General features: G+C 40.8%; 46 protein-coding genes and 1 riboswitch. Of the genes, 27 read left to right on the top strand and 19 right to left on the bottom strand.

All coding sequences use genetic code 11. From position 1 onward, the window contains the following. The first annotated feature begins 449 nt into the window (after positions 1-449). A riboswitch (FMN riboswitch) is annotated at positions 450-593 on the top strand. A 124-nt stretch (positions 594-717) separates the two neighbouring features. Further along, positions 718-1,920, top strand: a complete 1,203-nt coding sequence (ribB, locus tag VHE99_09610) for a 3,4-dihydroxy-2-butanone-4-phosphate synthase (GenBank protein HVV69268.1) — start codon at positions 718-720, stop codon at positions 1,918-1,920. Between the two features lie 65 nt (positions 1,921-1,985). Here ribB and VHE99_09605 read toward each other — a convergent pair whose 3' ends face one another. Both VHE99_09605 and VHE99_09600 read right to left on the bottom strand, forming a co-directional pair. Further along, positions 1,986-4,679 carry a hypothetical protein gene (locus tag VHE99_09605; GenBank protein HVV69267.1) on the bottom strand — a complete coding sequence of 898 codons (2,694 nt, stop codon included), beginning with the start codon at positions 4,677-4,679 and terminating at the stop codon, positions 1,986-1,988. A gap of 352 nt (positions 4,680-5,031) precedes the next feature. Continuing rightward, the gene (locus tag VHE99_09600) at positions 5,032-5,658 is read right to left on the bottom strand and encodes a hypothetical protein (protein ID HVV69266.1); all 627 of its coding nucleotides are present in this window, start codon (positions 5,656-5,658) and stop codon (positions 5,032-5,034) included. 290 nt (positions 5,659-5,948) lie between these two features. On the opposite strand from VHE99_09600, the gene VHE99_09595 reads away from it, so the two are divergent. Both VHE99_09595 and VHE99_09590 read left to right on the top strand, forming a co-directional pair. Then, positions 5,949-7,493 carry a hypothetical protein gene (locus VHE99_09595; protein ID HVV69265.1) on the top strand — a complete coding sequence of 515 codons (1,545 nt, stop codon included), beginning with the start codon at positions 5,949-5,951 and terminating at the stop codon, positions 7,491-7,493. 140 nt (positions 7,494-7,633) lie between these two features. Further along, positions 7,634-8,500, top strand: a complete 867-nt coding sequence (locus VHE99_09590) for a hypothetical protein (GenBank protein HVV69264.1) — start codon at positions 7,634-7,636, stop codon at positions 8,498-8,500. Between the two features lie 51 nt (positions 8,501-8,551). On the opposite strand, the gene VHE99_09585 is transcribed toward VHE99_09590, so the two are convergent. Next, complete coding sequence (locus VHE99_09585) at positions 8,552-10,999, bottom strand: cation-transporting P-type ATPase (GenBank protein HVV69263.1); 2,448 nt, start codon at positions 10,997-10,999, stop codon at positions 8,552-8,554. A gap of 105 nt (positions 11,000-11,104) precedes the next feature. On the opposite strand from VHE99_09585, the gene mgtA reads away from it, so the two are divergent. After that, entirely contained in the window at positions 11,105-13,678 is a 2,574-nt protein-coding gene (mgtA, locus tag VHE99_09580) for a magnesium-translocating P-type ATPase (protein HVV69262.1), read from the top strand. Between the two features lie 3 nt (positions 13,679-13,681). Here the strand turns inward: mgtA and VHE99_09575 are convergent, their stop codons facing one another. Then, positions 13,682-14,953 (bottom strand): MFS transporter, encoded by a 1,272-nt coding sequence (locus tag VHE99_09575; protein HVV69261.1) that lies wholly within the window; start codon positions 14,951-14,953, stop codon positions 13,682-13,684. Next, positions 14,950-16,152: an N-methyl-L-tryptophan oxidase gene (gene solA / locus VHE99_09570; GenBank protein HVV69260.1), complete on the bottom strand. Its 1,203-nt coding sequence runs from the start codon at positions 16,150-16,152 to the stop codon at positions 14,950-14,952. The genes VHE99_09575 and solA overlap by 4 nt, the downstream gene beginning before the upstream one ends. A gap of 129 nt (positions 16,153-16,281) precedes the next feature. Here solA and VHE99_09565 point away from each other — a divergent pair, with 129 nt between their 5' ends. Further along, a complete protein-coding gene (locus VHE99_09565) occupies positions 16,282-16,671 on the top strand; it encodes a hypothetical protein (GenBank protein ID HVV69259.1) in 390 nt (129 codons plus the stop codon). 89 nt (positions 16,672-16,760) lie between these two features. Here VHE99_09565 and VHE99_09560 read toward each other — a convergent pair whose 3' ends face one another. Further along, complete coding sequence (locus VHE99_09560) at positions 16,761-17,624, bottom strand: hypothetical protein (protein HVV69258.1); 864 nt, start codon at positions 17,622-17,624, stop codon at positions 16,761-16,763. 204 nt (positions 17,625-17,828) lie between these two features. Here VHE99_09560 and VHE99_09555 point away from each other — a divergent pair, with 204 nt between their 5' ends. Beyond that, a complete protein-coding gene (locus VHE99_09555) occupies positions 17,829-18,491 on the top strand; it encodes a class I SAM-dependent methyltransferase (protein ID HVV69257.1) in 663 nt (220 codons plus the stop codon). Positions 18,492-18,519: 28 nt separating this feature from the next. Here VHE99_09555 and VHE99_09550 read toward each other — a convergent pair whose 3' ends face one another. The 4 genes from VHE99_09550 to VHE99_09535 all read right to left on the bottom strand — a co-directional run bounded on the left by VHE99_09550 (position 18,520) and on the right by VHE99_09535 (position 22,722). Next, the gene (locus tag VHE99_09550) at positions 18,520-19,731 is read right to left on the bottom strand and encodes a multidrug effflux MFS transporter (protein ID HVV69256.1); all 1,212 of its coding nucleotides are present in this window, start codon (positions 19,729-19,731) and stop codon (positions 18,520-18,522) included. Between the two features lie 145 nt (positions 19,732-19,876). Then, positions 19,877-20,173 carry a metalloregulator ArsR/SmtB family transcription factor gene (locus VHE99_09545; GenBank protein ID HVV69255.1) on the bottom strand — a complete coding sequence of 99 codons (297 nt, stop codon included), beginning with the start codon at positions 20,171-20,173 and terminating at the stop codon, positions 19,877-19,879. A gap of 45 nt (positions 20,174-20,218) precedes the next feature. Continuing rightward, positions 20,219-21,556: an Nramp family divalent metal transporter gene (locus tag VHE99_09540; GenBank protein ID HVV69254.1), complete on the bottom strand. Its 1,338-nt coding sequence runs from the start codon at positions 21,554-21,556 to the stop codon at positions 20,219-20,221. Between the two features lie 2 nt (positions 21,557-21,558). Continuing rightward, positions 21,559-22,722, bottom strand: a complete 1,164-nt coding sequence (locus tag VHE99_09535; GenBank protein HVV69253.1) for an oxalate decarboxylase family bicupin — start codon at positions 22,720-22,722, stop codon at positions 21,559-21,561. A gap of 210 nt (positions 22,723-22,932) precedes the next feature. On the opposite strand from VHE99_09535, the gene VHE99_09530 reads away from it, so the two are divergent. After that, positions 22,933-23,586, top strand: a complete 654-nt coding sequence (locus tag VHE99_09530) for a glutathione S-transferase family protein (GenBank protein ID HVV69252.1) — start codon at positions 22,933-22,935, stop codon at positions 23,584-23,586. Here VHE99_09530 and VHE99_09525 read toward each other — a convergent pair. Further along, positions 23,583-24,455 (bottom strand): LysR substrate-binding domain-containing protein, encoded by an 873-nt coding sequence (locus VHE99_09525; protein ID HVV69251.1) that lies wholly within the window; start codon positions 24,453-24,455, stop codon positions 23,583-23,585. The genes VHE99_09530 and VHE99_09525 overlap by 4 nt on opposite strands. Positions 24,456-24,587: 132 nt before the next feature. Here VHE99_09525 and VHE99_09520 point away from each other — a divergent pair, with 132 nt between their 5' ends. After that, a complete protein-coding gene (locus tag VHE99_09520; protein ID HVV69250.1) occupies positions 24,588-25,922 on the top strand; it encodes an MFS transporter in 1,335 nt (444 codons plus the stop codon). Positions 25,923-26,154: 232 nt separating this feature from the next. Here the strand turns inward: VHE99_09520 and VHE99_09515 are convergent, their stop codons facing one another. Continuing rightward, positions 26,155-29,142 (bottom strand): tetratricopeptide repeat protein, encoded by a 2,988-nt coding sequence (locus tag VHE99_09515; protein HVV69249.1) that lies wholly within the window; start codon positions 29,140-29,142, stop codon positions 26,155-26,157. A 542-nt stretch (positions 29,143-29,684) separates the two neighbouring features. Between VHE99_09515 and VHE99_09510 the strand changes: the two genes are divergently transcribed. The 13 genes from VHE99_09510 (at position 29,685) to VHE99_09450 (ending at position 42,067) form a co-directional block, all read left to right on the top strand. Further along, complete coding sequence (locus VHE99_09510; GenBank protein HVV69248.1) at positions 29,685-30,359, top strand: DNA repair protein; 675 nt, start codon at positions 29,685-29,687, stop codon at positions 30,357-30,359. A gap of 24 nt (positions 30,360-30,383) precedes the next feature. Beyond that, positions 30,384-30,725: a hydrogenase maturation nickel metallochaperone HypA gene (hypA, locus tag VHE99_09505; protein ID HVV69247.1), complete on the top strand. Its 342-nt coding sequence runs from the start codon at positions 30,384-30,386 to the stop codon at positions 30,723-30,725. Continuing rightward, positions 30,725-31,483, top strand: coding sequence for a hydrogenase nickel incorporation protein HypB (gene hypB, locus VHE99_09500; GenBank protein HVV69246.1), 759 nt, complete (start codon positions 30,725-30,727; stop codon positions 31,481-31,483). The genes hypA and hypB overlap by 1 nt, the downstream gene beginning before the upstream one ends. After that, a complete protein-coding gene (gene hypF / locus VHE99_09495; protein ID HVV69245.1) occupies positions 31,455-33,695 on the top strand; it encodes a carbamoyltransferase HypF in 2,241 nt (746 codons plus the stop codon). Before hypB ends, hypF begins: the two co-directional genes overlap by 29 nt. Continuing rightward, positions 33,686-33,907 (top strand): HypC/HybG/HupF family hydrogenase formation chaperone, encoded by a 222-nt coding sequence (locus VHE99_09490; protein ID HVV69244.1) that lies wholly within the window; start codon positions 33,686-33,688, stop codon positions 33,905-33,907. The genes hypF and VHE99_09490 overlap by 10 nt, the downstream gene beginning before the upstream one ends. Beyond that, positions 33,907-35,031 (top strand): hydrogenase formation protein HypD, encoded by a 1,125-nt coding sequence (gene hypD, locus VHE99_09485; GenBank protein ID HVV69243.1) that lies wholly within the window; start codon positions 33,907-33,909, stop codon positions 35,029-35,031. The genes VHE99_09490 and hypD overlap by 1 nt, the downstream gene beginning before the upstream one ends. Further along, positions 35,028-36,350 carry an acetyl-CoA hydrolase/transferase C-terminal domain-containing protein gene (locus VHE99_09480; protein ID HVV69242.1) on the top strand — a complete coding sequence of 441 codons (1,323 nt, stop codon included), beginning with the start codon at positions 35,028-35,030 and terminating at the stop codon, positions 36,348-36,350. Before hypD ends, VHE99_09480 begins: the two co-directional genes overlap by 4 nt. An 18-nt stretch (positions 36,351-36,368) precedes the next feature. Next, on the top strand, positions 36,369-37,433 hold the full coding sequence (gene hypE, locus VHE99_09475) for a hydrogenase expression/formation protein HypE (protein ID HVV69241.1): 1,065 nt from the start codon (positions 36,369-36,371) through the stop codon (positions 37,431-37,433). A gap of 63 nt (positions 37,434-37,496) precedes the next feature. After that, entirely contained in the window at positions 37,497-38,618 is a 1,122-nt protein-coding gene (locus VHE99_09470) for a 4Fe-4S dicluster domain-containing protein (GenBank protein HVV69240.1), read from the top strand. A gap of 10 nt (positions 38,619-38,628) precedes the next feature. Further along, positions 38,629-39,462 carry an FAD/NAD(P)-binding protein gene (locus tag VHE99_09465; protein ID HVV69239.1) on the top strand — a complete coding sequence of 278 codons (834 nt, stop codon included), beginning with the start codon at positions 38,629-38,631 and terminating at the stop codon, positions 39,460-39,462. Between the two features lies 1 nt (position 39,463). Further along, positions 39,464-40,243 (top strand): sulfhydrogenase subunit delta, encoded by a 780-nt coding sequence (locus tag VHE99_09460; protein HVV69238.1) that lies wholly within the window; start codon positions 39,464-39,466, stop codon positions 40,241-40,243. A gap of 4 nt (positions 40,244-40,247) precedes the next feature. Then, a complete protein-coding gene (locus VHE99_09455; GenBank protein ID HVV69237.1) occupies positions 40,248-41,543 on the top strand; it encodes a Ni/Fe hydrogenase subunit alpha in 1,296 nt (431 codons plus the stop codon). Beyond that, positions 41,540-42,067 (top strand): hydrogenase maturation protease, encoded by a 528-nt coding sequence (locus VHE99_09450; protein HVV69236.1) that lies wholly within the window; start codon positions 41,540-41,542, stop codon positions 42,065-42,067. Before VHE99_09455 ends, VHE99_09450 begins: the two co-directional genes overlap by 4 nt. 17 nt (positions 42,068-42,084) lie before the next feature. Here the strand turns inward: VHE99_09450 and VHE99_09445 are convergent, their stop codons facing one another. Next, the gene (locus VHE99_09445) at positions 42,085-42,519 is read right to left on the bottom strand and encodes a GFA family protein (protein ID HVV69235.1); all 435 of its coding nucleotides are present in this window, start codon (positions 42,517-42,519) and stop codon (positions 42,085-42,087) included. 777 nt (positions 42,520-43,296) lie between these two features. On the opposite strand from VHE99_09445, the gene VHE99_09440 reads away from it, so the two are divergent. Both VHE99_09440 and VHE99_09435 read left to right on the top strand, forming a co-directional pair. Continuing rightward, positions 43,297-46,683, top strand: a complete 3,387-nt coding sequence (locus VHE99_09440) for a hypothetical protein (protein ID HVV69234.1) — start codon at positions 43,297-43,299, stop codon at positions 46,681-46,683. A 60-nt stretch (positions 46,684-46,743) separates the two neighbouring features. Next, the gene (locus VHE99_09435; protein ID HVV69233.1) at positions 46,744-46,956 is read left to right on the top strand and encodes a hypothetical protein; all 213 of its coding nucleotides are present in this window, start codon (positions 46,744-46,746) and stop codon (positions 46,954-46,956) included. Positions 46,957-47,075: 119 nt separating this feature from the next. Here VHE99_09435 and VHE99_09430 read toward each other — a convergent pair whose 3' ends face one another. Continuing rightward, the gene (locus VHE99_09430) at positions 47,076-48,077 is read right to left on the bottom strand and encodes an Rpn family recombination-promoting nuclease/putative transposase (GenBank protein ID HVV69232.1); all 1,002 of its coding nucleotides are present in this window, start codon (positions 48,075-48,077) and stop codon (positions 47,076-47,078) included. A gap of 353 nt (positions 48,078-48,430) precedes the next feature. Here VHE99_09430 and VHE99_09425 point away from each other — a divergent pair, with 353 nt between their 5' ends. Beyond that, positions 48,431-50,302, top strand: a complete 1,872-nt coding sequence (locus VHE99_09425; protein HVV69231.1) for an APC family permease — start codon at positions 48,431-48,433, stop codon at positions 50,300-50,302. 96 nt (positions 50,303-50,398) lie between these two features. On the opposite strand, the gene VHE99_09420 is transcribed toward VHE99_09425, so the two are convergent. Beyond that, positions 50,399-51,187 (bottom strand): ATP-binding protein, encoded by a 789-nt coding sequence (locus VHE99_09420; GenBank protein HVV69230.1) that lies wholly within the window; start codon positions 51,185-51,187, stop codon positions 50,399-50,401. A gap of 237 nt (positions 51,188-51,424) precedes the next feature. Continuing rightward, positions 51,425-51,991, bottom strand: a complete 567-nt coding sequence (locus tag VHE99_09415) for a hypothetical protein (GenBank protein HVV69229.1) — start codon at positions 51,989-51,991, stop codon at positions 51,425-51,427. Positions 51,992-52,254: 263 nt separating this feature from the next. On the opposite strand from VHE99_09415, the gene VHE99_09410 reads away from it, so the two are divergent. Further along, the gene (locus tag VHE99_09410) at positions 52,255-53,409 is read left to right on the top strand and encodes a hypothetical protein (GenBank protein ID HVV69228.1); all 1,155 of its coding nucleotides are present in this window, start codon (positions 52,255-52,257) and stop codon (positions 53,407-53,409) included. Between the two features lie 12 nt (positions 53,410-53,421). Here VHE99_09410 and purT read toward each other — a convergent pair whose 3' ends face one another. After that, positions 53,422-54,621, bottom strand: a complete 1,200-nt coding sequence (gene purT / locus VHE99_09405) for a formate-dependent phosphoribosylglycinamide formyltransferase (protein HVV69227.1) — start codon at positions 54,619-54,621, stop codon at positions 53,422-53,424. 270 nt (positions 54,622-54,891) lie between these two features. On the opposite strand from purT, the gene VHE99_09400 reads away from it, so the two are divergent. Continuing rightward, positions 54,892-55,365: a hypothetical protein gene (locus VHE99_09400; GenBank protein HVV69226.1), complete on the top strand. Its 474-nt coding sequence runs from the start codon at positions 54,892-54,894 to the stop codon at positions 55,363-55,365. Between the two features lie 7 nt (positions 55,366-55,372). On the opposite strand, the gene VHE99_09395 is transcribed toward VHE99_09400, so the two are convergent. Then, positions 55,373-56,281, bottom strand: a complete 909-nt coding sequence (locus VHE99_09395; GenBank protein ID HVV69225.1) for a LysR family transcriptional regulator — start codon at positions 56,279-56,281, stop codon at positions 55,373-55,375. 114 nt (positions 56,282-56,395) lie between these two features. Here VHE99_09395 and VHE99_09390 point away from each other — a divergent pair, with 114 nt between their 5' ends. Beyond that, positions 56,396-56,581, top strand: a complete 186-nt coding sequence (locus tag VHE99_09390; GenBank protein ID HVV69224.1) for a 4-oxalocrotonate tautomerase — start codon at positions 56,396-56,398, stop codon at positions 56,579-56,581. Positions 56,582-56,794: 213 nt separating this feature from the next. On the opposite strand, the gene VHE99_09385 is transcribed toward VHE99_09390, so the two are convergent. Next, a complete protein-coding gene (locus VHE99_09385) occupies positions 56,795-57,235 on the bottom strand; it encodes a hypothetical protein (GenBank protein HVV69223.1) in 441 nt (146 codons plus the stop codon). Positions 57,236-57,671: the final 436 nt, after the last annotated feature.

Genomic DNA, 57,671 nt, shown 5'->3' with positions numbered 1-57,671 from the left:
CATTAATTGCGACTCGTATTGTAACAGCCTGCGGTTCAGCGCTTCTCGCATTGATGCTGAGGTGAAGGCGGCGGCGGACTCTATCAGCACACTGCTTCGCTGGATCAAATAGCACATAAGGTTATTCAACACATTCAACCCTATGGCGATTCATTATATGCCTACGAATTTGAGTCTTCTGGTTATGAAGTTAATCTTGCTTCTCAAATTAATACACTTCGATGGCCAAAAGCACCTATAACGCAAGCACCCGCATCCTTTAGTAAAGGCTGCGTGATTGCTATCAACAAAAATGCAAAATGGAGCGGAGATTCAGAGATATATTATATAAATAAAGGCAAAGGACGACCTAATATTCTTTACTGCAAGAGGAGCGAGGGTGGATAGTTACTCCAGATTTTCAAGCATGGGTAGTTTGACTTTTTCCCATACATTCTATAATCTAACTGTCATATCTTTCAGGGCGGGGTGAAATTCCCCACCGGCGGTAATCATTCTACATGAAAGCCCGCGAGCGCTTTTCTTTGAAAAGGTCAGCAGATTTGGTGAAAATCCAAAGCCGACGGTTAAAGTCCGGATGAAAGAAGATATTTATCTTAAGGCATAATGCTTACATTTTTAGCTCTAATCGATCGGCGCATATCCTGTGCGTATGATACCGCTAATTACTGTCGCGCTGACTGCTTACGCCCTGATTCATCTCATCGGGGTACATGTATGCAAACCAAAATTCAAACCGCTATCGCCGCATTAAAACAAGGCAAAATGATTCTGTTAACCGATCACCAACACCGTGAAAACGAAGGTGATCTAATTTACCCTGCAGAAACCATCACCCCAGAAGCCATCAATTTCATGATAAAAAATGGCACCGGAATTATTTGCATTTCCATGCTACCGGAACAATTGCAGCGCCTAGATTTGCCGCTGATGGTGCCGCCAGAAAATAACCATACCCAACATGGCACGCCGTTTACTATTCCCGTTGACGCACGCCATGGCATCACGACCGGTGTCTCTGCTGCTGACCGCGCTAAAACCATCACTACCCTTATGAACGCACAATCCCAACCCCACGACCTTGTCAGACCCGGCCATGTTTACCCTTTAAAAGCTAGAGCCGGCGGTGTGATAGAACGTGCCGGACATACCGAGGGCGCCATTGATATCGTGCGACTAGCTGGCTTCAAACCTGCTGGAGTTTTATGCGAAGTTATGAATCCTGATGGCACCATGGCCAGAGGTCAAAAACTTGCAGCCTTCGCAGAACAGCACCAAATACCGATACTGTCCATTGATGATTTAATTCAATACCGCTTGACCCATGAAAATCAAATTAAAGAAACCGCCAGCACAGAAATTCTACTCAACCCTTACGGTGAATTTACCTTAACGGTTTTGCAGGAAAAATATTTCCCTCACCAGCATATAACCCTATTTAAACCCGCCATCGATCCAACCCAATCTTTATTAGTACGCATTCATTCGTCCTGCGCCACAGGCGACATTTTCCATTCGGCACAGTGCGATTGCTACGATCAATTGCATTATTCATTGAGAAAAATCAGCGAATCAGGTGGATTATTAATTTATCTGGATCAAGAAGGACGGGGTATTGGTTTACTGAATAAGATCAAGGCTTATGCCTTGCAAAAAACCGGCTTGGATACGGTCGAAGCCAATCAACAATTGGGCTTGCCGGTAGATCAACGTCAATATTATATCCCGGCACACATATTACGAAAATTGTCTATACCGGCCATTCGTTTATTAACCAACAACCCGCAAAAAATTTCTGGACTAGCGGAATTTGGATATACCGCTGTTACTCAAGAGGCAATGCCTAGTTTTTTACAAGCCTCTAATCGAAACTATTTACTAACCAAAAGACAGAAACTGGCACATACAATTTGTCTATAAAAATTGGTAATTATTCATCACAATTGCATTGCCCTATTTCATGCAGTACCAGTCTTTTATCACAACTATCTTTTTTTAGGCGTACGAGCAGGAGGGAGATCATCATGCTCTGCTAAATGCCCTGTTGTTTTTGCCAGCCAAGTCAAGTGAGTGCCTTTCTCCTTCTGCTTATCCATACTGGCCAGTGATTGATCGCGATGTCGACGCGCTTTTTCCACTTCTGCTACCGATACCCGCGAATCCTTTTCAAGGGTATCTATTGAATTGATCAACGCTTCTCTTAGCTGATCGAATTCCTTTTGCAGCCCTTCTTTCCGTTTTTTACCCTCTTTAGGTCTATTTTGTGCTCCCTGCATTGCTCCCAGAAAATTGCCATAAGTTGATGATCGCCTACCAGAAGAAGTTGAGTTCGCTGCAGGATTATCCTTAGGAGTTGGTGCAGTTGAATTGGTTGGGCTAGAGCCTCTTGGCGCTGGAGCAGGAGTTGGAGCAATATTTAAAGCCTCTTTTCTAAATTTATCTTCTCGTGCCGCAACCTGTTCCAACGTCTTGTTCCAATCGCTTTGACCCTTACCAAAACTGCCGACTAATAGCCCATGAATTATGTTTGAATATCCTCTGATCGCTCTGTCTCGTTTTTCTTGCTTTTCTGGAGAACTAGCGGCAATTTGCTGCATTTGATGCCGGTAATGTTGTTCGATGCTATCAATACGTTCACGATCAACCAATCCACCTCGTAAATCGCGTAAAGCTACGGGAACTTTAGCAACGGCAAAGCTCGGTGCTTGGGGTGAAGCTCCAGCAGTGCCTCCTGATAGCTCTAAAGGTGGCATGGGTGAGGTTGGTGTAGAACCAAACCCAGGCGGTGCCGGCGGCAATGGGCTGGCATTAGAACCTCCAAGCGCAGGTGGCGTCCCCTGAGGCAAAGGCGAAAATGAAGATGATCCCGAGGGAATCGGGGTGGGATTTTCTGGTAGCAACGGTTCCGCTCCAAATACAGGCGGATTTGGAGCATACGCTACGTCATCATATTTATCATTCAGCTTTTCTAAATCAGCTCTAAATTCAGCATCACATTTTCTGGGGTCAAATCTATGATCGATCAATATGTCGTATTTTTGTTGCAAACCAAATTTAGCAATTTGGTATTGTTCTTGCCGACCTAATAGTTCTTCGGCTTGATGATTAATTATGTCCAACTTGGTATTTAAATCCTCGAGCCTAAAGGTTGGTTCTTGATTAACCTCTTCTGGCAATCGATGCAACCTACCCATTAAAGTGCCCAAAGTCCTTTCTTTATCTTTATGCGCCTGTTGCTCCACTATGACAGCCATGTCACTCATCAGTGAATCTATTCTATTTCGTAGAAATTCAAATCCTTCTTTCGTTGAAACCGAAAACGTCTTAAGCTTTTGGAGCTCTGCATTTAATTCACTATATTTGGGTATAGAGTTCAGATCACGCTGGTTGACTCGAGCTTCATCTATAAACCCCATTAACCTTGCTTCTTGTTCAATGACATATCCCTTGTATAATTCTTTCCACTGCGACTGCGAGCTTGGTGTCAGGGTTGGTGACGGCACCGGAGTTAGCGGCGGCGTCGACACTGGCGCAGGAGGTTTAAGGTCATGCTCGCTACCAGTATATACATTGCTACCACCTGCAGAAGAAATACGCTGACTTTCTAAAAAGGGCATCGTCACTGATTCTGTATCTGGAATTTCTTTAGTCGGTTCTATTTCTATATCAATGTCAGGGTCAGGGCCACTAACTTTTGAAGGCATCAACTCAGGATAATGATGAAAGATAGGACGCGATGATATTGGCGGCAGTGTCAGCGATGGATCATCATCGGATTTTTCCGATGATGGCTCACTTTCCAGTTTTACCTCTAGTTCTTCTTCTGATTGACTATCGCCTAATGTATTTGACTCTTCTTTTTTATCAAAAATTGTAGACGCTGGAGATGAAATAATCTTGTTTTCATTATCTGCTTCGTGAGAAGTTGATAACCCTTCAAGCATCGTGTTAGCTCTAAATGCAAAATTATTAACTCTTGCTTTCTCGGATAGCAAAGTAGAAGTGTTAAGAGAAGATGACGGCGCAAATGTCACAGTTGCTGAGGTTGGCGATTCTATATTCAATTCTGTCAGAGTTACTGCAGATTGTTCTTCATATTTTTTATGAAGTTTTTCTATTTCTGTTGGGAGGACTGTATTAATTTGCTGTAGGGCGTCCTGTATTTGGTTTATATCTTCTCTACTTTTAGCAGCATAATTATCAAGTCTGGTACCTAAAAAAATATAATCTCTATCTTGGGTTACTGCAGAACCACCAACAGAGCCAATGTTATTAAGTTGAGCTCGAAATCCTCTTACTGCTTTCAACAATTCTGCTGCTAACTCTTCTTTGTTTGGCGTTGCCACAACCACAGCAAAACTTTCTGATTTTTGAGATGAAGTGGATTTTTCCAAATTAACAGGTTTAGGAGCATACCCTGCAGATGATGTTGTTATTGTCAACGTTGGATTAATTGATTCAGGGTTGGAAACTAAATTTTTAGTTTTTAATTCTTGAAGTTCTTCTTGCTGCGGAGAAGATGATACAGTTGGAGAAGTTATGGTATCTGACTGTGGGGGTGTTTCATCAATATCACTTGCTCCATCTAGAGAAGCTGAAGGTTGTTTTTTAAGTTCGGCTTGTGCATTTTTTTTAGCAACTGGAATACCCGCTTTTATTTGGCTGTTTTCACTACCCATGATATACCCTAAAACTAGCTTATAAGAAAAGGATTATTAATTTTTATTACTCTATCGATATTATGCAAGACTAATCTTAACATAGAATTAATTTTTGGATAGTGCTTCTCTGTACTGGACAAATTACTGTCATTCCTGCGTAGGCAGGAATCCATTTGCGATATAGCACAGCGCCATAGTTTGGATAGATTCCCGCCTGCGCGGGAAAGACAGTGCTTGTTGAAGAGTGTTTTTTGGTCTGTACAGAGATCCCTCTTCTCTGTACAGACAAAAATTTGAACTAGCAACCAAGTAAGCGCTCAATCTAATACCCATACTCGCAAGGGATTTAATTCTTAAACAGAGCGCCACACTAACCCAGCTTGTTACGCAAACCAAGCGTATCTTCAGGCTCTTTAACACTCTCTTTAACCCATCCTGGCGCATTCGCAGCTTTAGGCTGCGGCTTCAAATCTTCAAAGAAATTTTTCACTGCCTGCACCATTTGACCCATATGCGAAAGCGGCACAGGAATAGGTTTTTCACCGAGCGCCACTAATCTATCATTAGTTTCTATGTGCTGCCGATCCATACCAGGCGGCAATTTACTTTCTATCCCCTTAAACAAAAATCCATTTTCTGCTAATAGATTTTTACAATGAATAAGAGAACCTAGAATATCCGCATTTTCCTTTAATAACTTGATTTCTCGTTGAAGGTAAGCTGGATTTTGAGGATCCTTTTTTTGTAGCTCACGTAATTCTGCAAGTTCTTTAGTATTTTTCTGCAATTTATCGATATCAGGCGCCAACAAATTATTCATGGCTTGAATAAACCGCTCAGTTATCAGCTTTATACGCTGTCTTTTTTTTTGCTTTTCCGCTTCATCGTCTCCATCAAATTTGGCATCATACCGAGACAATATTTCATCAATCTCACTTTGGGAGACTTCAGGTTTCTCATTATCTTTTTTAACTTTTGTATTAGGTTTCTGTGCCATAGGGTGTATCCTCGATCGTCAATTAAGATTTTAAGTTTATACCACATGTAGCTTATGGGAAACTTAATGGCGCGCCTCTAGAAATTGATCTTTTAGCTCAATACGGCGTTGGATTAGATTTTAAAATCCTTATTTATTCCCGTATAAACTCCGGTTTTAAAATCTAACCCGCCTTGTCTTGAGCGAAAATCTCTAATTTCTAGAGGTGCCCTTAAGATAAGGATAATATTTCCCAATTACAATAAAAAAACAATACATCCTTATCTCTAAATTTTTTGGTGCTATATTTTATGCAAGAACCCTCATCCAATTCGAACTCTACTTCACAATATGCTTCAAGCTCATACGCTAGCACCACGACACAGTCAATGGATAGTAAAACCTCAACTCCAAGCGCTGCCCCAGTGACTTCTCTGGAACAGCAGCTATACCATGCTATTCAAAGCAATGATGAAAAAGCCATAACAACGCATCTGGCAAGCGGCGCCTCTTTCTCCACTGTATTTGTCTTGGATGATTCGCCGATGGATGCTTTAAATGCCATCTCGATAAATACCTCACCAGAAGTCTTAGACTTAGTTTTAACCAAATTATATGAACAAAATATAAATAGTTATAGAACTGTTGTAAGCCAAATGGCGCTTGATATCAGAGACCTAGATGAAAACTTTATGCAACAAGCACAGAAAGAGGTTCTCGCTAGACATTTTAGCATTATTGAATCCTTATCAATATCGGCGTCTAAAAACCTGGCCAGTGCTTTAAACAACCAAGATATCGATGGAATAACTCAGGCCTTCCAAGCCGGAGCCTCAGTTCGTCAGCCATTTGATAACACGTCAGTATGGCAAACTTTGAGATTGAACTTTAACGGAATGCAACCCGCAACGTTAAATCATTTCTTAAATGGACTAAAAACTACAGATCCTGAAAGTCATAGAATTCTTAGCTTAGAGCTACAAGTAACCGCTTGTTACTATCTTGGCAAATTAACTAACCAAGATTTAAGAAATAGCGTGCTAGCAAAAATTGCTATTCTAGCCAGTGACGCGCATGGCGCCACGCTACACATGGCACGCGAACAAGCAAATCAAATATTTACAGATCCAACTGCTCTAGAAGACTTTAACCGAGGCATAGAATCTGCCCGTGCATTTTTAATAAAAAATTTACAATCAGAAATCGGAGATGTCAAAAGATTACATATGCCACAATTTCTAAAAAATATAAAAACTACATCTTCTTTTAATCCTGATTTTCAAATCTATGAGCATCTTGTTTCAAGAAATAACCCGAAACTCAGCAAGGCCCAAGCACAAGATACTTTGGAAGCTGCAATAACACAAAACGAAGGATTTCAAATTAAAACAGCGCTAACACAAGGGGCTTCTATTAAACTAGCAGAATCCTCAATTGATGTTAGAAAGATTCTACCGTCAAATTTACATTTGATCTTGAGAAACACAAAAAAAGATCCCCACTTTCCAACACTGGTGACTCAATTACATATGCGCGCTTTAATTGCCTTAGGCAGAGAACAGCAAGGATCTGCAGGCAAACAACTGCTAGCGGTCATTCATATACTCCAAGAACATGGTGCTTTAATTGCTAACACCAGAAGAAGCATTATGTCTCCTGAGAGTAAGGCTTCGCCAGACAGCGTTAATGCATTTAATAAAGGCGTTTCTAAGTTAAACATGCAACCCTCCAATCCTGCTGCCTTTCATTCTGGCTCTGCTTCACAGGCAAGCAGTACTTCGTCTAGCAGCAGTCATATTAGTACTACGACATACAGTTCTCCTTCTTTCAATTCATCATCTTCATCGGGCTCATAACCACAGGCTCTGTTTTTTATCCTGTCGTAAGTAACAAATATATGCTAAACTACTAACCTAATTAGTCGTTGGCGCGAAATTTAAAAAATGCGCGCCAACGACTAATTAATAAATTTAAATCCACCGGTTAGAACAGATTTATGGAGCAAAAATTCGGTAAATCCTTATTTAATTCTGATGAAATTTCTATTTTAAATAAAAATCCAGAATTAGATGCTACCATCAAAAATATTATTGAAGATCATTTACTAGACATTGCAGATATTAAAAAATTAATTCACTTGATTGGAAAAGACACTACATTCCAGCAATATTTTAATGATCAAATTCTAGCCTATCTAAAGCATTACAATATTTTAAATAATTCCAATGTCGACTCTTTCTTTTCAGTTTTCTATCATACCTCATTTCTCTCTTCAAGTTATTATACGCTTCATTACAAGCAAGTGTTAACTTCTAATGCTATTGCACAAGAGAACTATTCCCGCCTATGCACATTAGCTCAAAGATTTGAAAAAATGCGGCAGGATGCTTTAGTTATTGAAAATACAGAAGATAGACAAAAAGCCCTAGAGAAGCTTGAAGTTTATAAAGAACAAACGATGGATTTATTGACTTTCATTAGTGAAATCGCAGACATCAGTGCACACAAATTCCAACAAATGTTTTTAGCTATTTTACATTTTGCCTGTGATCCTTGGGTAGTGAAGCAAATTCATGAACGCCTAACAGAAAAAGCCAGTAGCATGAGCGAGCAGGGTTTTTGGGGAGTGATAGAATCTATCAATAAAATAATAGAAAAAATAGACCTATCTTTTCGCGATGAATACCAACAACTTATGGATTCAAAAAAATTCAAAAATACAGCGGAATTAAAATTATCTTCCCTTATCATAGATTTTGTTGCACCAACGTTTTTTAAATCAGCGGGTGACCGGAAAAACGCTTCTCCAAAAGAACCAGAAGATAAAGAGTCTTGTAGAAATGTAACTCCTTTCCCCCTTTGAGCAAGGAGGTGAGCACTTACAAAGACAAAAATTGACACATACAATTTGCCTCTAAAAAATTTTTGTCAACAAAAGCGTGATGATACCTGCAACGATAATCACCACCCAGTGCTTCAGCGACAAAGAAGACAATGCCAAAAATTGCGCCAACTGCGGTATTTGAATAAACAAAATAGAAAAAATACATGTCGCAGCAACCACGATGCGTGAAATACGCGTCTGTAAATTGGTCAAACCCACCGTGATGGCCGCACTCATAAAACTCAAGGACACTAAAACAAACCCCCGCGCCAGTTCAACCTGATGAGTCGTTTTTAAAATATAAATATACGAAAAAATAACGAGCGCAGTCGTAAATAAACCGGTGACTCCCAATCGTAAGCGGTCTCTACTAGAAAAAAACCGTACCCTGCTCTGTCGGCTAACTGGCGCTAGCCGACCTTGCGCCGGTAAATCCTGAAAAACCAACATCGATGTCGGATGGATAATTAACTCAATCCAAACAATATGTATCGGATAATAAAGTATGGGAAAACCTAACAGCGGGATCACTGCCGCTGATATCACAAAAGGCATATGGATCATCAGCAAATACAGATAACTAGATAATAAATTTTTAAATAACTGACGCCCCTCAGCAATCGCATTCACAATGCTACTAAAATTATCATCTAATAAAACGATATCCGCTACCTCACGCGCGCTTTGTGTCCCATGCTCCCCCATCGCAATACCAATATCAGCTTTTTTAAGCGCCGGCACATCATTAACCCCATCACCGGTCACTGCCACAATTTCACCACCTTTTTGCAAGGCACTGACAATAGATAGTTTCTGTGAAGGTATCGCCCTCGCTATGACATCCACGGTTTGCAAGAAGCGATCATCTTTTTTCCATGCACTCTCAGCCTCCTTTGCCAACACCACCTTAGGTTGACCTTTACCTAAACCAATCAAATTAGCGATATAACGTCCCGTTTCAGGATGATCTCCTGTGACCATCAAAATATGAATGCCACTTTCAAGGCAGCGTTGTACTGCTGCCGGAACGGCGGGACGCGGCGGATCGGAGAATAGCAACAAACCGACAAACTGATAATTTGTGGCAGCTTCAATAATTGGTTCCGCGACATCCGTCAAATACTCCGCACAAGCGATTATCTTATAACCGCTGGCGGCAAATCGAGCGGCGCGCTTTAACCAGGATTGCTTTTCTGCTGTCGATAAGTTGCTTAAAGCTAAAATGATTTCTGGCGATCCTTTCGTCGCAAACAGCATTCTGTCTTCACACAGAACAACTGAGGTTTCGCGTTTTCTATCCTCGGTAAAAGGAAAAGTCATGAGGCGTTTAGGGATGGGTAATTGTAATTTATCCATCTCGCTGCAAATAGCGGCATCTAATGGATCTTGGGTTTCTGTACGTGAGGCGATAATCGCTAAATATAATAATTGCTGATAGTCCACACCTAAAGCTGGCTCATACTGGGTCAAACGAAATCGACCTTCAGTAATAGTGCCGGTTTTATCTGAACAAATACAGGTGATTCTACCGATATTTTCAACAGAAACCGCCCGCCTAACCAGCGCTTTTTTTTGCGCCAAACGATAGACACCCAAACCCAGAAAAAAAGTAAAAACCACCGGAAACTCATCCGGCAAAGCCGCAACTGCCAAAGTAGCTGCGCTTAAAATAGCATCTAAAAAACCAAACCCCTGATATAACCGTACCAAAGCTAAAATAATACAAACTAACGTCGCAATGCCGATGAGATAAAAAACTAATTTAGCAATGACCTTTTGCAAAGGTGTTCTTTCATGCAACCCAAATAAAGCGGAAGCGACAATTTCGCCATATAAAGTTTCCTGCCCAGTGTAGATCACACGCAATAGTGCTTGTTGTCCCGTCAGCAAGCGGGTACCGGCAAATCCCCAATGTTGACCCGCAATCAAAGGATTAGCAATTCCCATTGGGAATGCATTCAGCGGATTTTTTTTAACAGGAAAGGATTCTCCGGTTAATGCCGATTCATCCACTTGCAAATCTTGACCCTGAACGATAATCCCGTCAGCTGGAAAAGGTGTGCCTGGTTTTATGACCACTAAATCGCCTGGCACAATCTCTTCAGATGCGAGCTTAATTATTTGATTATTTCGAATGACGAAAGCGGAAGTGGTTAATTGATTGCTCAAACTGCGCGTAGATACTTCTGTACGCCAATGTAGGAAGGCATCCATAACGATCAACGGAATGGTCGCTAATAACAAGATAAGTGCTTGGTTATAATTTTTTAGTACTGCAAAGAGTATTCCCGTTGTCACCAAAAACCAGATCATCGGGTCTTTAATCGTTTCTAATACGAGTTCACGCCATTTATTACTACGTACACCAATTATATTATTACTGCCATATTGGATTGTCCGCGCCGCTACTTCTTTGTCAGATAAATTCCAGTCACTGGAAAGTGTTTGCATTCTATCTACAGGAATTTGACGTTGCATTAAAAATCATCCTTATATCTATTCATACCCTTTGAATCCTGATCTGCATCTCTACTAAATCGATGCTATAATCGCAGCATGTGAGAATTGCCAACTGGATGCAACATGGATGTGACCCAATCAGAACTCTTTTCATTACCGCACCAACAGGTTCTGGAAAAACTATCTTCTTCTGCACAGGGCTTAACTGCGCAGCAAGCAGAAGAACGCCTCGCCACTTATGGCAAGAATATCATTATACAGAAAAAAGCCACGCCCTTAATCGCTAATGTGATGATGCGCTATGCAAACCCTTTAGTGGCAATTTTGCTGATCGCCGCCACGATTTCCGCGCTCACCGGCAACCCCATCAGCGCCGCCATTATTGGATTAATGGTATTACTGAGTATCGGCCTTGATTACCTGCAAAGCCACCGCTCCTTAGTCGCTATGCAGCGCTTACAGGCACAAGTCGCAACCACGGCGACCGTTATGCGCAACCAAGCATGGCTAGACTTGCCTTACGAACAACTGGTACCCGGCGATATCCTACGTTTGACTGCTGGCAATTTAATTCCAGCAGATGCGCTACTACTCTCCGCACGGGATCTACACGTCCAACAAGCAGCCTTGACCGGCGAATCCTTACCGGTTGAAAAAGACGACAAACCCGCCACCGCTCCCCTAGAAAATATCACAGAAGCTCCCAATGCCGTGTTTGCCGGTTCATCCGTCATCAGCGGTACCGCCACTGCCGTCATTATTGCAACCGGTAATAAAACTGTATTCGCAGAAATTGCTAAAAGCTTGAGCATAGCACCTCCGCATACCGAATTTGAAAAAGGCATTACCCGCTTCGGTTTTTTTATTTCAAAAACGATTCTTTTTTTAGTAATTTTTGTATTTGCCGCCAGTGTCTATTTCAAACATCCACTTCTTGAATCACTGCTATTTGCCATCGCCTTAGCCGTGGGTTTAACACCGGAATTCTTACCCATGATTACCACCGTCACCCTGGCCACCGGCGCCATGAAAATGTCACATCATGGTGTAATTGTAAAAAATCTCGCAGCTATTCAAAATTTAGGCAGCATGGATATTCTCTGTAGCGACAAAACAGGAACACTGACCAGTGGTGAAATGGTGTTAGAACAATACATAGATCTTGAGGGTAAACAAAATGAATATGTGATGTTATTGGCTTATCTGAATGCTTTTTTTGAAAGCGGCATACAAAATCCTATCACCACAGCGATTCTAAATAAAGTTGCACTCAATCCATTGGATGCTGCCATTTTACAACATGCACACCCAGACATTCAGCCTTACACTAAAATCGATGAAGTTCCTTTCGATTTCGAAAGGCGGCGTTCCAGTGTAGTGGTCGATCATAACGGAGAAAAATTATTAATTACTAAAGGTGCTCCTGAACAATTGCTAACGCTCTGCACCTCTTACCAAACCAATGACTTGCCATTGCCTTTGGATCAAAGTGCAATAACAAAGTTCAATACTTTATTGCAAAAGCTTAGTCAACAGGGCTACCGCACCTTGGCTGTAACCATGCGCAAAATGCCCAACCAATCGGTCTACTCAGCCCTGGATGAAACAGATTTATTATTAGTAGGTCTGCTTGCATTTCTAGACCCACCCTTAAAAGATGTTAAAGCCACCATCAACCATTTAAAAGCTGAAGGTGTCAGAATGAAGATACTGACTGGTGATAATGAACTCGTCACGCAACACATCTGTGAACAAGTCGGCATGGTCGTTGATAGAATTATTTTAGGTCACGAGCTTGAACACATCACCGAACCTGCGCTGGCAAAAGTAGCAGAAGAAGTGGAAGTGTTTGCACGGGTATCGCCTATGCAAAAGCAGCGCATTATTGCTGCATTGCGCGCCAATGGTCATGTTGTGGGATTTCTAGGCGATGGCATCAATGATGCCCCCTCCCTGCACATCGCCGACGTCGGCATTTCTGTAGCCAATGCCGTGGATGTAGCCAAAACTTCCGCCAGCATTATCCTACTCAAGCACCGTCTGAAAGTCATATTAAATGGCATCGTGGAAGGCCGAAAATCCTTTGGCAACGTGATGAAATATTTAATGATGGGCACTAGTTCTAACTTTGGCAACATGTTCAGCATGGCGGGTGCTATTTTATTTCTACCGTTTTTACCTATGCTGCCGTTTCAGATTTTGCTGAATAATTTTCTTTATGATTTAGCGCAGGTAACTATACCCACTGACCATGTTGAACCCAGCTTCACCCGTAAGCCGCAACACTGGAATATCGATATCATCCGCCGCTTCATGCTCTATATCGGCCCTATCAGTTCTATTTTTGACTTTTTAACATTTTTTGTGATGCTCAGTGTTTTTCACGCCAGCGCAGTACTTTTTCATACCGGCTGGTTTGTGGAATCACTGGCTACACAAACTTTAGTTATTTTTGTGATTCGCACCGCGAAAAATCCTTTCAAAAGCAAACCCAGCTTGCCACTTGCCATCACGGTTATCGCGGTGGTCACTATTGCTGTGCTGCTACCCTTTTCGCCCTTAGCCAAGGTATTAGGCTTTGTAGCACTGCCATGGGGGTATTTTCTGTTTTTAATTAGTGCCACAGCCAGTTATTTACTCTTAGTGGAATTTATAAAAAAACGGCTGATGTGGAAATGGTTGCAGATATCAAAATGAATATTAGAAAAATTTTTGCTGCCTCCCTTTAGCAAGCATCAATAACATTAACGCAATCACCAGATAAATCGGTATCACTGCCAGACCCACATGAAAGTTATTAATAGAGAAAACCCGTGCTCCATCAACTAATTTACCATCCCAACCTAAATCCAGAATCTTTCCTATCAATGGTTCAGTAATGGCTTCAAATACCGAAGGCAATGTATTAATAAAAGCAATCAAGGTTGCCATAAAAATCGTGGTTTGGATTTCAACCGCCACAGCAAAACACAAAAGAAATACGCCCATACTCAAGCCAAATATAAATAACAGCCAAGCTACCATTAAAGGCGTTAAAGTAGCTGATAGATATATAACGCTGGAGATGCAAATAAGTCCCACTAGCGTTCCAATAGCCATAACACTTATGCGTTTATTTAAATAATCAGAGACCCATCCCAGTAAAGGACAGCCTATGGCCAAACCAAGATAAATAAAGGAGATATTTTTTGCTGCTGTGACTCTGGATAAGTGATACGCTTGCTCCAGAAAAGGCACTCCCCACAATCCACCAAATGCAGAAATCGGTGCAAAAGTAAAAGCACAATACAACCCCAAAATCCAATTTTGTCTCTGACCAATCACATCCAGCAATTGCGCAATGATCTGTTTATGCGCCGGTGGCTTTTTCGTTTCATTATTCTCATTAACAGCCAGAAATTTATCTTTTATTAACCACCCACAAAGTAACGCCAATACCAGACCAAAACCCGCGACGAATACTAAAGCATCACGCCACCCCAAATTGACCACCAACATCCCCAATGGCGCTTCTCCACCCATAGCTCCTAGCATAGCAATGGTGAGACCCAACCCAGACATAACAGCAAAATGCTTAGGCGGAACCCACACAGTCACCATCTTCAAATACGCGTTAAATGCAAATGCCGTCGTAAAACCAATACCCGCCCTAGCAATACCGGCTGTCAATACCGAACTGGTCCTGGCAAATACCAAAGTAAAAACAGTACTGGTCACCAGAGTCGTCACAATGACTTTTCGCGGATTATATTGATCTAATATCATCCCCGATGGAATCTGCATTAAAAAATAAGTATATAAAAAACTAGCGGTTAAATTGCCTAATCCCGCACCGGTTAGATGAAAATCACGCATCAAATCACTACTCATGACACTCGGTGATATCTGCAATAAATACTTATAAAAAATAAACAACCCGCTGATTATACAAACCAGATAAGGGTAGCATTGCCAGTGTCGCAATTTATTCATATGCCACCCATATCCCAGCCACCAAATAACTGAGTTAGATTAATCGGATGATCCATTCCCAACATTTGCGCCGCCAATGCTTCACCAATTGCTGCAGAATGTTTAAAACCGCGTCCCGAACAAGGCGAAGCCACTATCACTTTTTCATCATATCCCGGCAGATAATCAATCAAGAAACGATAATTAGGCGTACAGGTATACAAACACACCTTAGCGCTATTACACTGGTTGTTAACGCCGTGTAAATGCTGAATCACTTGTTCATGATAAAACTTCTGTTGTTCCGCAAAACTGACCTCTCGCACCACGGCTTCTGGGGTTAAACTCGCCTCCCAAGTTGCAGAGTTTTCATAAGCCACTTTAAGCACATCACGCTTAACTGGACTCGGCATAGCATAAAACATTTCCTCATTGCCAAGTAACCATACCGTCGGCGGAAATTGTCCTAGTTGAAATTGCGGGACAGCGGCTTTTGCTACCTGGAACCAATAAAAAACTTGCCGGTATATTTTAAATAATCGTGCTTTTTCTTGATCCAGCAACTGCGCAATCCAGGCGCCGACACTCAGGATTAATTTATCGGTAAAATATTGACCTTTATCCGTATCGATACGAATTTGCCCCAAAGGCATCCGTTCAAAGCGTAATAATTTTTCTTCGACATGAATATCGGCGTGATTATTTTTCGCCAAGGCCAGTTGCGAGAATATACAAGCTTCCGGCACTAAGATCCCCATATCTTTTTCATAATAAGCGATGAGGTCTTGCGTCACCTGGTTAAACTGGGGATAGGATTTTTTTAGCGCTTGTGCATCTAAAATGCGATGCTCTAAAGCTAATTCTTTAGCCGAAGCAATGGTATTTTGTAAAAAGCTACTTTTTTCCAATGAGCCAATCATCAAACCACCGGTGTGATGATGTAATGCGCCAAAAGCACCTTGCGTTTTAGCGGCAATCATCGCCCATAACTCGTGGGAACGCTGTGCCGTTAAGGCGTATTCTTGAAACTCACCGCCGCTTAAGCGCGTAAACCGACTTTCACCGTGACTGGAACCATAAATATGTGGCGGAGAATATTGATCTATTCCGAGTACTTTGAGTTTAGAGGAAGATTTTTCCGTGAGCTGGTAAAGCGTGGCGCTACCTACCGCGCCTAACCCGATGACGATGATGTCGTAATGATTGGATTTTGATTGCATTAGCTTCTCATAAAAAAATCTTCATACCAATAATTTGCTTGCAAATATAGCATGTAAACGCTAGGCTGAACATTTTATAGCACCCTTGGGGTTTGCAAGGGACAATACAACAAAAAAGGAAGAGAAGCCATGTCAGATGAAAAAGCCACCCCCATACACCCAATAAAAATCGTTACGATTGTTACAGGAGTGGTTTCCTTACTGCTGGCTTTCGGCGCCATTGGGGCAGCTGATACCCACCAACCCTACCGCATTCAAATGGGATTAGGCTTGGGTGCATTGGGTGGTAGCTTACTTACATTCATAGGCGCCATTATATCAGGGTGTATTTCTGATGAGGGCCCCAATGATTTTCATCCAGACCAAAATCGAGTTATACAGAATACGCCAACAGACGATAAAATGACCGTCGATAAGCCAGAAGAACTGACTACTCAAGAACCTGATGACGACTCCGTTGAATATATAACTTCAAGCCAATACACGCCATTAAACCCTGGAAGCTGGGGAGTAAACTAAACTGAAAAATTACGGACAAAATGATGGAACTACTCCTTCTCCCAACGCGGAAGAAGGAGCTCAAGATAATTTTAGCTACCCTTTATGGCTCACCTTCCTCTTCCTAAGCCAATCCCTATAAAATTCGGCGGCAGTTGTCCCGGCGCAAGCTCATGACCATACTTTTGCATTATTTCACCCACTTTTCCTAATGCACCAAAGCCAGCTGCTGCTATACAAGCGCCAAAACTAAGCTTATTTAACGAATCTTGAGGCGTAGGCACTAGAATAGTTGGACCCGAATAATCAGATTCACCCGCCTGTAACGTGATGTTGGTGCAATACTTCTCATAAATATTATGACCACCTGCATCTTTTGCCACCCACCCCCCACTGTAATTTGAGTTGAAATAAGCTAAACCCCAAGCTACACCTAGCGAAGTAAGACAACCTAGCACTTGAGAACAATTTTTGTTTTCTATAGCTTCAATCAAGTTAATCGCTGTTTGGAATGACACCAAGGCTGTCAGAGAATATATTCCTGCTCCTTGAATAACAATTCTGAAACCAGTTGCAGTTTCAAAATCTTCTTGATCCATGTCTTTATATGGATTATCACAGGTTCCTTGTTGACTATCAGAGATAGCTTTCTGTTTACCTTCATCATAACCTTGCTTATAGATTTTTTTCTGATCCTGAACTACCTCCATGATTTCTGCTGCTGCACCAGCAACACCAAAAAAATTAAATCCATTTTTACTCCATTTTGTGAGTCCATGACCTAAATTATTAATAAATGTTTGCCGAGCTGGGGGTATTGGAGGTTGAGGTTGAGGTTGGGGTTGAGGTTGGGGTTGAGATTGGTCAGGTGTAGGTTCAGGTTGAGAGGAATCTGAAATCACTACTTCAAGTGGTGGGTCAGTATTTATACTCGAATTTTGTTCCTCTAATAAAGGCTTTCTTGCATCTTCCACTATACAATTCTCCGCTAATTTTATTATAAAGGCTTACTCTAAGCATACTCATCAACTGCCATTGTCATGGATTTCCAAAATCTAACGTTCGTAACTTAGCATATTTCAGCTGCAAGCACTAGGACCCCACTCTCCAGAAAGCATGAAGCTTCTTTACACCATATACTCTATAATCCACTAACAAACCATCCCATGGGATTTTTTATGTCAAACCTAACCATCAATTTAACCCCACAACTTTATAGTTACCTACAATCTACTTCCCTACGTGAACCTGAGATATTAAAACAATTGCGTGAAGAAACAGCTGCGCTGCCACAAGGCCGCATGCAGATATCACCCGAACAAGGACAATTCATGCGTTTATTGGTGGAAATATTAAATGCCCGCAAAACTGTGGAGATAGGTGTGTTTACTGGCTATAGTGCTTTATGCACTGCTCTATCCCTACCTCCAGAAGGCAAATTAATCGCTTGTGATGTAAACAAAGAATGGACAGATATCGCACAACGTTATTGGCAAAAAGCAGGTATTGCTCAAAAAATCAAGCTCAAATTAAAACCCGCTTTAGATACATTAGCGGAACTCATACACCAAGGCGAAGCCAATAGTTTTGATTTTATCTTCATCGATGCCGACAAGCAGAACTACAAAAATTATTACGAATTCGCATTACAATTATTACGCCCCGGCGGTCTGGTCGCTGTTGATAATGTTTTATGGAGCGGCAAAGTTGCCGATCCTACGATTCAAGATGCCTCAACCATCAGTATCAGAGAATTCAATGGCCATTTATTGCAAGACCCTAGAATCACCCTCAGTTTACTACCGCTGGGTGATGGCTTAAGCCTGGCACGCAAGCGCTAAAACTCGACCCAAAACCTCAAGCCATCTGCTACTTCCTACTCTGAATCAACGAAAACCACACCACGCCCATTACTAACATTGCCAACACAAGGCCCACCGGCAATTTAACCGTTGGCACCCCTGGTGTAACCGCCAGTAAAAAAGTACCTACCATCACCATCCCCACATTGATGAAATTCATCATCGCTGATGCATTGGCTTTATCTTCAGAAGTGGAGGTAGCAATACTCGCGCCATTTCCTACAATTAAACAATTACCAAACATCAAAATAAAACCACAGCCAATTAACACGGGGATATTAACCAGCCCCAAATAAAACAACACACAGAACAGCACCGCAGCCGAAATATCAATCATAAAACCCGCCAACATCAAGATTCTGACAGAGAATCGAGATGCCAATTGCGCTGAAACAATCGAGCCCAATGCGGTACCGACAAAAGGAATTAACCCAATCAAGCCATAAAATTGCGGGGTTAAATGCAAATCATTAATCGCAATAAAAGGTGAACTCGCCACATAGAGGTAAACACACATCCCCGATAAGGCAAAAAATAAAGTCGTAGAAATCAACAACTTATTTTTTAATGCAATGCCATAATTTTTCAGAATTTGCTTGGCATGCGTGGCATCCTTTTTCAATTCTTGCGCGGTTTCTTTAAGCCATGCTGCTGGAAGAATTAAAGCTAACCCATAAATTAACAGAAAATAAAAACAACTGATCCAATGAAAATAACTGGTAAGAAAACCGCCGATAAAAGTTGCAATACCTGGCACAATAGCAAAAGCCAACATCAGATAAGCGACAATGCGACGCGCCTGCTCAGGATAATAGTGATCGCTGATAATCGTAAAAGACACAATTAATCCGGCGCTTGATCCCAGCGCCTCTAACAAACGCCCCAATATTAAAGCGCCAAATGAATGCAGCGGTTCTGAAGCAATGCTGATAAGTGACCCTATTGTCGCTATCACAATACCGATAAAAAACGCAGGCTTCCTCCCAAAACGATTCGCCAACGGCCCATAAATTAATTGACCAATGGCATAACCTAATAAAAATAAAGTGATAGTCAGCTGACTATGCCCACCGGAAATATGAAAATACGCAGCGATTTCTGGCAAAGCTGGCGCAAAAATTATCGCACCCATGGAGGCAAAAGAACTCATGATAATTAGGATAAGGATATGCGGTTCTTTTTGGTTTAAACGATGTTGTGAAGAAATAGATGTGTTCATAAGATTAGTTTCCAAATTTCCTCCCCCTTTAAAAAGGGGAGTTCGAAGAGATTTTAACATGCATGTTTTTGATTTTCGCGCCAACAACTAAATTCACAATAAGTTCGTATATCGCAAAATTCCGATATTTGCGATTAAAAAATTTTTACAACTCTTTAAGCGCTTTAGTCAAAGCTTGAATCGCTTTCTCATTACGCTTACAAAACGTCCACTGCCCTTTGCGCTCCATAGTAATAAGTCCCGCCTGCTGCAACAGCGCTAAATATTGTGAAACCGTAGATTGCGACAGGCCAATTTTTTGTTCAATCAACCCCACACAAACTCCCTCTGCCTCTACATCACACACAGGCGATGAAAAATGCTTGCCCGGGTCTTTAAGCCACCGCAAGATTTTCAAACGCTTTTCATTGGAAAGTGCTTTCAGGATAGGAGTGATATTCATCATAAAATCATTATATCGTATTTTTTCGATATGTCAATTTCCTCTTTAACCCATCATCTCAATAATCAAAACTACATTAGCCAAAATGATAATAATAGCCCCCAGCCAACCTAACCACCGCATCCACCGACTATTAACCAACAACCCCATCCGCCTTTTATCTGAAGTCAACCGCAGTAGCGACACCATCGCCAAAGGCAACTGTAAACTTAAAAATACTTGAGAACCCACCAGCAGCTGCATCGTCGAGCGCTCACCAAAATAAATCAGAACAAATAAAGCAGGAACCAATGCCAACATACGTGTCACCAACCGCCGTAACCAAGGCTTCATGCGCATACGAATGAAACCGCACATCACCACCTGCCCCGCCAAAGTCCCAGTGATCGTCGCACTCTGTCCAGCCGCCAACAGCATAATCGCAAATACCAGTGCCGCCATACCCGTACCCAACAACGGCACCAATAAACGATGCGCATCACTTAACTCAGTGACATGCAAATGTCCCGCCTGATGAAAAACACTGGCCGCCAACACCACCAACGCTGCATTCAACAACATCGCCACACTAAGCGAAATCAACGTATTAAACTTCGCTATAGAACCGGCCTTTACTTTGCTAATACCCGCATAACGCTGTAACACCAAATTCGAATGCAAATAAAGATTATGCGGCATCACCGTCGCACCAATTACACCCAAGGATAAATACAGCAGTTGTGAATCAAACACCAAGCGGCCGCTCGGCAAAAATCCGCGCAAAACCTCAGCAATAGCCGGTTGCGCCAGCGCCAATTCATAAACAAAACCACAGGCAATAATAAAGAGAAAAGAAATGATAATCCGTTCCAGCAACCTCGAGCCACGTCTATCTAGCATCAAAAGCAAAAACACATCCAAACTCGTCAGCACGACCCCCAAAATAATGGGAATGGCAAATAACAATTTCAGCGCAATGGCAGAACCAATCACTTCAGCAAGATCCGTAGCAACAATCGTGAGTTCTGCTGCAATCCAAGCCGGCCACACTAAACGCGGCCATTGCTCCCGCGAAGACTCAGCTAAATCCTTGCCCGTTGCAATACCAAGCCTTGCACTCATTATTTGCAAAAGCATAGCCAAGAGGCTAGATATGAATACCACTGACAATAAGGCATAACCTGCATAGGAGCCTCCGGCAATATCCGTTGCCCAATTCCCTGGATCAATATAACCTACCGCCACCAGAACCCCCGGCCCAGCCAAAACCAGTCCCCGCCACCCAACTGCTTTTATAGGAGAGCCCGCGTATGGCGGCGTTGCTACGGATAATGTTGGCGAAATAGCCTCTGATTTACCGGCATCAGCCACACGCGCCGTTAATTTTGCAGTCACCTCATCCATAATTAATCAGGCACTATCGGTGTATCACGTTTGGGTATTTTCGCCAACACTGATTCTGAAATATGCAAATGTGCCCGCACCAATTCATGCGGCGTCAGCGCCAGCCATTGTGCCAACGAAATATCTTCAAAATGATCGCTGCGAAATAACTCTAAAAATCTCAAAGTGGTGCTGCCGGTATTTTCCACATAATGCGGCATAAAACACGGCACATAACCAATGTCACCGGCTTGATAATCATAAGTAGACGCATTGGACTCGGCATTAAATACCGTCATCCGCGCTTGGCCTGAAAGGTAGTACTGCAACTCATCCCCATTCGGATGCCAATGTAACTCACGCATACCACCGGGTTCGATTTCAACTAAGGCTGCAGCAATGGTTTTTGACGCGGCAAATACTTTAGAGTCGACAATACGAAGATTGCCGCTTTTAGTACGCACCGGTTCCTGGCTTAACATGCGGTGGCTAAACCATTGCGGCACGGGACCTGCGCCGGCTAAACGGTCTGCAGTTAATGGACCGGGTATCCGTGATGGAAAAATATATAATTCTTTCTGTGGGAGATTCGCAAACGCACGCGTAGAAACGCCAAAATTCTTCGCTAATACTTCTTTTGGCATATGAGAAATGACTTCAGATAGCAAAAATGTTTTGTTTTCATCAAAACTACCATCATCAAACACCAGCAAAAATTCACAACCATCTTCCTCAAGTCCTTGAATGGAATGCGGAATCCCTGCGGGGAAAAACCATAAATCCCCCTCCATCACATCATCAGCAAACGTACGATAAGCAGAATCCACCGCCGTAATCCGTGCCCGCCCTTTCACCATATACGCCCATTCCGACTCCTTATGCCAATGTAATTCACGAATGGCGCCAGCTTCCAGCCGCATATTGACAGCAGCGAGTTCTTTGGCAATCGATAATTCACGCACCGTCACCTGACGCGCCCAACCGCCCTCCTCCAGACGCATGTGGCTGTCAGTGAATGACCATTTTAAATTAGGCATGGTGCCGGCATCGGTCATTGGCGGGCTGAGTCGATCGGGACTGCCCGCTTCCAGCGCCGGATTGCGCGGACCGAGAATGGAAGCCTTGAGTTTGTTGCGAGCCGGACGGTGCACACGCACAGTCCTTTTAGGTTCCTGTCTGCGTTTCATAAAAACCTCCCTTTAAACAATATCCTTGCTGGTATTGTTAGTATAGAAGGCTTTTAGGGGTTTGCAGGAACTTTGAAACGGGAACAGCCTCTTTGATTCTGCTGAACTACCCAGCCTCTTTTGAAAAAGGGGGTGACTTTGCTAAACTAGAATCTGTCTTCACACCAGAACATTCACTTCCCCCTTAAACTTTACCTCGAGCAACTCATCATGCACAACCTCCAACTCGCGATCGCTAACAAAAGTTATTCCTCCTGGTCACTACGCGCCTGGTTGACCCTAACTCACTTTAATATTCCTTTCGAAGAAAAACTGATCCTTTTAGATCAAAATGAAACTACACAACAGATTAAGAAAATCTCCCCTTCCGGTTTCGTCCCGGCATTAAAAATTAATAATCAATTTACCGTTTGGGATTCCATGGCCATCTGTGAATTTTTAGCAGAAACTTTCCCTGAAAAAGCGCTATGGCCTAAAGACGCCCAAAAACGTGCCTGGGCACGTTCTATTTGCCAAGAAATGCACTCAGGTTTTCACACTTTACGAGAAAATCTGCCCATGAAGTGCCATCTGGTTTTAAAAGAATTCGATTATTCTAGCGCTGACCAAGATATCAAACGCATTGTCTCGCTTTGGCAAGAATGTTTAGAAACACACCAACAACAAGGACCCTATTTATTCGGCGCATTTTCTATTGCCGATTGCATGTATGCACCTGTCATTCTGCGATTCCGCAGTTATGCAATACCACTTGCAGGGATGACCCGCCAATATTATGCAACTATGCTGGAAAACCCCGCCTTACAACAATGGCTACAAGATGCCGCAAAAGAACCCTGGCGCCTTGAGAGCCACGGAGATTAATTGATGGCATCTTCTAAGAAAAAGTCTATAAATTTTCTTACCTTGGCCTGGACATAACGGTACTTAGGATAGTAATAATAAACACTGGCGCCAGTTGCCTGATATTCCGCAAGTACCTCAATCAATTCCCCCTGCGCTAATATTTTTTCCAGCAAATAAAGTGGTAATTGCACCAAGCCTAAGCCTTCTTTAGCACATTCAATCATGGCGCTAACGCTGTTCAATAATAAATAAGGTTGCAAAATAATTTTGTAGCCGGCGTTTAATTTTAAGGGTTGTGCTGATCGCACCTTATGCTCAATATAATGATGCCGACTTAAATCTTCTAGTGTGTGGGGCATACCATTTTCAGCAAAGTACTGCTTAGATGCGCATAAAACATAGCGCGTCGATGCCATTCTTCTTTGTATAATTTCAGCTGGCGCAGTTAAGGAAAACCCTACCGCCAAGTCGACTTGCTCGCGATTAAAATCTGGCATTCTCTCATGGGTATCAATCACCAGTTTTATTTTAGGATAAGTCTCAAGGAAAGATTTTATTTTGGGGTAAATCAACTGCCTAGCAAAAAAGTCAAATACAACGACATGTAGATCACCTTCTGGCTCCTCATTAAATTGTCGACAAATAGCACGTGTATCTTCTAATTCTTTTTTAAGCCGTAAACACTGAGATAATAGTAACCTTCCCTGCTCAGTTAAATGCAGACGTTGCCCTTGGCGAGCAAATAAATCGACTTGGTAGTCTGATTCTAAACGCTTAATTTGTTTGCTTAGAGAGGCTTTGGTGATACCTAAAGCGTCAGCTGCAGCAGTTAGGCTGGTTGCTTGGGCTACATAAATAAATAGTTCAAAGCGATGTAAATCGGACATAGGTGTTAACCTAAACGAAACAATTGTTGATAATTATACTATATATGTCCAAAAAAGAAGCACATATAATGCACCAAGAAAAATATCACCACTCCTATCAAGAAAGAAGCAAATTAGACAAATGAGGAAAAAATGCCCTTACTAGCCCTATGCTTAGGTTTTTTCATGGTGATTATTGATGTCACTATCGTCAATGTCTCCTTACCCATCATGCAAAGCAGCCTGGGTGGCAATGTTTCCTGGCTGCAATGGGTAGTCGACGGTTACACCTTAACCTTCGCCTGCTTACTATTATCAGCAGGTAGCCTGGCAGATCGACTCGGCGCAAAAAAAGCTTTTCAATGCGGTTTACTATTATTTGTATTAACCTCAATAGGCTGCGCACTTGCCAATGCTTTCTGGTCATTAACTGCTTTCCGTTTGCTGCAAGGCATCGCTGGCGCATTTCTCGTGCCTACATCGTTGGCATTAATCAACGGGTTATATCCTGATAAAAAAGCCAGAGCCAAAGCCATTGGCATTTGGGGAAGCATGGGCGGCATTGCCGCTGCTTCAGGACCGATTTTAGGTGGGATTCTCACAGCGAGTTTTGGTTGGCGGGCAGTTTTTTGGGTGAATGTACCGATTGGATTGCTGGCGATTCTTTTGACGGCAAAATATATTGTCCATCCCCCACATAATCCAAGCCCAATTCAGACAAAATTTGATTTCAAAGGTCAAATCACCGGCATCATTAGCATCGCTGCTTTATCTTTCAGTTTAATCGAAACTGGAAACTTGGGTTGGTCATCCAGTATCGTACTAATTGGATTTTTAATCTTTTTTATCACGTTTAACGCTTTTTTATGGATTGAATACCACACAAAATTTCCTATGCTGCCTTTGGGTTTGTTTAAATCAACTGAGTTTTCCATTGCTATCGTGATAGGCATGATTATCAATTTTGGTTTATACGGAGAACTTTTTACTTTGCCATTGTATTTTCATCAAATGAAAACCTATTCGGTATTACAAATAGGGCTGGCAATACTGCCTCTAACTGGAATTGTAACCGTAGCATCATATGTATCTGGAAAAGTTATCAGCACCGAAGGCAGCAAGCTTCCTATGCTCATTGGGTTAATCATCGGTGCGCTTGGTTTTGCTGCTTTGCTGATAACAGATAAAAATACCGCTTATTATTGGCTAATATTACCTTTAGCCGCCATCGGCTTTGGCACAGCTTTCACCATGCCGGCAGCTACCATCACCGCCATTCAAGTTGCACCAGAAAATCGTGCTGGCATTGCCTCAGGTACGTTTAATGCCAGTCGACAATTAGGTAGCCTATTGGGTGTTGCTTTATTTGGAACTATCATCGCCAGTTCAACACATTTTATGACTGGGATGCATATTACACTGATTATCGGCAGTGCTTTATATTTTATGGGAAGCCTATTGGCGGCTTGTCTTAAGATAGCTGTTTAAACATTACCCTTTCATGAAATTTAAGGTTTTAAGTCAATAGAAATATTACTGTATTGTTCGTTATTAGCATTATTTGTTAATTTGAGCATGAATCCTCAAATTTATATTTCACCTAATTTTTATCATAAGCAGATACTACATCATATGCAACATCTGCTACACCGAGTTAAAAATCCTATGCCAAACATTAAAACACGCAAAAAATTCCATACACCCAATATAACCAGTTATGTTAACCTTCTAACATGGTTTTATAAAGCAAATTAGTAATATCCTTAAGCGGTTTGCTTTCAGATTGATCTTTTATAACGATTTTTTCTTTAATTTGGGATTCTTCTTGCATAGGAGTCTTAGCCCATCGCCCTACTTGTCCCACTTTTATAAGATTAGATGCCTGAAGTTGTTGACCAGCCTTTAACTCTTTAAGAAAAATAGTTACCAAGCTAGTATGCACTTGTATATTTAAATCCTTACCTTTAGTAACCAAAATTTTCTTAAGACGCTCTAATCTAGAAATCAAGTCATTCGATGAGTCTTTTATATGAAACGAATACACCCCCTTCTTTTCAGTATCCTTTATTATTTCATTTTCTATATCCTCTAAAAAATCTTTTACCTTATCTTCAAATTGGCTTCGCACCTCTGGGTTTTTGCATTTTAAAGCCGCAATCAATAATTTTTCACCGCCACAAATATCTCTTTCAACAACCAATCCTCCTAAATGATAGAAGGCAAGATTCAGCATAGATTCAGGATCTCCTTGCTTAGCAGCTAAGGAGTAAAAATAAAAAGCTTCCTCAAAATTTTCATTCACATAAAGACCTTGTTCATAATAAGCTGCGAGTTTTTTCTGAGCCTCAAGAACACCTTGATACGCTGCCAACCTAAGCAAATTAATGGCCGCTTTAGGATTGGCTTTTACACCAATTCCATCTTCATAACAACGCGCCATATGAAATAAAGCTAAAAACGATTCCGAAGATACTGATTCCGTAAGAGAAGAATAGATGGAAAAAGCCATTTTGGGGTTTTTCGAAACTCCTTTACCTTGCTCAAAAGCTTGTGCCATCGCAATAGAAAAAACAACAGATTCGGTAGTCTCTTCACCACTAGAAGAAGTCGACACATGCTTCATTTCACGAGGTAAATCGTCGCTGCTAACAGATTCGATAACCTCTTCATCGCCAGAAGAAGTCGCCACTTGATTCATTTCACGAGGTGAATCATTGCTGCTAACAGATTCGATAGCCTCTTCATCGCTAGAAGTAGTCGTCACCTGCTTCATTTCACGAGGTGAACCATCGCTGCTAGCAGATTCAACAACCTCTTCATCACTAGAAGAACTCACCACCTGCTTCATTTCACGAGGTGAATCATCGCTGCTATCGGAAGCACAAGTCATTTTAGATTGTTTATAGGCTTTTAACCTAGCTTCATATTGAATCCTCCAATCTTCGGCCGCTTCTGCAATAGTCGTGAATTTATTAATACGAATACGAATTATCCCCATTGTTTCGACCCCATGTTCCTTATAGCAACTTAACAAATGTTGATCGCGTCTTTTATCCTTTACTTTATCGTGGAAAATATCACCATCTATATCAGCAATATAACCAACATTTTCGTCCAGCACATCAACCTGACCATCCACATAAAACATATCACATAGAAATTGGTCTTTAATTTTTTGATTTTTTTTGAACCAATACTGCGTTTTCACATACTCAATAAGATTATATTCAAAAGAATTTTCATCGACGACAGGACGTCGTTTTTTTATCAAAATAGCCATTTCTTCAGAAATGGGCTGTTTACAGTGACGGATATATTGTGCAACTTGGTTAACATAACTGTGATATTGTTCTAGTCGAGATTTTGGTTTCTGAGCCTGTTCTTTAAGGGCTGATTTAAAAAACTCGGTTAACTCATTGGTCAAAGTCGGTTCTAATACTTGTGAAATAAGCGCTCCATACAAGGCATTGGCTATGCCATCAAAATGTAGCCACCTTGCTGAACGTGGATTATTTATTTTACTCAGTAAGTCTTTGACCAAAGATTTAAGCCTTTCGCTACTGTTCTGGCCTTGTGCTTGTACAATATGTCCACTTGAAATTAATATCTTGGAAATCACCACCGCAGTAGTTTTTTTATGAGTAGCAAAAATTCCTAAAATAGCCTCTAATGATAACATATTCAGGTCAGACCTATATGAACCAACCCTTTTTATATCTCGACAAATGTGCGATAAAGAATTAACAGTCCTCAATAAAACATGCACATTTACAGCAGAAGCGCTTGAACTTTTAGGTTTAATTTCTGAACTTTTTAAGGAATCTCGGCAATAGCGATCGACGCAAGCTAAATTTAACTTATCAACATTGTTAATACGTTTAATTTCTATTAATTTCCGCAAGCCATCTAAAGCTACATCAATCATAGAAAGATTAGCAGATGAAACAATTCTTTCTAACAAAAAATTGATACTTTCTATCGATACGCGACGATTTAATAATCCACATTGCGCTAACTCGGTTATTCCATTAAAGTAATTCGCTGCCTGTTCTGCTGTGACCTCTTGCTTCTTAAATAAACTATCAACTCGATCTACTGGCACTGCATCAAAATACCCAAATTCAGCAAATTTTCCCATCCAAGAAATTGAGCTCGATAAACCGCTTTGCGATATTAATTGATGTTTTCTTAAGCTCTCTAGTAAAGAGAATACGCTATTTGCATTTGCTAAATCTGAACTTTGAAATTGATCTGTTTTCAATATGTCATGCAGATAATTGAGAATAGTTGCAACAGAATCTCCTAGTGTCCTATCAAACGGCTTTAAGCTCTTGCTAGGGATTCTTTTTAACAGATCATCCGCTTGTTGTATAAAAGAAAAAACCAGTGGATAAACTTTTGTTGCGCGACCCGTGGGCATTGCAAATAAAATATCCTTATATTTATTCATCAAATAACCAATAAATCTTCCTACACACGCCGGATCATAGTGTTTATTCCAAGCCCAATAGTTGGTTAGCATTTCGCGCAAGGTGGTATTGAGAATTTCTAACCTTGTAATGAGAGAGGTTGACTGAGTATCAACTTTAGTACAATATTTTGTCGGATTTTGTAAGCCTGTTTCTATATCTGTTTCAGCAACAAGTATTTTCCCTTTCCATGCATATTTTTTATCTTTCCGTTCTGGTCTATTGCTTTCAGTGCTCATATACTTTCTCCCAGTATTATTATAATTGCGTGGGAGTATATGGCTGCTATCTTAAGCGAATATTAGAAGCTCAATGCTTCACAAAAAACAAATCCTACACGAGTTAGATTTTTATAAAAAAATTTATAAGCTTAGCTTAAGATTAAGAATTAACACGGCATGAATCCTTAAGAGGTAAGAAGTTAAAATGATGTTTGAGGATGTTCACGGGATTATTCAATATTCTTGATTATGCTCATTCACAGGGACGCCTTGGCGCAGTATTTTGTATTGTACCCAGCTCCTCCTGTTCTGCCATACTCATTAAAACAGTTTTTTGGGGTTGCTGCCAACATCCAAACATGAAACCTACCTCCAACCAGATTACGAATTTTTTTCATATTGTGTTTTCCTAAATGAATCCCTTATACTTCAGTACTACTTGAAATGGATAGACAAATACCATAAATAGATGAAACTAAAAAAACCCTAATATAACGGGTCTATCTAAACTGAAGATGATAGGACACAAATTGACTTCCTTAAGGCTATATGGACTCACAATGGAAATTTCTTATTCCTTTTTAATATTAACCGCTTTTGGTTTAGGCATTCGTCACGGTTTTGATCTAGACCATTTAGCCACCATAGATTCAATCACTAAAAATATGGATAATCAGCCCTATCTAGCTAAAGCCGTTGGATTTTTATTTTCTCTCGGTCATGGGTTAATTATCATTCTACTGAGTTCAATTATTGGTCTTGGTCTGTTTAAAAATAATTTTCCACACTGGCTAGAGGGATTTGGCGATCTAGTTTCTATCTTCTTTTTATTTACTTTTGGAATTAGCAATTTATATATTACCTTTAAGCAATCAAAGACTCGCCCCATTTATCTTAAAGGAATTTTTGCCAAATATTTATTGACAAAGACAACTCAACCCTTATTGATCGTGCTAATTGGCGCTTTATTTGCCTTATCATTTGATACATTTACCCAGGTATCATTATTTTCTTTAGAAGCTGCCGCAATGCACAGTTGGTTGTTTTCAGGGATTCTAGGTTTTATATTCATGTTTGGCATGATGGTATCCGATGGCATCAATGGATTTTTGGTGGGGGTATTACTTACCAATATACACAAGAAATCCTATATCATTTCCAAAGGATTGGGTATAGGTATTGCATTTTTCAGTTTAGTAATCTGTACAATGAATTTGATAAAATTAATTGCCTAGGCTTACAAAGAGGTTGATAGTGTCATGCATGAATTATCGCTTTGCAAAAACATGGTAGCCATTATTTTAAATCATGCCGAGCAACTCGCCGGAAAGTCTATAAAAATAATTCATATCGAGATCGGCGAATTAATCGCAGTAGAATCTGCTACATTTTTGTTTAATTTTAATGTTATAAAAAAAGCTACCATTTTAGAAAAATCCCAACTGAATATGATTACCATCTTGGGACAAGCTTTTTGCGAGACATGTCAACAAGTCATCAGGATATCATCTTACTATCAACCTTGTACCCTTTGTGGTAATTTTTCCTTGAAAATTATTGCTGGACAAGAATTGCGTGTTAAATCAATGGAGGTAGAATAATGTGCGGAATTTGCGGGTGCAGCAGCAACGAATTGCACCATGATACAAATCATTCTCATAATCATCACCATGAACTAAACCAAGTATTAATCGAACAAGACATCTTAGCTGCCAATAACGCCCTGGCTGTAAGCAATAGAAATTATCTACAACAGCAGAATATTTTAACCTTCAATGTCATGTCCAGCCCCGGTGCTGGAAAAACCACTTTATTAACCAAAACCATTGCCGATCTAAAAAATACCTTGCCTTTTTATGTCATCGTTGGCGATCAGCAAACCGATCATGATGCTAAGCGCTTTACCGAATTAAATATCCCTGCAAGACAGATTAATACCGGCAAAAGCTGCCACTTGGACGCCCATAGCATTCACCATGCACTCGATGAGTTTAATTTGCCATCCTCTTCAATTTTATTTATCGAAAATGTCGGTAATTTGGTTTGCCCTGCGCTATTTGACTTGGGAGAAGCCTATAAAATCATTATTCTTTCAGTGACTGAAGGCACAGACAAACCGCTTAAATATCCCTATATGTTCCATCATGCCGATGCAGTGATCCTATCTAAAATCGATTTATTACCTTATGTGGATTTTGACCTAAAGCAATGCTGTGAATTTATTAAGCAAATTAATCCCAAAACCCAAATTATCAGCGTATCGACTAAAACTGAGGAAAACCTGGTTAACTGGTATCAATGGTTAAAAGAGACATGGGATACACAAGAACATGCTGCAAAGAATACAAATACAAATTAGCGGCCAAGTACAAGGCGTTGGCTTTCGCCCATACATTTATCAAATTGCCCAGCAGTTAAAATTATCAGGATGGGTTCGCAATGATGCCCAAGGTATTACCCTACAAGCGCAAGGACACTTAGCTTCAAAATTACCTGAAACTTTATTAGCCAATTTGCCAACATTAGCTAAAATCCATTCTATTAAAACCTGCACTATACCTTTAATACCCTATGAAAGCGACTTTGCAATTATTAGCAGTGAGAAAGGGCAAACCAATACCATTATTCCGCCGGATGCGGCTATCTGCGCTGATTGTTTGTCGGAATTGTTTGATCGAAAAAGTCGTTTTTACCATTATCCTTTCTTAAATTGCAGCCACTGCGGTCCACGGCTAACCATTGCAGAAAACCTTCCCTATGATCGCCATGATACTGCCATGAAGTCATTTGCACTTTGCGCTCCCTGCCAACAAGACTATCATAATCCCGAAAATCGTCGTTATCATGCTGAACCCATTGCTTGCCCTGCTTGTGGTCCGCAATTTTCTAACTCCATCGAAAATATTGCCTCCAGGATCAAGCAAGGAGAAATCATCGCCATCAAAGGAATAGGCGGTTATCAACTCATACTAGATGCGCACAATGAAAAGACCATTGCCCGTTTGCGCGCAAGAAAACAACGAAAAGCAAAACCTTTAGCATTGATGATGCTGAATGTGAGTTCAATTCAATTGTTTGCAGAATATAATTCTACCGAGGAAAAATTACTAACAAGCCCCATGCGGCCAATCGTCTTATTGCGGAAAAAAGTAAATAGCCTAGGCGCGCCATCATTATCTAACCTTATCGCCCCAGACTTAGCACATATCGGCGTCATGTTACCGTATACCGCATTCCACTATCTTCTTTTCCATGCCTTGAGTGCCGCCGCAACCCATTCAACTACTTGGCTAGAAGAAGCAAATGCAATCGCATTGATTGTCACCAGCGCCAATACCTCAGGCAATCCACTCATCATTGAAGATATACAAGCCACGCAAGAATTAACCGCAATCGCTGATGATATCGTCGCTTATAATCGCCCTATCGTGACACGAGCCGATGATTCCGTGCTAAAAATCATAAACCAAACGCCCTTCTTTATTCGTCGTGCGCGCGGATTTGTACCTACGAGTATTCCATTAGCTTGCGCCATACCTTCTACTCTGGCGGTGGGTGCTTATCTTAAAAATACTATATGTATCACGCGGAATGATGAAGCCTTCTTATCGCAGCATATTGGCGATTTAAACAATAAATCCACCATCCAATTTTTCCATGAGACTATTCATCACTTACTTAAATTTTTAAATGTGCGGCCAGAATGCATTGGCCATGATTCACATCCCGATTTATATTCCAGCCGCTTTGCTGAACAGTACGGCCTACCGACTTTGAAAATACTGCATCATCACGCGCATTTGGCCGCTACCGCTGCCGAACATCATATCCAAGAACCCGTCTTAGGATTAGCTTTGGACGGTCACGGCTATGGTATACTTGGCGAAAATTGGGGAGGAGAACTGATGTTGTTAAAGCATACCCAGTGCCAACACTTAGCCGGCTTCAAACCCTTACCGCTACCTGGCGGGGAACAAGCCGCTAAACAACCTTGGCGCATGGGAGTAAGCGCTCTTTACAGCCTAGGATTTGATTCCCAAACAATCAGCCAATCTATCCAACACGCTGATGTGCCTTTGCTAATCCAGCTATTAAAAAACTCAACCAATATACCTCTAACCAGTAGTTGTGGACGCTTGTTTGATGCAGCTTGCGCCTTGCTAGGCGTACATCTTACCTCGCAGTACGAGGGGCAAGCAGCAATGAAACTGGAGAGTCTGGTTACAAAGCCGCAAGTCTTGCCCCAGGGCTGGCTGATTGAAGGTCGCATGTTGAACCTCTTACCCCTGCTTAAACAACTTATCACTTTAGACGCAATGACGGGTGCTAACTTATTTCATGGTACACTGATTGCAGCTTTGCATGATTGGGTGGTGACTTGGTCAAAGAGAACACACATGAATACCGTTTTATTGAGTGGGGGTTGTTTTCTAAATAAAATTCTCACCGAAGGCTTGGTGCAATTACTGACCGCCTCCCACATCAAAGTATTATTTTCTAAAAAAGCGCCGCCGAATGATGCCGGCATTTCCTTAGGTCAAGCATGGATAGCAGGATTATCATGTGTTTAGCACTTCCCGCAAAAATAACCAAAATCTTACCCCAGCAAAGAGCCATCGTGAATTTAGGGGGCATTGAAAGAGAAATTTCAGTTATTTTACTCGATCAGGTCGCTGAAGGAGATTATGTGATTATTCACGTAGGTTTCGCTCTAACGCGCCTTAATGAAATAGAAGCGCAAAAAACCTTAGCCTTATTTGCCGAAATAGGGGTAAACACCTGATGCGTTATATCGATGAGTTTCGCAGTGAACAGTTAGCGCAAGTTTTATCGCAAAAAATTAATCTACTAGCCAATCCAGAACGGCGCTATCAATTCATGGAATTCTGCGGCGGCCATACCCACACCATCCACCGCTACGGCATCCCAGATTTATTGCCCGCTAATGTCGAATTGATTCACGGTCCAGGCTGTCCCGTTTGTGTATTACCCATCACGAGAATCGACCAAGTCATCGCTTTAGCCAAATTGCCGCAGACGATTCTTTGTAGCTATGGGGATATGCTGCGCGTGCCAGGCTCTTCACAAGTGAGTCTATTGAAAGCCAAAGCCGATGGTGCGGATGTCCGCATGGTCTATTCTGTCGATGATGCTTTAAACATTGCTCGACAAAATCCCAAACACAATGTGATTTTTTTTGCTATTGGGTTTGAAACCACTACACCGCCGACCGCTATCGCCATTGTGCAAGCTTTTGCTGAGCAGCTAACTAACTTCAGTGTCTTATGCAATCATGTATTAACCCCAGTGGCCATGACTGCGCTTTTAGCGATTCCAAAAACCGAACAGCCAATTGATTTAGACGGGTTGATCGGTCCAGCACATGTCAGCATTATCATTGGCAGCCAGGCTTATGCGGATATTAGCCGGCAGTATAAAAAGCCCATCGTGATTTCTGGATTTGAACCCCTGGATGTTTTGCAATCGATTTTAATGTTAATTCAGCAAATCAACACCGGTAAGCATGAAATTGAAAACCAATATACACGCGCAGTGAATGCACAAGGCAATTTGTTATCGCAATCCGTTATGCAAGAAGTCTTTGAATTACGAAGTAGCTTCGAATGGCGGGGTTTAGGTAAAATTCCACATAGTGCATTACAAATAAAACAAAAATATGCTGATTTTGATGCTGAAAAACGCTTCGCTCTACCTACCCAAGTAACTGCCAAGGAACATAAAGGTTGCGAGTGCGCTGCCGTATTACGTGGCATCAAAAAACCCACTCAGTGCAAATTATTTGTTAAAGTCTGCACACCGGAAAATCCACTGGGATCGTGTATGGTTTCTGCAGAAGGCGCCTGCGCTGCCGTCTATGCCTATGGAATCAAGGAGAGAATCAGATGAGCTATACCGCTGAATATCAGGCAAAACTGCTGAACCCCGATCAAGCCGTACAATTGCTACCTAAACGCGGCAATTTGTCTATGGGTATGGCAGTCAGTGAGCCACCTGAACTACTTAAAGCCCTTGAAAGAAGATTGAAATCTACTGGCAGCGACGCTGTTGAACAACTCAATGTTTATTATATGCACTCCGAACAGGCCTCGCGAGAAACTATTTTTAAATACGAATACATGGATAGAATTCGCCCCCATTCTTTTTTTATCGGTGCAACAGAAAGAGCATTATTAGCAAAAGGCAAACTAGAAAACAAAAAAACCGTCTATTATGTCCCTGGGAATTTCAGTTCTGTGCCAAATATTTTAGCAGAAATAGGCATAGAAGCTTTTATCCTCATGGTCTCACCCATGGATAAATCAGGATTATTCAGTTGCGGCACCAATAACGATTACACCTTATTGACCGCGCGCAGTGCCAAAACCTTGATTGTCGAAGTCAATCCGCATATGCCAAGGGTTTATGGTGATTCTTGTCTACACATTTCAGAAATTGATGCCATTGTCGAAAGCGCTAATCCCTTGCCAGAAACTTACGCCAAACCCATCACGGAATTAGATCAGAAAATCAGTCAGCTCATCATTACTTTAATACCAGATCGCGCCACCCTACAAGTGGGGATTGGCGGTGTGCCCAATGCAGTATGTCAGGCTTTACATCACCATCGTGGCCTGGGATTACATACTGAATTAATCAGTAACGGATTGATTGATTTATTACAAAGCGGTGCCATTACCAATAAGTACAAAAATATTAATCAGTATAAAAATGTTTATACATTTGCTCGCGGTGATAAATACGTCTACGACTTTTTAAATCATAATGCCAGTATGGAAATCTACCCGGTCAATTATGTGAATAATCCCTTAGTCATCAGTCAAAATGATAATGTCATTTCCATCAATGGTTTTCTAGAAATTGATTTTGCTGGCCAAGTCAATGCTGAAAGCATTGGCAAAAGGCAATACAGTGCGCCTGGCGGTCAACTGGATTTTATTCGTGGCGCGCAGTTATCAAAAAATGGCAAATCCATATTAGCTGCTTATTCTACTGCGCAAAATGCTAGTATTTCACGTATTGTACCTTATTTAGAGGGTCCAACTACCGACCCCAGAGCTGATATTCAGTATGTGGTTACCGAATATGGCATCGCCAATTTACGCGGCAAATCTGTGACCGAAAGAACGCTCGCATTAATTGAAATCGCTCATCCAACATTTAGAACTGCGCTCATGGAACAAGCGAAAAATTTGGGGTTTATTTAACCGATACAGGAATAACAAATGGAAGTTACCAAGAAAATATCCACTAAAAAAAATCTCAGTCCGCGTTTGGATATTAATAATGGAAAAATTGACCTAACCCATGGCAGCGGTGGCCGCGCCATGCAGCAGCTGATTGACCAATTATTTATTCCCGCATTTAAGAACCCCTGGCTAGATAAAAAAGACGATCAAGCTTGTATTTCCGTCAATCAAGGACGCCTGGTTATCACGACCGATGCACACGTCGTATCTCCACTGTTTTTCCCCGGCGGCACCATTGGCAGCCTAGCAGTGCATGGCACGGTCAATGACATTGCCATGTCAGGCGCAACTCCTTTGCATTTGACCGCAAGTTTTATTTTAGAAGAAGGTTTACCTTTAATAGATTTAGAAAAAATTGTCATTTCTATGGCAGAATCTGCACAAGCTGCTAATGTTACAATTATTGCCGGCGACACCAAAGTTGTTGAACACGGCAAAGGCGATAAAGTGTTTATCACAACCACGGGCATAGGTATTGTTCCAGATGGGCTTTATCTCTCTGTAGAAAAAATTCAGCCCAAAGATCATATTATCATCAATGGATTTTTAGGCGATCATGGTGTGGCAATTATGGCACATCGCAATAATCTGCAATTCCAAACTACTTTAGCCTCCGATACAGCGGCATTGCATGATTTAGTAGCGACGATGATTTCAGCTGCGCCAAATTTACGTTGTCTACGTGACCCAACCCGCGGTGGACTCGCCACAGTACTCAATGAATGGATGACACAAGCTGAGCTTGGATTTTATTTAGAAGAATCTAAAATACCTATACGCGAAGAAGTGGCAGGCGCTTGTGAGTTATTCGGTTTAGATCCACTTTATATTGCCAATGAAGGGAAGTTAGTGGCTATTTGTCCGCCAGAAGAAAGTCAACAGTTAGTTAACGCCATGCAGCAGCATCCTTTAGGTCAACATGCTGCCGTGATTGGTCATGTGACAGAAGACGCTCCGCATTTTGTGCAGTTAAAAACTAAATTGGGTGGCGTGCGTAACGTAGATTGGTTGGTAGGAGAACAATTACCTAGGATTTGCTGAAAACAATGACTCACTCTTCTTGAAAAAATCGGGTGAGCAGTTACATTGGAATAAAGGAAAATTATGGAAAAAACCCTCTACTTTTTACCACAAGCCCAGTTGCAGTTTTTGATAGATGCTTTAGCGCAAGCTGGATACCAGTGCATCGGTCCTCAAGTACGTGATGGCGCTATTATTTATGACACCTTATCTCAAGCTGAACAATTACCGTGGGGTATACGCGATGTACAATCACCAGGCGGATATCGTTTAGAAAAAATTCCGCAACATGAAGCCTTTGCCTTTGCCAACGGACCGCAAGCGCTAAAACCGATTTTATTTAAACCGCAAGAAATTTTATGGAAAGTCCAACGCAACGCACAAGATAAACTTGAATTTGTACCCACACCGGAAGAAGAACAACCTATCGCCATCTTCGGCGCAAGAGCCTGTGATTTAGCTGGCATGGCCATACAAGACAAAGTATTTATTCAGGCCCAGCATCCTGATTTACGTTATAAAAGCCGTCGCGATCGATTATTTGTCATTGCGATCAATTGCACTTATTCTTCCGCAAATTGCTTCTGTGTCTCTGCGGGTACCGGCCCAGAAGTCACGCATTCCCAGGATTTATTAATCACCGAATTACCTGAAGGTTTTATTATTTCGGCTCATACCGACAACGGCCGTAATATTCTAAAACCTCTTACTTTATCATTTGCAGATGCTCAACAATTAAACCAAGCCCAAGAACGCGTAAAAGCTGCAGCCGATATGCAGACTAAACGCATCCCTTTAGATAATAAGTCAGGATTACGCGATTTATTATTTTCAAGCTTAGAACATCCACAATGGGAAAACGTGGCAGAACGTTGTCTGTCCTGCGGCAATTGTACCTCCGTATGCCCTACTTGTTTTTGTCATAGTGAAAGTGATAAACCTGCAATGGATCGGAGTCACTCTACACATGAACGCATGTGGGATTCTTGTTTTAGCGCAGAGCATAGCTACTTAAATGGCAAAGTATTACGTGATGATACGCGTAAACGTTATCGGCAATGGCTGACACATAAAGTCGGCAGCTGGTTCGATCAATTCGATTCCAGTGGTTGTGTCGGCTGTGGACGTTGTATCACTTGGTGCCCTGTGGGTATTGATTTGACGGCGGAGTTAGCCGCTATTTCCGGTGAATCCAACAAAAAGTGAAGTAAATTTTATGCATGATGCTTATTTACCCTATGCAGCAGAAATTGTGGGGCGCACGCAGGAGTCACCAACGATATTTACTTTACAACTGCGTTTTAATGATGCCGAACAGCACAAACGTTATCGTTTTAAACCGGGTCAGTTTAATATGCTGTATTTATTTGGCGTAGGCGAAGTCGCTATCTCCATAGTTTCCGACCCTGAAATGCAAGGAGAACTGACGCACACTATACGAGCCATAGGTCGAGTGACCAACGCCTTAGCGCAATTAAATGTAGGAGAAACTATTGGCATTCGCGGACCTTACGGACGTGGTTGGCCACTAGAATTGGCCATTAACAAAGAGATCATTATCGTGACCGGCGGGTTGGGATGCGCCCCAGTGATGGGAATGATTAATTATATTATTAAACGTTTATCTCAATACAAAAGTTTAAAAATTCTGCAAGGCATTAAACATAGCAGTGATTTTATCTTCGCACAACGTTACAAAGAATGGTACCTGCTACCCAAAACTGAAATTCATATTTCAGCCGATCAAGCGGATAGCACATGGCCTTTTCAGACAGGTCGTGTCACTGACATGATTGATTCCTTATCATGCAATCCAGAAGATACCCTGGTCATGATCTGCGGTCCTGAAATCATGATGGAAACTGCGGCAAAAGCTTTTTTGAAAAAACAGATTTCTGAGGAATGCATTTATTTAAGTATGGAACGCAATATGGAATGTGCCATAGGCCAATGCGGACATTGTCAATATGGTGGATTATTTATTTGTAAAGATGGTCCGGTATTGAATTATGCACAAATTAAAGACTTGTTAACTGTAAATGGATTTTAATATGAAACTAGCAGTGCATAAATTTACCTCCTGCGACGGCTGTCAGTTAGCGTTTTTAAATGCCGGCAATCTGTTGTTAGAGTTATCGCAACAAGCTGAAATCGTACATTTTGTAGAAGCCGGCATCATTAATCCCACTGCAACAGTCGATATTGCCTTTGTAGAAGGCAGCGTTTCAACACCGGAAGAAATACAGCGCATCAAAACCATCCGTGAAAATACCCGCTATTTAATTACCATTGGCGCTTGCGCCACCGCTGGCGGCATTCAAGCTTTAAGAAACTTCGCTAATTATCCCGATTGGGTTGCTAATATTTATGCTTCGCCTCAATATATTGATAGTTTAGCAACCTCTACTCCCATTGCTCAGCATGTGCATGTTGACTTGGAATTATGGGGATGCCCTGTGAATACTGAACAAGTATTTTCTGCAATTAAATCCTTACTATTCGCTGCGAAACCTCGGGTAAAACGTGGTTCAGTCTGCATGGAATGCAAAAGACTTGGGCTTGTTTGTGTGCTGGTTTCTCAAGGTAAACCCTGCATGGGTCCGGTTACCCAAACCGGTTGCGGTGCCTTATGCCCAGGCACGAATCGTGATTGTTATGCCTGTTACGGTCCTAGCGAAAATCCGAATCCGCGCTCTTTAGGTCAATGGTTTGAACAATTAGGTTTTACTGATGGTGAAATTGCACAAAAATTTCACCACATCAATAACCAATCTCCAGCTTTCCACCAAGCAGGAGATTATTTTAAAGGCATAAGGATCATCAGAGAGTAAACCTATGCGCAAAAATAATGTAACGATAGAGGTACCCGTCTTAGCCAGAGTCGAAGGTGAAGGCGCATTGGAATTGCAAATCACTGATGGAAAAATCTCTTCATTGAAATTACGAATTTATGAACCACCACGTTTATTCGAAAAATTTCTGGAAAAAAGACCTTTTAGTGATGTCCTAGATTTTGTAGCACGAATTTGTGGAATTTGTCCCGTTGCTTATCAAATGTCTGCTGTACATGCTATTGAAAGCTGCTTTGATATTCATCCTGATGCTTGGGTACGCGCTATGCGCCGCTTATTCTACTGTGGAGAATGGCTAGAAAGTCACAGTATGCATATCCATTTTTTGGCTATCCCCGATTTTTTCGGTTATTCCTCTGCGCTGGATATGGCTAAAGATTACCCCAATGAAATTAAACGCGGTTTACAATTGCAGCACATGGGCAATGCCATCATTTCATTACTGGGAGCGCGCTCGGTCCATCCCGTTGGCGCTTGTGTCGGTGGCTTTTATCATGCACCCAGTGTCGCTTCCTGCCAAAAATTATTACAGCAAGTTGCAGAATCTCTCGAATCAGCACGTCAACTCATCCATTGGGTTGACAGTATAAGTTTTCCTGATATTGCGCATGAATTCACTTGTGTCTCTTTAAGACATCCCACTGAATATCCTATGAATGAAGGGCAAATTATTTCTAATAAGGGTATGAATATCTCTATTGAAGATTTTGCTGATTACTTTCAGGAGCTTCAGGTGCCTTATTCAAATGCTTTACATTGCAAACTACAAGACGAAACTTATTTAGTTGGTCCTTTAGCCCGCTTAAATAATAATTATGATCGCCTACCTGAAGAAGTTATCGATTTATTGCGCACATTAAATATTCAATTTCCAAGCTACAATATGTGCCATAGTATCTTAGCGCGTAGTATAGAAATTTATTATTGCCTGCTAGAAGCTAAACGCTTATTAGAAAATTATGACTACCCCACACTGTCTAAGACCGAGGTTTTGCCACAAGCGGGCATCGGTTTTGGTTGCACTGAAGCACCTAGGGGCATGCTGTGGCACTCTTATGCCTTCGATGAAAATGGTATAGTACAAAAAGCACGCATCGTTCCACCCACCAGCCAAAACCAAGCGAGAATTGAGCAGGATTTACAGTATACACTGGAAAATTATGGCTTAGAAAAATCAGCAGCTGAATTACGCTCTTTTAGTGAAATGCTAATCAGAAATTATGATCCTTGCATTTCTTGCTCGACGCATTTTTTAGATTTACGCGTAAAACGGTTATGACTCCCGTTTGCATATTCGGCATTGGCTCGCCTTTTGGGGATGATCGATTAGGTTGGGAAGCCATTGAAATGCTAAAACAACAACCCGCTATCTCACAATTAATCCCGCAGGTGATGCGCTTAGAAACCTGCGATCGCCCCGCTTTGCGACTATTACATCAATTGAATCAAGCAAAAATTGCCATACTCATTGATGCGATTAAGAGTGAAACAACTTTAGGTACCCTGCAGGTATTTTCAAGCGAGGCTATTTTCAACCTCAACCCAGCATTTTCGACTCATGGGCTAGGCATTAGTGAAAGTTTAAATTTAGGCAAAACCCTAGGAATCTTACCAGAAGTCACGGTTTTGTATGGCATAGAAATTAATGAAATCACATTAACTTCAGAATTGTCCAGCATTATAAAAACGACTCTGAAAAAATTTGTTAATTTATTAACCTTAATAAAATGGCAAGAACTGGTTGCAATGGAGAGTAAAGAAGAACTATTTAATTTATTAAACTTATATGTAAATATGAAATGAGCACAAATTGCTAGTAATTATTCCCGAGTTTCTCGAACTTTATCTTCCGATTCCGGCCATGTTGCATACTGCGGCAAACCGTCACAGATACTGTACCAAGGTGCTTTAAAATCTACAAAAACGTTGGCCTCTGGACGAACTCCGGGGTCTTGCTCTAATCCACCTAAAGGCAAACCCACGACATCAGGATAATCTTTATAATAACTTGCCAAAGATGAACCACAAATTGAACAAAAAGTTTTAGTCGATTTTTCAGAAGATTTATATCGAGATAAATATTCCTCACCCTTAACCCAGCGAAACTGGCTTTGTTTGACTGAAGCACGGGTACGAAATGCTGCTCCATGCCAACGCCGACATTTAGAACAGTGGCAATTATAAACTGGACCTAACTGGCCAGTAATTTCATAAGCAATTGCCTCGCATAAGCAACGACCTGTCAGTTTTTGCATATTGTTTTTCCTGTAAATAAATTTTTGATTAGTGCGCTGAAGAAAAAATCCACTCTAGAATGAGCTGTCATCTGCTTAATAACAGCTATATTAAGCTACAGACTTTCCGATTTGAAGGGAAATAACTTAGTTGAGCTAATTAACGACAGATCCTAGTAGCTAACAGACCTGCTTAAATACGACAACCACTTCCAAAAAAGCCAAGATCTTGACAAGGCTGCATTTATGCTTTATTCCATCTAAATCAAAAAATTGTCTAGTGCTGAGGGATAACTCACTCAGTACTAGACAAAAAAACACTCCTGCCACAAGCACTGTCTTTCCCGCGCAGGCGCACTAGGTCCGGGGAATAATTTTTTTTGGTTAGTAGCACCTCCTTCTCCCCTTGTGGGTGAAGGAGGTGCCCGTTAGGGCGGATGAGGGGTGAACTGGGCACAGCTACTCAACTCAAAGCCAACTGCAACTTACCCCTCATCCGCCCTTCGGGCACCTTCTCCCACAAGGGGAGAAGGTGGGTGCCACCCAAAAGTGACTATTTCCCAGGACACTAATGCGCGCTAGCGGGAATCTATCCAAACTATGGCACTGTGCTATATCGCAAATGGATTCCTGCCTACGCAGGAATGGCAGTATTTTTTGTCCAGCACAGAGGGATAACCCATCTACCTAGTTACTATTAATGTTCTCTTAAGAACTAAGTGTAATAATTTTTTTCGCATCAGTCATCATTAAGAACCCAAAGAATATTAAACTCATCCAAATTAGGTATATTTCTTTATGAAACAGAGAAACCAAATTTCACAATCTTCTAAAGAAGAAAAATTAATCGATGCAAAAAACAAATATTATGATGAGGAGACGGATGAGATTACGCACTTAGGTCTTCTTGCTTTCCTATCTACTGTTATTTTGAATATTAATACTTATGAAGACCTTATTCCTGATGATTATCATAGGATGATGTCCAATATACTCCTATTAGGAGGTGTTGGCTTGACCGGTTTTTCTTACTGGCTTAATAGAAAGAAAATGCAGACCTCTGCAAAGGAAATTAACGAGATCGATCGCATTGCACTTGAGAACAGAATCAACGAGCCTGCCATTCTTAGAAATTTAGATATCATTTTGAAACAAAGGGAGGATTTATTATATGAATTTAAATCCTTAAGTGGTACCTGGATAGATAAATTAGTGACTTCTGCTTTGTCTATATTTACATTGGGAAGTTATGCATCAGTCGGGTATCCAGAAGATTTTAACAATAAAGTCATACTAGCCACTCTCTCAACATTGTTCGCTGGCGGAGCAGGCTCTACTTCATTTCTGCTACTAAAAAATCGTCGCAAGAGAACAGATATCTGGAATAAATTAACTGAGTTAGAAGATCGTTTTGAAGAATTAAATCATCAAGTGCGTACAATCAAGAGAAAAGAGATACCAGGCGGCCGTGTAACGCTCAGAACAGTCCAAGAAAAAAAAGACCGTATACAGTCAATATCGCCAGAAGGAACGACATCTATACAAAAACCCTCCGCATCACCATTAACAAAAAAAGATACAGAAAATGCGAGTCAAAAGAGTAAAAATCCTTCAGGCGAGAACCAGAACTCTTCATCTGACAAATCTACTTCAACTAAAGAAAATGATCTTGTCCCTGCACCATCCTCATCAACAAAGCAGACTATAGAGAAAGAAGCAGTAACACCCTCCCCTAATATAACAGCTGTTCCAAGCACTCCCAAGGGAACTTCTTTACCGAATATGCATACTGTGCCAAAAATATCAGAAGATGTTCAGGCCCAATCTGGAGATTCTATTTTCGCATCGCCCTTACCCAATAACCTGGCTCAAGAAGAGAAGAAAGAACCCAGAACAACAACAATACCTCCCCTATCCCCCCAGAACCCCAAAAAAAGCGAGGTTATTCCCTTACCGTCAGAGTCTGTCATCTCTCACAACTTTCGGCCAAATGAAGCTGGATGGAATAGGACTCAGAGAAAAGATAATATAGCGCGAAAAAAGCACAAGAATAAATCTAGTCATAGAAATTATACTGACACTCAAACATTAACTGGTTTATGTTTTTTTCATGAACCCGATCCGACAACTCAAAAAAAACAAACAAAATTTGTACGAGATCAGAAAATATCATCACCCAAAAAACAAGAAAATCAGGTAAAAAAGCAAATCAAAAAGACTGCCGCTCCTAAAAAGCATCGTGATCCATTGGACGCATTAGAAGGTGTACATTTTTTTGATGAAATTAACCCAACGTCTCAATCAAACAAAACACTCACACAAGATAAGAAAGGTTTTACTAAAGCACCATTACCTCAACAAATCGAACCTCCAGAAATTAGGGCAGAATTATATCCCCAAACAAAAAATTTGGACGAAAGTATCATCGCAGAACAAACCTCTGGAGAGTCAACTATCGAATCAACTACCAATTCGTTACTGTCTGCTTTCAGCACTCAGACAAACACTACCGATATTCCACCACCAAGTTGCGAACCCAATCCTCTTCAACTATCTGACATTAAGAAACCCAAAGACGACGAACAGCAAATTCCAACTAGGAAAAATTTAAACCTCCGAGAAACCGCAATGCAAAATTTGTCTATAGTGTCAGCATTGCAGTCTGTCAGACAAGAATTAAACAACACCAAAGAAGAATTGGCCGATTTAAGTAGAGACATAAAACAGACTACACAAACCTTATCTCAAAACTTTCAACCACTACATGACGAAATCAATCTACTTGATAAAAAATTTAACAGCTTTGACAAAAATCTAATTCCCAAGCGTTTTTCTCTAACAGATTTAAGCGACATAGCCACGCCAAAAGTACGACGAGCATTTGCTGAATTAATTATATTGAAAGCCGAACTGGAAAAACTAGGAGCTACTATGTATTTACACGGCAGTTTTGATGCCAAATGCTGCACCTATCTTTTGACAGGAAAAAAATTAAAAGCCAAAGATATTGATATTGTTGTTGAACTGCCGCCAGGGTTAAGCATTGATGGCTTATTAAAAAAAGTGCCTCTATCAACTCGGGATTTTAGCTTTAAAAAAGTTTCAACTGATTTCATACCCAATCCCAATATTCCTCAATATTGTAATTTTGTCAGCAATGATACAAACTGTAAAAAAATTGACCTTGTGGTTAGAGAAGCAGGTTATACCCCCAACTTTGATCCATTTGATGCCACCAACCACCATACCAATTTTACGAGCAAGGAAGATGATTATGGCCAGAAAGAAATTTATTTTTTCCCTGAAGAATCTAATCTGATGGAATTAAGCGCAAATATTCTAAATGGAATATTTTCTGCACAATTACACAATCCCTTGTATGCGAATAATATAGCAAATTTTATCCCACGTTTAGCAAAATACCTGGTAAGACATGAGAACAAAATGGAGGTGACCGGATATTTTTTCACTCTGACTGGACAAAAAGTGCATTTATCACCTGAAGATTTTCAAAGAGAAATGATAAATTATTTTCGTAATGCACTTGCAATTGAAATGTCGGAGAGCTATCAACATGCTTTTTTTGGTATGAAAAAAATGATTAAAGAAGGCCACTTCACTCATGCTGCAGTAAGAAACCTAATCCTGTCTTTTTGTGCAGGATTATTAGCCGTAAAGCAAAAACTGCCGCACCATGTTAATGACCTTGGGATGATTGCATACGAAGATGTGAGTGAAGATATATATACTTACGCGAATCAGATGACGACTATTTTACAGAGCTATTTCAAAGAAAACCCACAAGATAGTAAATATTTTCAATTAATTACTCGCATACTTTTGTCTGAAGCAGCTGCTAAAATTTGGGATGCCTTTAACAATCATGAAATCACTGCTGGCGTGAAATTGCTGAAAGAATTACTTAACCAACAATTTCCAGACAGCTCCAAACATTCACCTCCCCCACCTGGAGAAAGAACTTTGACCTCCATTGGTGACAAAGACCCACTCGATTTTAACTCACCGACCACGGATATCAAGCTAAAAAAAGATGCAAAATCTGCTTCTCTTCCAGGCAATAATCTCTATAGCAATTTCAATACCAGAAATACTCAGAAGAAACAGGTGGAAACTTTTATCTCTACTCAAACTCCAGCCGTATCTCCAACATCTATGCCAAAATAAATATGATTTTACCTTCAAATGATAGGCCACCTTAAAAAAGGATTGTGCTGGTTTCGTCATATGGACAATGCATTAAAATACTATGCTTTACCAGGAGGCGCTCTCTATTTTGTTAATAATAAACTCACCAGCATCCCCCATTATTTAGTCGAGTCGTTACATTTGGAGAAGGCAACTCGCCAGGGAATTATGGTGGTGGTCGTATTGCTTGAGATATACCCTAGGCGCTCACCTGCTTTTAATTTTGCGGGCGAGCCACCTGCAGTCGGTTGAAAAAATTTGACTGTTTTGTGCTATTTCAAGTTACGTACTGAATATACTCGAAACGCTTGAAATTTAATTATTATGGTAATTCAGCAGGAATTATTTTAAAGAACTTTTTTCTTACTAAATCATGATTCTTCAATATTTTCAGTAAAAATTTCATCCAGATTAGTGGCATCTAGTACTTTGTCGCTCCAAAGCAGTAGGGTTTCAGGGTCGGCTTTAGTAATGCGTTGTGTGATAATTTTAGGAATATTACCGAATCGACGACGGATCTGGCGGGTAAGCATTGCCGCTTCACCAAGCTGCACTCCTTGTTGTACTCCTTGCTGTACTCCTTGCTGTATTCCTTCATCTTTCCACTGTTGAGCTATAGTCATAACTTCACCTTGTAAGTCTGGGGTTAGATGTTGCCGAGCCTTTTGAATTAATAAGTCTTTATCGCCACACTGAATGCGAGCAATGACGTATTTTAGCACGGTTCTATTTAAAGAGACACCGTGCCCACCCTGGATCTCAACCTCCTGAATCCATGGCATAAGGGTCTCTAAAAACTGCTTAAAATCTACTATTTTCCGATATTTTAGTGTAAAAGCGACCAGACCTGAGAGTAATTGCTCTCGCAACACTTCGTCACTAATACGATTAACCTCAATAAGCTGGTAGGGTTTTAGAAAAATTTCCCGCGCCAATGCTTCACATTCACCAAACAAGGGAAAAATTTCTAAGGGGGCATTCCAAAAATCATCACCTGCATAAATGACCATAGGTATGACTAAGGGTAACTTTTTACTTCCGGGGTTTTGTTTCAGATGCAATTCAATAATGCGAATCATATATACTAACAACCGAAATGCCATCATAGGATCTACAGAGCTTTGCTGTTCGATTAATACGTATAAATAAGCAGTTGAATTTTCCAATCTGGAAGAATAAACCAGATCAGCTTCTGTCTCCTTAAATGTAGGATCAATAAAAGTGTCATTTTCCAACTTTAATGTGGTTAAATCCATTTTTTCAAGTATATGCTTAGGCAAATGTGCATTAAAAAACTCTTTAGCTACTGCAATCTCCTCTAAAGCGAGCTTAAAAAGTTTATCATGAGGTTTATGAATATTAGATCCTGTCATATAGCATATTCCTGTCTTTCTCGTTATCAACAAATTAGATATTCGGAAACAATATGAGGAAAATCTTCAAAAAATATTGATTCTGAAAAATACGATATAACCCAACATTAAACAATACCGTAAATGTTCATTATGATGATTTGAGACATATCGAAGAAACTCGACATGGGAATAATTTACAAGCTCGCATCCGGTGATCCATGCGTCTCAAAAAGCTATTGCAAGGGCTACAAGATAAAACTAAACTGTTATGCTTCCCTAAAATAATGCCTAGTAAATAAAGAAAAACTAATTCTTAATAGGATTAGTTTAGAAGGATTGACTCAAATACTTAGATTCCACAAGGATGAATCATGTCATTATTTGACAAACTTATTGGCAAACCTTTAGCAACTAAAGAACAAGCCAAAGAAAGTCTCACCCTATTTAGCGGTGTGCCAGCGCTGGGTTTAGATACTCTTTCATCAACAGCCTATGGACCCGAGGCTGCACTGGCTATTTTATTACCCCTAGGTCTGGCTGGGTTACACTATTTTAGTCTCATTATGGTGGGGGTCATTATTGTCCTTTTTACCCTATATCTTTCTTATCAACAAACCATTGCCGCCTACCCTACTGGCGGAAGCGCCTATACTGTGGCAAGTGCGAATTTAGGTAAAAGAGCAGGTGTATGGGCTGCTATCGCTTTGCTGTTGGACTATTGGTTGAATGTCGCTGTGGGTATTTCTGCAGGTGTTGGGGCTGTTGTTTCTGCATTTCCAGAGCTAGGTGCTTATCGGTTAATCCTGTGTTTAGCAGTACTACTGATTTTAACGCTACTTAACTTAAGAGGTGTTCGTCAGAGCGGCCTGGTGTTGGCTATTCCTACTTTCGCATTTATTGTCTTTATGTCGGTGACCTTCATCATTGGATTAGTTAAAACCTGGCATAGTGCAGGCTTGCCAAATCCGATTGTGGCACCGCCACCTCCTCCTGCTGTGACGGCTAATTTGAGTATTTGGTTATTGCTGGGGGCTTTCGCCAATGGACTTACGGCAATGACCGGCATTGAAGCGGTCAGCAATGCGGTACCCTTATTCAAAAAACCCTCGGTAAAAAATGCCCAACATACCATGACCATTATCATTGGCACCCTGGCTGTATTTCTGCTACTTCTGGCATATTTAGCACCGGCTTATCATATTGTCGCTATGGATGAAACCAAACCCGGTTATCAAACCATTCTGTCGCAAATAAACGCCGCCGTGGTTGGCAAAAACATATTATATTATCTCAGCATGGCCAGTATATTTATCGTTCTGACCTATTCGGCACAAACAAGCTTTATAAGTTTTCCCAGAGTGTGTCGATTGTTGGCTGAGGATTCGTACTTACCGCATTTTTTCGCCGATCAGGGTCGGCGTTTAGTTTATTCAGTTGGCATTGGCGTATTGGCTTTATTATCCGGTGCACTTTTGGTGATATTCAATGGAATTATGCTCAAATTAATTCCCTTATTTGCAATCGGTGCCTTTACTGCCTTTCTGTTTTCACAAGTAGGTATGGCACTGCATTGGTTAAGTCATAAAGATGCAACGAATGCCCAGCTTAAATTGCTAATCAACAGTATCGGCGCTTTGATCACTGCGATAGCCCTTGTCATCATTATAGTGGCTAAATTTAAAGAAGGTGGATGGATAATCTTGGTCGCTGCGTCATTATTAGCTTTGTTATTTAGCATTATTCATCAGCGCTACAGCATAGTAGCCAGACAAGTTGATAAATCATTGCTGTTACAAACAGATAAAATGACTAAACCCATTGCCATTGTGCCCATTGCTGCCTGGGATCGTGTGGCTGAAAAAGCCATTCGTTTTGCCTTAATGATTGCAGATGAAGTCAATGCTGTTTATATCTGCACTGATAAGGAAGAGGGAGAAAAACTAAAAAAAATCTGGTCTCACAAGGTTAAAATCCCTGCCAAAGCGGCTGGACTTAAAGCACCCAACTTGGAAATTATTTATTCACCTTATCGTAGAATTTATCAGCCTATCATTAGATATATTAAAAAGATGTGTCGATCAAATAAAGATCAAGTTATCGCCGTCATTATTCCGCAATTAATTGAACCGCATTGGTATGCAAGATTGTTACATAATGTCAGAGATTTAGGACTAAGGCTGTTCATCTATTTACAACGTGACAAACGCATTGTGCTGATATCTGCGCCTTGGTATTTATCTTAAGGTTTTTATCAAAAGCTATGGCACCCACAGGTCTGTGACCTTTTTTTTAAAAAAAAAGCGAGATAGTTACGGGTAGACATTTCTTTGACAATGTTTTTAGATACCGATTAAAACCAGTGTAAAGCAGGTTCCACCCAATCTGGAATCAGCAACAGATAATGTTCCTTGGTGTTTTTTGACAATCGTTTCAGCAATCATGAGTCCAAGGCCAAACCCGCCTGGTTCAGCAGTTTGGGTTTGAAAGAAGGGAGTAAAAATTTTTTCTTTGTCAGCATCCAGAATACCGGAGCCATCATCTTCGACTTGTATAGTTAAACCCTGACTATCGCATGTCGCAGTAATCTGTACTTGCGAATGTGCATACTTAATGGCATTGGTAATTAAATTATTGAATGCATGACGCATTAATAGCGAATCAAAAGTACCAGTCACATCTGGATCGATGTTGGATTGCAAAAAAATTCGTTTGGGGGCTAACGCAAATTTCTGAATAGCTGTTTGTAACCATTGGTTAATATTCACAACTTGTTTATTTAAAACTACCTCTTTATCACTCAGTTTGACATAATTTAAAAAATCGCCAACTAAATCATTCAAAGTAACTAAATCTTCCTTAATGCTAAGGATATTTCTTTGGATTTTTTCAGATAGTTTTTCATCTTCCAAGTCTTCTATAGCAAATAACATGGTAGAAATAGGCGTTCTACTTTCATGTGCGACAAAGCGGATTAAATTATGCTGTACCGTCATCAAATTTTGAATTTTATTGCCCATTTCTAAAATATTTTCATACAAAGTGTGGAGCGTAGAATGTGGACTAAATTTAGGCGCCGCAGAAAAATCACCATGACTATATCTGTCCGTGATTTTATAGATTTTTTCCAAGTTTCTGCTAAAAATATAAGTTAGCAAAATAATAGCGAGAATGACGATGACAATAAAAATACCCACAAGGATATAGAGTTGATACTGCGGATAAAAAGGATAAGGAATAGGACCGATTTGAACAACTTGTTGACTGTGATCGATGGTAAAATAGGCGAAATTTATTTTACCTGCATGATCTGGTTTTCCTAAAACCAGAGTGCTCGGCGCCGAGGATTGTTTTAAAACAGCAGGTACTCAAGAGTTATTAATATCTAAAATGGATAATGGCACCTTGTAAGCGGAGGAGAGCCGTTGCAAGGTATTTCGCCATTGATTACGCGGAGTATGCTGCAATTCTTGTCGAATAAAATACACCATCCACGCTGATGTTTTTTGCGCCACCCAAGACAAGGGGATATCGCCCAACACCAGTGCTTGATTACTTTGACCGATCCGTTGATATAAAAATATTTCAACCACCCCGTAACCAAAATAATAAATATCACTACTTTTCTTTATCACAATCTCGCCTTGCATTAATTTATTGAGTTCTTTTTGATTTAAATGCAATTGTGAGATAGGCTTTATGGATGCTGTATTTGCATCAAGAGGCTGAGATTCTGTCAGAATAGTCGACCATTGATTTTCGGGATGCGTAGAGAATTCTGATTGTAGAGAATAGAATATACCTTGGTTCATATCCAAAGTAGTCTGCTCAAAACTGAGATAAAATAATTTAGCAGAAATGAGATAAAGAATAAAAATCGAGACCAGACCGATGAGGATAAAGCCGATCATATATTTGAGTAATAGCTTGAACATAATTTTTTAACCCATTTCCTGTCATTAATCAATGCATCAGATCGGTTGCTAAAAAAATTAGATTATTTGAAAATTATAACAAAGAATGGGGAAATTTCTCAATTTAATATAGCTGCCTAACCACACCTGAAAACAACCTATAATCATTTAATTCTAAATCTCACCAAAAGTTTCTGATTTGTCTTTTACCGAATTCTAGATATAATGAGTTTTTCCATGGGATTTATAACTAATAGAATAATAAAATATGAGAGATTAATAAATTGGCTGAACAAAAGAACAAAAAAAGAAAAAATCTATCTGAAAATTCTCCAGAAGAGAATCCTAATCCTACTTCCCCGTCAGAATTAAATGAATTTCCAACAATTGATGCTGAATTACTTGTTGAAATCAATAAAGCACCCCTAACTTTTAATTCAATAGTCGTCATGATACAAGAAGGCTTGCTCGGACTTTTGGGAACTTACTGGAATCGTGCTTCACCGAGCCAAAAAAACCTCTTGTTGACCTCCACTGGTGAAATTGAACCCGAGCTTGGTTATACACTGATTGACATAGCGATACAACATAATTGCGTTGGCGCTTTAGACATTTTTTTAAATTATATTGAATCACTTCCCAACAGAGTAGAACTCTTGCAAATTTGTCCCTCAACAGGAAAGGATGAAGGTTTAACACCCGTAGCTATGGCAGTAGCCTATAATCAACCAGCCTGCTTAAGAGCAATAAATCAAGCTGTTAACAAAGAGGAGTATTTTACTTTAATTAATGCCTTTTTAAAAAGTGGACAATATAGCGGGATGACTACCTTAGCGATGACAGTAGAACTTCAAAGAAATAGATGCTTAAAAATAATTCTTAATGCATTTACCTTAGAGCAAAGATTAAATGCCATGCGAATTTTTCAAACAGGCGGCAAATTTAAAGGCTGTGACCTGATAGCCATCTCCATATTATCTACGGATGCCAATTATTTCCGTCTATTATTATTAAACATGGGTATAAATTCTGTCTCTCAGCTGTCTTTATTATTTAACACTTATCAACAAGGAAAATTCAAAGGCTTAACCTCTTCTGCGATTGCAGTATTAAATGAAAAATGGGATTTTCTCTATGTTATGTTACGCGCCTTTCCCTATCAAGCGCAGAGAGATAAACTGCTTGAAATCCCCCAAGGAGCAGGGAACTCGGGAACCTCTTATGAAGGATTAACCGTAAAAGATATTATTTCAGAATCTAAAGATCCTGCTGTCCATCAAAAGATATTAGAAAAAGTTTCTGAAGGGCTCCGGGATAGCACATTTATTTTATCTCCATCCGCTTTTTTTGGGAAAACTGGAAAACATCCAACGACACTAGGACCTTCTGGTGATAGCCTGGATAAAAAAGAAAGCAGTATGAATTCGAGTTTAGTTTAGATCTTCCTTGACTTATTCCGCCATAATTAAAATCCGATTCGCTACAAGTGCAGCATTTTTTTTAGCCGTCTCGACATCGTCTGCGTAGGCCAAGGCAACTCCCATACGCCGCTTCACAAAAGACCGAGGTTTGCCAAACAAGCGTAAATCGGATTTTGGCACAGCCAAGGCTTCCGCTAAATGCGTGAATAACAAACTATCTGCATCTTTGCCGCCATAAATCACATGGCTGGCACCCGGTTGTTTGAGTGTGGTATCCACGGGTAAGCCTAAAATAGCTCTGGCATGTAATTCAAACTCATTTTGGTATTGGGTAATCATGGTGACCATGCCAGTGTCATGAGGACGTGGACTCACTTCAGAAAACCAAACTTCTTCACCTTGCACAAATAATTCTACACCAAATATACCCACACCCCCTAAGCGATCTGTCACCGCCCGCGCAATCTGCTCTGCTTTTTCCAAGGCTGAATTGGACATGACTTGCGGCTGCCAGCTTTCTACATAATCTCCTGCGACTTGGCGATGACCAATAGGCTGACAAAAAGTCGTGGTTATTTTGCCTTCAGCATTGACAGACCTGACCGTTAATAAGGTGATTTCAATTTCAAAATCAATCTTAGACTCAACAATGACTTCACATTTATTAACCCGACCGGCTTGGCTTGCATATTGCCATGCTGTAGCAATGTCTGCTTGTTGCTTCACCAGTGATTGACCTTTGCCCGATGAAGACATGACAGGTTTCACAAAACACGGATAACCGATAGCCGCGCAAGCTGATTCTAACTCGGGTAAGTTTTTGGCAAAACGGTAATTGGAGGTGGGTAGTTTGAGCTCTTCTGCGGCCAGACAACGAATACCACCGCGATTCATAGTTAAATTCACTGCCTGTGCATTAGGAATAACCGTTGCGATGCGTTGCTTTTCTACATCAATTAATACTTCAGTCGCAACAGCTTCAATTTCTGGAATAATCCATTGCGGTTTTTCGATGTTAATCACGTTGTATAATGCATCTGCATCAGTCATGGTGATGACATGCGAACGATGCGCCACTTGCATTGCCGGAGAATTAGCATAACGATCTACCACGATAGTCTCAACACCAAACCGCTGCAAGGCAATAACCACTTCCTTGCCAAGCTCCCCTCCTCCCAGTAACATAGCCTTACACGCATTGGTAGATAAAGGTGTTCCAATTTGAGTCATTTCAAGCACTCCAAATCTTAGTGAATTAATTCTCTGTAGCAACGAAAACTCTGTGGCTGATAAAAAACTATCATTCCCGCGTAGGCGCACTCGTGTCTGGTAAAACTCTGTATCCCCTCTGCCACAAGGGGAGAGAGAATATAGTGCTTTAGCGGACGCTTGTGATAGAACATTTCGGTTCATCACTTACGAAATGATTTTGAACAATATAACATAGAGTTTAGAGTCAATGTCATATAGACTCAACTCCAAATTAAAGGGCAATTATCTATGAAAAAAATAATAATTAGTTTTGCATTAAGCTCTGTAGTCTGCATTGCTTATGGAGAGGTTATTCCGCTAGTGAATATTAACAATTGTACAGATATAGCAGACAAATCCGAACCACCAACTGTTTGTACAACATATATTTTTGCAGCTAATAATAGAATCGTTAAACAAGGAGATATATTTAATATCACCTGCACTTTTGGATCTGGATTAAATAATCCTGATAGCCTGATACCCGGTGACGTTCAAGCCATGTTTGTTTCCCCAGTGGAAATAACCAATGACACCTCCATGCACCCTAATGAATGGAATCCTCTTCATACCCAAGGTCTGTCTTCAGCGACCTTTACCTGGACTGGAAAAACAACTGAAAATATTTCTGGAATTGAGTTTGGGATTAATTTTATTGCACCGGATAATCTGCGAAAAAATCCTCCACAGACTGTGAAGATCAGCTGTACAAACACAAAATAAATTGCATTTATTTCTGCTGTTTTAGTTCTTCTAAGCCAAAACACTGAACCAGAAAATCAATCATACTACGCAACTTCGCCGTGGGACGGGTGTCCGGCGCATAGATCAAATACATCGGTGTCGGCTTAAATGACCATTCCGGCAAAACATGTACCAGGCGACCTCTGGCGATATCGTCGACTAAAGACATTTCAGGTTGCAGCACAATGCCTGCTCCAAGTAAGGCTGCAGTACGCAAAGCACTCCCCTGGTTTGCACTGAATCTACCCTTGACTGTGACTTCATATTCCACAGCATCGGGTCCGATCAAATGCCAACGGTCGTGGCGCCGCCAATAGGAAAGTCCAAGGCAACTGTGCATCTTTAATTGCTCTGGATGTTCTGGTTGCCCATATTTGGTTAGATAATTGGGCGCTGCCGCCAGTATCCGGCGATAGGGACAGAGCGGACGGGCGACGAGTTCAGTTGCGTCAATTTCACCAATTTGAATACCTAATTCGTAACCTTCGTTGATTAGATCGGGTACGCGATTATCTAAAGTCAATTCAACGTTAACCTCAGGATAGCGCAGCAAATAATCTATCAATACTGGGACAAGATTCTGATTGCCAAAACCGACCGGCGCTACCAATCTGACCAGCCCGCGAGGACTAACTTGTAACTCAGATGCGCTTGCCTCAGCCAGCGCCACCTCAGCCAACGCCTGCTTACAACGTTCATAATAGAGCTGACCTACCTCTGTGAGATGCTGTCGCCGAGTGGTGCGATGAAGCAATCGGGCTCCGAGTCGCTCTTCGATCATTCGAATATGTTTAGCCACCATGGTCGATGAGACATTGCTAACTTCCGCAGCTTTCGTGAAACTGCCGCATTCAACCACCCTCACAAACATTTCCATGCCTGCCAATTTACCCATGATTAAGAACCTATAGGTTTTAAATGATTCAATCTATCACATATTTATTCCTTTTTACATCTAAGTAATACTGCAGACACTCAATCCTGAGTGTCACTGAATTAAGGAGCTATCATGCCTATATTACGTTTAGAAATGCATCCTGGTCGTACGCTGGATCAAAAGCGTGCGTTTGCTCGTGAAGTAACGCGAGTAGTTGTTGAAACCCTGAGCTGCCCTCCAGAAAGCGTGGACGTGGTGATTAGTGAAGTCGCCCGCGAAGACTGGGCAAAGGCTGGCAAATTGGTTGCGGATAAATAGAGTATACCTCTATGCGGCAGTCTCTTTACTATTTTTATTCATGTTTTCGTAGAGCCTTGTTAAACAAAAATCAGTTTCCATACTAAAAGCCAATTAGTGCGTCACTTCGCTGATAATGAACTATACGGATAAGCCGAGGTCAAGCTGAGTACACCAAAAATTAAAAAAGCCCTTCCTTAGAAGGGCTTTTTGCTGTTTGTTACTAGATACAAATTATCTATGTGCAACCGCATGGCCATGGCCGTAATAGATATTGGTTTTACCTACGCTTTTATGACCATACCCAGGATGGGCATTATAGTTGTAGGGATGAGCATAAACATTACCGCGGGGTGAAGTGTAATAATGTCCACCGTGTGGACCATTGTATTTGGTGTAATTTGGATAATTGTAAACGTTTGAATAGCCTGAATGATAGTTATTATAATAATAATTCCCACTCGGGTATCCATAATATCCTACGTGGCCATAGCTATATCCCGCATTAATACAGACAGGAAGATTGTGAGCCCAGGCTAAGGAACAAAAAGCTGCCTGGCTTGGATACCAAGTTTTACCATAATAAAAACCGGCAGCACTAGCCAGCGGAGCCAATCCTAGCAAACCAACCAAAAAAATAGCTGTTTTAAGCAAATGTGAATGTTTTTTTCCCATAAATGATTCCTCCCTTTACAAATTGATTTATACTAGTATTATAGCATTTCTTAAGTTAAGCTGAGATTTCTCCGCTCTTTTTAAAGATATTGATCCCTAATATCTAAAATTACTTGCAGCCAGTAAAAAATTATCCAAACCATATCCCGATAATAATGAAATTCCTATGGGGATACCATTTTCAGTTTGACAAGGAATGCTAATTTGAGGGCAGCGTGAAAAACCTGAGATTGCATTGATTCCTAAAGCACGAGGATAATATGATCCCGTGGCGCGAGCTTCAGGGTCCTTACCACTGGACTTTAGCCAATTATGCCGCTAAAGCCAGCTGATAAATCAAAGCATTAGCCTGATTGGCCGTAATTTTTAATAAATCACTCTCATTTTCAGACTTTGAAAAATACTTTTTGGTCAAAATTGATTTTCTGACCAGCGT

The organism is Gammaproteobacteria bacterium (assembly GCA_035546635.1).
Classification (GTDB): Bacteria; Pseudomonadota; Gammaproteobacteria; order JAURND01; family JAURND01; genus DASZWJ01.
This window is presented reverse-complemented; position numbering and strand designations above follow the sequence as displayed.

What these genes read in the sequence shown, in the direction of transcription:
- ribB (HVV69268.1), top strand. Translation starts at nt 718, where the DNA reads ATGCAAACCAAAATTCAAACCGCTATCGCCGCATTAAAACAAGGCAAA.
- VHE99_09605 (HVV69267.1), bottom strand. Translation starts at nt 4,679, where the DNA reads ATGGGTAGTGAAAACAGCCAAATAAAAGCGGGTATTCCAGTTGCTAAA.
- VHE99_09600 (HVV69266.1), bottom strand. Translation starts at nt 5,658, where the DNA reads ATGGCACAGAAACCTAATACAAAAGTTAAAAAAGATAATGAGAAACCT.
- VHE99_09595 (HVV69265.1), top strand. Translation starts at nt 5,949, where the DNA reads ATGCAAGAACCCTCATCCAATTCGAACTCTACTTCACAATATGCTTCA.
- VHE99_09590 (HVV69264.1), top strand. Translation starts at nt 7,634, where the DNA reads ATGGAGCAAAAATTCGGTAAATCCTTATTTAATTCTGATGAAATTTCT.
- VHE99_09585 (HVV69263.1), bottom strand. Translation starts at nt 10,999, where the DNA reads ATGCAACGTCAAATTCCTGTAGATAGAATGCAAACACTTTCCAGTGAC.
- mgtA (HVV69262.1), top strand. Translation starts at nt 11,105, where the DNA reads ATGGATGTGACCCAATCAGAACTCTTTTCATTACCGCACCAACAGGTT.
- VHE99_09575 (HVV69261.1), bottom strand. Translation starts at nt 14,953, where the DNA reads ATGAATAAATTGCGACACTGGCAATGCTACCCTTATCTGGTTTGTATA.
- solA (HVV69260.1), bottom strand. Translation starts at nt 16,152, where the DNA reads ATGCAATCAAAATCCAATCATTACGACATCATCGTCATCGGGTTAGGC.
- VHE99_09565 (HVV69259.1), top strand. Translation starts at nt 16,282, where the DNA reads ATGTCAGATGAAAAAGCCACCCCCATACACCCAATAAAAATCGTTACG.
- VHE99_09555 (HVV69257.1), top strand. Translation starts at nt 17,829, where the DNA reads ATGTCAAACCTAACCATCAATTTAACCCCACAACTTTATAGTTACCTA.
- VHE99_09550 (HVV69256.1), bottom strand. Translation starts at nt 19,731, where the DNA reads ATGAACACATCTATTTCTTCACAACATCGTTTAAACCAAAAAGAACCG.
- VHE99_09545 (HVV69255.1), bottom strand. Translation starts at nt 20,173, where the DNA reads ATGAATATCACTCCTATCCTGAAAGCACTTTCCAATGAAAAGCGTTTG.
- VHE99_09540 (HVV69254.1), bottom strand. Translation starts at nt 21,556, where the DNA reads ATGGATGAGGTGACTGCAAAATTAACGGCGCGTGTGGCTGATGCCGGT.
- VHE99_09535 (HVV69253.1), bottom strand. Translation starts at nt 22,722, where the DNA reads ATGAAACGCAGACAGGAACCTAAAAGGACTGTGCGTGTGCACCGTCCG.
- VHE99_09530 (HVV69252.1), top strand. Translation starts at nt 22,933, where the DNA reads ATGCACAACCTCCAACTCGCGATCGCTAACAAAAGTTATTCCTCCTGG.
- VHE99_09525 (HVV69251.1), bottom strand. Translation starts at nt 24,455, where the DNA reads ATGTCCGATTTACATCGCTTTGAACTATTTATTTATGTAGCCCAAGCA.
- VHE99_09520 (HVV69250.1), top strand. Translation starts at nt 24,588, where the DNA reads ATGCCCTTACTAGCCCTATGCTTAGGTTTTTTCATGGTGATTATTGAT.
- VHE99_09515 (HVV69249.1), bottom strand. Translation starts at nt 29,142, where the DNA reads ATGAGCACTGAAAGCAATAGACCAGAACGGAAAGATAAAAAATATGCA.
- VHE99_09510 (HVV69248.1), top strand. Translation starts at nt 29,685, where the DNA reads ATGGAAATTTCTTATTCCTTTTTAATATTAACCGCTTTTGGTTTAGGC.
- hypA (HVV69247.1), top strand. Translation starts at nt 30,384, where the DNA reads ATGCATGAATTATCGCTTTGCAAAAACATGGTAGCCATTATTTTAAAT.
- hypB (HVV69246.1), top strand. Translation starts at nt 30,725, where the DNA reads ATGTGCGGAATTTGCGGGTGCAGCAGCAACGAATTGCACCATGATACA.
- hypF (HVV69245.1), top strand. Translation starts at nt 31,455, where the DNA reads ATGCTGCAAAGAATACAAATACAAATTAGCGGCCAAGTACAAGGCGTT.
- VHE99_09490 (HVV69244.1), top strand. Translation starts at nt 33,686, where the DNA reads ATGTGTTTAGCACTTCCCGCAAAAATAACCAAAATCTTACCCCAGCAA.
- hypD (HVV69243.1), top strand. Translation starts at nt 33,907, where the DNA reads ATGCGTTATATCGATGAGTTTCGCAGTGAACAGTTAGCGCAAGTTTTA.
- VHE99_09480 (HVV69242.1), top strand. Translation starts at nt 35,028, where the DNA reads ATGAGCTATACCGCTGAATATCAGGCAAAACTGCTGAACCCCGATCAA.
- hypE (HVV69241.1), top strand. Translation starts at nt 36,369, where the DNA reads ATGGAAGTTACCAAGAAAATATCCACTAAAAAAAATCTCAGTCCGCGT.
- VHE99_09470 (HVV69240.1), top strand. Translation starts at nt 37,497, where the DNA reads ATGGAAAAAACCCTCTACTTTTTACCACAAGCCCAGTTGCAGTTTTTG.
- VHE99_09465 (HVV69239.1), top strand. Translation starts at nt 38,629, where the DNA reads ATGCATGATGCTTATTTACCCTATGCAGCAGAAATTGTGGGGCGCACG.
- VHE99_09460 (HVV69238.1), top strand. Translation starts at nt 39,464, where the DNA reads ATGAAACTAGCAGTGCATAAATTTACCTCCTGCGACGGCTGTCAGTTA.
- VHE99_09455 (HVV69237.1), top strand. Translation starts at nt 40,248, where the DNA reads ATGCGCAAAAATAATGTAACGATAGAGGTACCCGTCTTAGCCAGAGTC.
- VHE99_09450 (HVV69236.1), top strand. Translation starts at nt 41,540, where the DNA reads ATGACTCCCGTTTGCATATTCGGCATTGGCTCGCCTTTTGGGGATGAT.
- VHE99_09445 (HVV69235.1), bottom strand. Translation starts at nt 42,519, where the DNA reads ATGCAAAAACTGACAGGTCGTTGCTTATGCGAGGCAATTGCTTATGAA.
- VHE99_09440 (HVV69234.1), top strand. Translation starts at nt 43,297, where the DNA reads ATGAAACAGAGAAACCAAATTTCACAATCTTCTAAAGAAGAAAAATTA.
- VHE99_09435 (HVV69233.1), top strand. Translation starts at nt 46,744, where the DNA reads ATGGACAATGCATTAAAATACTATGCTTTACCAGGAGGCGCTCTCTAT.
- VHE99_09430 (HVV69232.1), bottom strand. Translation starts at nt 48,077, where the DNA reads ATGACAGGATCTAATATTCATAAACCTCATGATAAACTTTTTAAGCTC.
- VHE99_09425 (HVV69231.1), top strand. Translation starts at nt 48,431, where the DNA reads ATGTCATTATTTGACAAACTTATTGGCAAACCTTTAGCAACTAAAGAA.
- VHE99_09415 (HVV69229.1), bottom strand. Translation starts at nt 51,991, where the DNA reads ATGTTCAAGCTATTACTCAAATATATGATCGGCTTTATCCTCATCGGT.
- purT (HVV69227.1), bottom strand. Translation starts at nt 54,621, where the DNA reads ATGACTCAAATTGGAACACCTTTATCTACCAATGCGTGTAAGGCTATG.
- VHE99_09400 (HVV69226.1), top strand. Translation starts at nt 54,892, where the DNA reads ATGAAAAAAATAATAATTAGTTTTGCATTAAGCTCTGTAGTCTGCATT.
- VHE99_09395 (HVV69225.1), bottom strand. Translation starts at nt 56,281, where the DNA reads ATGGGTAAATTGGCAGGCATGGAAATGTTTGTGAGGGTGGTTGAATGC.
- VHE99_09390 (HVV69224.1), top strand. Translation starts at nt 56,396, where the DNA reads ATGCCTATATTACGTTTAGAAATGCATCCTGGTCGTACGCTGGATCAA.
- VHE99_09385 (HVV69223.1), bottom strand. Translation starts at nt 57,235, where the DNA reads ATGGGAAAAAAACATTCACATTTGCTTAAAACAGCTATTTTTTTGGTT.